This window comes from Sphingobacterium phlebotomi (assembly GCF_008180195.1).
GTDB lineage: Bacteria > Bacteroidota > Bacteroidia > Sphingobacteriales > Sphingobacteriaceae > Sphingobacterium > Sphingobacterium phlebotomi.
In genome coordinates, this window is the sequence record NZ_VTAV01000001.1 from 634,386 (window position 1) to 692,056 (window position 57,671).

48 protein-coding genes (2 of these 48 cut by a window edge) are annotated in these 57,671 nt (G+C 42.0%); 34 read left to right on the forward strand and 14 right to left on the reverse strand.

Annotation, left to right across the window (positions count from 1 at the left end; translation table 11 throughout):
- Together FXV77_RS02250 and FXV77_RS02255 are read right to left on the reverse strand one after the other, a co-directional pair.
- Window positions 1-2,825 carry the 5' portion of a SusC/RagA family TonB-linked outer membrane protein gene (locus FXV77_RS02250; protein WP_148917589.1) on the reverse strand. The gene continues 274 nt to the left of window position 1, outside the view, so the window shows 2,825 of its 3,099 coding nt (coding positions 1-2,825); its start codon is at window positions 2,823-2,825; its stop codon lies off the left edge, out of view.
- Window positions 2,822-4,021 (reverse strand): ROK family transcriptional regulator, encoded by a 1,200-nt coding sequence (locus tag FXV77_RS02255; protein WP_148917590.1) that lies wholly within the window; start codon window positions 4,019-4,021, stop codon window positions 2,822-2,824. Before FXV77_RS02255 ends, FXV77_RS02250 begins: the two co-directional genes overlap by 4 nt.
- Before the next feature lie 223 nt (window positions 4,022-4,244).
- Here FXV77_RS02255 and FXV77_RS02260 point away from each other — a divergent pair, with 223 nt between their 5' ends.
- From FXV77_RS02260 to pnp, 3 genes are all read left to right on the forward strand, one after another.
- On the forward strand, window positions 4,245-5,459 hold the full coding sequence (locus FXV77_RS02260; protein WP_148917591.1) for an acyltransferase family protein: 1,215 nt from the start codon (window positions 4,245-4,247) through the stop codon (window positions 5,457-5,459).
- 90 nt (window positions 5,460-5,549) lie between these two features.
- Window positions 5,550-5,831, forward strand: a complete 282-nt coding sequence (rpsO, locus tag FXV77_RS02265; RefSeq protein WP_148917592.1) for a 30S ribosomal protein S15 — start codon at window positions 5,550-5,552, stop codon at window positions 5,829-5,831.
- A gap of 175 nt (window positions 5,832-6,006) precedes the next feature.
- Window positions 6,007-8,181 (forward strand): polyribonucleotide nucleotidyltransferase, encoded by a 2,175-nt coding sequence (gene pnp / locus FXV77_RS02270; protein ID WP_148917593.1) that lies wholly within the window; start codon window positions 6,007-6,009, stop codon window positions 8,179-8,181.
- A 70-nt stretch (window positions 8,182-8,251) separates the two neighbouring features.
- Here the strand turns inward: pnp and FXV77_RS02275 are convergent, their stop codons facing one another.
- Window positions 8,252-8,584 (reverse strand): DUF493 domain-containing protein, encoded by a 333-nt coding sequence (locus FXV77_RS02275; RefSeq protein ID WP_148917594.1) that lies wholly within the window; start codon window positions 8,582-8,584, stop codon window positions 8,252-8,254.
- Window positions 8,585-8,734: 150 nt separating this feature from the next.
- On the opposite strand from FXV77_RS02275, the gene FXV77_RS02280 reads away from it, so the two are divergent.
- Window positions 8,735-9,733 carry a LacI family DNA-binding transcriptional regulator gene (locus FXV77_RS02280; protein WP_246162162.1) on the forward strand — a complete coding sequence of 333 codons (999 nt, stop codon included), beginning with the start codon at window positions 8,735-8,737 and terminating at the stop codon, window positions 9,731-9,733.
- Here the strand turns inward: FXV77_RS02280 and FXV77_RS02285 are convergent.
- On the reverse strand, window positions 9,723-10,208 hold the full coding sequence (locus FXV77_RS02285) for a methionine-R-sulfoxide reductase (protein ID WP_148917595.1): 486 nt from the start codon (window positions 10,206-10,208) through the stop codon (window positions 9,723-9,725). The genes FXV77_RS02280 and FXV77_RS02285 overlap by 11 nt on opposite strands.
- Window positions 10,209-10,500: 292 nt before the next feature.
- Between FXV77_RS02285 and FXV77_RS02290 the strand changes: the two genes are divergently transcribed.
- From FXV77_RS02290 to FXV77_RS02365, 16 genes are all read left to right on the forward strand, one after another.
- A complete protein-coding gene (locus FXV77_RS02290; protein WP_148917596.1) occupies window positions 10,501-11,781 on the forward strand; it encodes a cytochrome c3 family protein in 1,281 nt (426 codons plus the stop codon).
- A gap of 39 nt (window positions 11,782-11,820) precedes the next feature.
- Window positions 11,821-14,835: a TAT-variant-translocated molybdopterin oxidoreductase gene (locus FXV77_RS02295; protein ID WP_148917597.1), complete on the forward strand. Its 3,015-nt coding sequence runs from the start codon at window positions 11,821-11,823 to the stop codon at window positions 14,833-14,835.
- Window positions 14,836-14,863: 28 nt separating this feature from the next.
- The gene (gene nrfD, locus FXV77_RS02300) at window positions 14,864-16,348 is read left to right on the forward strand and encodes an NrfD/PsrC family molybdoenzyme membrane anchor subunit (RefSeq protein WP_148917598.1); all 1,485 of its coding nucleotides are present in this window, start codon (window positions 14,864-14,866) and stop codon (window positions 16,346-16,348) included.
- Window positions 16,349-16,354: 6 nt separating this feature from the next.
- Window positions 16,355-16,891, forward strand: a complete 537-nt coding sequence (locus FXV77_RS02305; protein ID WP_148917599.1) for a DUF3341 domain-containing protein — start codon at window positions 16,355-16,357, stop codon at window positions 16,889-16,891.
- Complete coding sequence (locus tag FXV77_RS02310; protein ID WP_317132126.1) at window positions 16,884-17,513, forward strand: c-type cytochrome; 630 nt, start codon at window positions 16,884-16,886, stop codon at window positions 17,511-17,513. Before FXV77_RS02305 ends, FXV77_RS02310 begins: the two co-directional genes overlap by 8 nt.
- Window positions 17,514-17,532: 19 nt before the next feature.
- Window positions 17,533-18,768, forward strand: a complete 1,236-nt coding sequence (locus FXV77_RS02315; RefSeq protein WP_148917601.1) for a quinol:cytochrome C oxidoreductase — start codon at window positions 17,533-17,535, stop codon at window positions 18,766-18,768.
- A gap of 45 nt (window positions 18,769-18,813) precedes the next feature.
- Window positions 18,814-20,163, forward strand: coding sequence for a cytochrome c oxidase subunit II (locus tag FXV77_RS02320; RefSeq protein ID WP_246162164.1), 1,350 nt, complete (start codon window positions 18,814-18,816; stop codon window positions 20,161-20,163).
- Window positions 20,164-20,192: 29 nt separating this feature from the next.
- Window positions 20,193-22,070 carry a cytochrome c oxidase subunit I gene (locus tag FXV77_RS02325; RefSeq protein WP_187443980.1) on the forward strand — a complete coding sequence of 626 codons (1,878 nt, stop codon included), beginning with the start codon at window positions 20,193-20,195 and terminating at the stop codon, window positions 22,068-22,070.
- Between the two features lie 23 nt (window positions 22,071-22,093).
- On the forward strand, window positions 22,094-23,137 hold the full coding sequence (locus tag FXV77_RS02330; protein ID WP_148917602.1) for a COX15/CtaA family protein: 1,044 nt from the start codon (window positions 22,094-22,096) through the stop codon (window positions 23,135-23,137).
- A 72-nt stretch (window positions 23,138-23,209) separates the two neighbouring features.
- Window positions 23,210-24,118, forward strand: a complete 909-nt coding sequence (gene cyoE / locus FXV77_RS02335) for a heme o synthase (protein WP_148917603.1) — start codon at window positions 23,210-23,212, stop codon at window positions 24,116-24,118.
- Window positions 24,119-24,706 (forward strand): cytochrome c oxidase subunit 3, encoded by a 588-nt coding sequence (locus tag FXV77_RS02340; RefSeq protein ID WP_148917604.1) that lies wholly within the window; start codon window positions 24,119-24,121, stop codon window positions 24,704-24,706.
- A gap of 9 nt (window positions 24,707-24,715) precedes the next feature.
- Window positions 24,716-25,453, forward strand: a complete 738-nt coding sequence (locus tag FXV77_RS02345; protein ID WP_148917605.1) for a cytochrome c oxidase subunit 3 — start codon at window positions 24,716-24,718, stop codon at window positions 25,451-25,453.
- 38 nt (window positions 25,454-25,491) lie between these two features.
- The gene (locus FXV77_RS02350; protein ID WP_148917606.1) at window positions 25,492-25,869 is read left to right on the forward strand and encodes a cytochrome C oxidase subunit IV family protein; all 378 of its coding nucleotides are present in this window, start codon (window positions 25,492-25,494) and stop codon (window positions 25,867-25,869) included.
- 21 nt (window positions 25,870-25,890) lie between these two features.
- The gene (locus tag FXV77_RS02355) at window positions 25,891-26,610 is read left to right on the forward strand and encodes an SCO family protein (protein ID WP_148917607.1); all 720 of its coding nucleotides are present in this window, start codon (window positions 25,891-25,893) and stop codon (window positions 26,608-26,610) included.
- 11 nt (window positions 26,611-26,621) lie between these two features.
- A complete protein-coding gene (locus tag FXV77_RS02360; protein ID WP_148917608.1) occupies window positions 26,622-27,158 on the forward strand; it encodes a DUF420 domain-containing protein in 537 nt (178 codons plus the stop codon).
- A 16-nt stretch (window positions 27,159-27,174) separates the two neighbouring features.
- On the forward strand, window positions 27,175-27,639 hold the full coding sequence (locus tag FXV77_RS02365; RefSeq protein ID WP_148917609.1) for an ABC transporter ATPase: 465 nt from the start codon (window positions 27,175-27,177) through the stop codon (window positions 27,637-27,639).
- 37 nt (window positions 27,640-27,676) lie between these two features.
- Here the strand turns inward: FXV77_RS02365 and pckA are convergent, their stop codons facing one another.
- The gene (gene pckA, locus FXV77_RS02370; RefSeq protein ID WP_246162168.1) at window positions 27,677-29,257 is read right to left on the reverse strand and encodes a phosphoenolpyruvate carboxykinase (ATP); all 1,581 of its coding nucleotides are present in this window, start codon (window positions 29,255-29,257) and stop codon (window positions 27,677-27,679) included.
- Between the two features lie 211 nt (window positions 29,258-29,468).
- Window positions 29,469-30,368, reverse strand: a complete 900-nt coding sequence (locus tag FXV77_RS02375) for a S66 peptidase family protein (protein WP_148917611.1) — start codon at window positions 30,366-30,368, stop codon at window positions 29,469-29,471.
- A 104-nt stretch (window positions 30,369-30,472) separates the two neighbouring features.
- On the opposite strand from FXV77_RS02375, the gene metG reads away from it, so the two are divergent.
- Window positions 30,473-32,542 carry a methionine--tRNA ligase gene (gene metG, locus FXV77_RS02380; protein WP_148917612.1) on the forward strand — a complete coding sequence of 690 codons (2,070 nt, stop codon included), beginning with the start codon at window positions 30,473-30,475 and terminating at the stop codon, window positions 32,540-32,542.
- Here metG and brnQ read toward each other — a convergent pair.
- From brnQ to FXV77_RS02400, 4 genes are read right to left on the reverse strand one after another with little or no spacing between them, the layout of a single operon-like run.
- A complete protein-coding gene (brnQ, locus tag FXV77_RS02385; protein ID WP_222867685.1) occupies window positions 32,510-33,814 on the reverse strand; it encodes a branched-chain amino acid transport system II carrier protein in 1,305 nt (434 codons plus the stop codon). The genes metG and brnQ overlap by 33 nt on opposite strands.
- Window positions 33,815-33,836: 22 nt before the next feature.
- On the reverse strand, window positions 33,837-34,661 hold the full coding sequence (gene folP / locus FXV77_RS02390) for a dihydropteroate synthase (protein WP_148917614.1): 825 nt from the start codon (window positions 34,659-34,661) through the stop codon (window positions 33,837-33,839).
- A complete protein-coding gene (locus FXV77_RS02395; protein WP_246162170.1) occupies window positions 34,658-35,239 on the reverse strand; it encodes an L-threonylcarbamoyladenylate synthase in 582 nt (193 codons plus the stop codon). The genes folP and FXV77_RS02395 overlap by 4 nt, the downstream gene beginning before the upstream one ends.
- Window positions 35,239-36,060, reverse strand: coding sequence for a 2,3,4,5-tetrahydropyridine-2,6-dicarboxylate N-succinyltransferase (locus FXV77_RS02400; protein ID WP_148917615.1), 822 nt, complete (start codon window positions 36,058-36,060; stop codon window positions 35,239-35,241). The genes FXV77_RS02395 and FXV77_RS02400 overlap by 1 nt, the downstream gene beginning before the upstream one ends.
- 286 nt (window positions 36,061-36,346) lie before the next feature.
- Here FXV77_RS02400 and FXV77_RS02405 point away from each other — a divergent pair, with 286 nt between their 5' ends.
- The 6 genes from FXV77_RS02405 (at window position 36,347) to FXV77_RS02430 (ending at window position 45,940) form a co-directional block, all read left to right on the forward strand.
- Entirely contained in the window at window positions 36,347-36,751 is a 405-nt protein-coding gene (locus tag FXV77_RS02405; RefSeq protein ID WP_148917616.1) for an RNA-binding S4 domain-containing protein, read from the forward strand.
- A gap of 64 nt (window positions 36,752-36,815) precedes the next feature.
- Window positions 36,816-38,357 (forward strand): DUF6377 domain-containing protein, encoded by a 1,542-nt coding sequence (locus FXV77_RS02410; RefSeq protein WP_148917617.1) that lies wholly within the window; start codon window positions 36,816-36,818, stop codon window positions 38,355-38,357.
- A 222-nt stretch (window positions 38,358-38,579) separates the two neighbouring features.
- Window positions 38,580-41,552, forward strand: a complete 2,973-nt coding sequence (locus FXV77_RS02415) for a SusC/RagA family TonB-linked outer membrane protein (RefSeq protein ID WP_246162172.1) — start codon at window positions 38,580-38,582, stop codon at window positions 41,550-41,552.
- Window positions 41,553-41,570: 18 nt separating this feature from the next.
- Complete coding sequence (locus tag FXV77_RS02420; RefSeq protein WP_148917618.1) at window positions 41,571-43,097, forward strand: RagB/SusD family nutrient uptake outer membrane protein; 1,527 nt, start codon at window positions 41,571-41,573, stop codon at window positions 43,095-43,097.
- 12 nt (window positions 43,098-43,109) lie between these two features.
- Window positions 43,110-44,597 carry a glycoside hydrolase family 30 protein gene (locus FXV77_RS02425; RefSeq protein WP_148917619.1) on the forward strand — a complete coding sequence of 496 codons (1,488 nt, stop codon included), beginning with the start codon at window positions 43,110-43,112 and terminating at the stop codon, window positions 44,595-44,597.
- The gene (locus tag FXV77_RS02430; protein WP_148917620.1) at window positions 44,597-45,940 is read left to right on the forward strand and encodes a DUF5125 domain-containing protein; all 1,344 of its coding nucleotides are present in this window, start codon (window positions 44,597-44,599) and stop codon (window positions 45,938-45,940) included. The genes FXV77_RS02425 and FXV77_RS02430 overlap by 1 nt, the downstream gene beginning before the upstream one ends.
- A 24-nt stretch (window positions 45,941-45,964) precedes the next feature.
- On the opposite strand, the gene mtgA is transcribed toward FXV77_RS02430, so the two are convergent.
- The gene (mtgA, locus tag FXV77_RS02435) at window positions 45,965-46,708 is read right to left on the reverse strand and encodes a monofunctional biosynthetic peptidoglycan transglycosylase (RefSeq protein ID WP_148917621.1); all 744 of its coding nucleotides are present in this window, start codon (window positions 46,706-46,708) and stop codon (window positions 45,965-45,967) included.
- Window positions 46,709-46,852: 144 nt separating this feature from the next.
- On the opposite strand from mtgA, the gene mutS reads away from it, so the two are divergent.
- Window positions 46,853-49,429 (forward strand): DNA mismatch repair protein MutS, encoded by a 2,577-nt coding sequence (gene mutS / locus FXV77_RS02440; RefSeq protein ID WP_187443981.1) that lies wholly within the window; start codon window positions 46,853-46,855, stop codon window positions 49,427-49,429.
- 198 nt (window positions 49,430-49,627) lie between these two features.
- Here mutS and FXV77_RS02445 read toward each other — a convergent pair whose 3' ends face one another.
- Window positions 49,628-50,797 (reverse strand): hypothetical protein, encoded by a 1,170-nt coding sequence (locus FXV77_RS02445; protein WP_148917623.1) that lies wholly within the window; start codon window positions 50,795-50,797, stop codon window positions 49,628-49,630.
- 386 nt (window positions 50,798-51,183) lie between these two features.
- Between FXV77_RS02445 and FXV77_RS02450 the strand changes: the two genes are divergently transcribed.
- Entirely contained in the window at window positions 51,184-51,837 is a 654-nt protein-coding gene (locus tag FXV77_RS02450) for a tRNA1(Val) (adenine(37)-N6)-methyltransferase (protein WP_187443982.1), read from the forward strand.
- 1 nt (window position 51,838) lies between these two features.
- A complete protein-coding gene (locus FXV77_RS02455; RefSeq protein ID WP_148917625.1) occupies window positions 51,839-52,333 on the forward strand; it encodes a metallophosphoesterase family protein in 495 nt (164 codons plus the stop codon).
- An 11-nt stretch (window positions 52,334-52,344) separates the two neighbouring features.
- Here FXV77_RS02455 and FXV77_RS02460 read toward each other — a convergent pair whose 3' ends face one another.
- Window positions 52,345-52,680, reverse strand: coding sequence for a MerR family transcriptional regulator (locus FXV77_RS02460; RefSeq protein WP_148917626.1), 336 nt, complete (start codon window positions 52,678-52,680; stop codon window positions 52,345-52,347).
- Window positions 52,681-53,004: 324 nt separating this feature from the next.
- On the opposite strand from FXV77_RS02460, the gene FXV77_RS02465 reads away from it, so the two are divergent.
- Genes FXV77_RS02465 through FXV77_RS02480 form a run of 4 tightly spaced genes read left to right on the forward strand, consistent with a single transcriptional unit; the run spans window position 53,005 to window position 55,497 of the window.
- Window positions 53,005-53,985, forward strand: a complete 981-nt coding sequence (locus tag FXV77_RS02465; protein ID WP_148917627.1) for a deoxyhypusine synthase family protein — start codon at window positions 53,005-53,007, stop codon at window positions 53,983-53,985.
- 16 nt (window positions 53,986-54,001) lie between these two features.
- Entirely contained in the window at window positions 54,002-54,532 is a 531-nt protein-coding gene (locus tag FXV77_RS02470; RefSeq protein WP_148917628.1) for a hypothetical protein, read from the forward strand.
- Window positions 54,533-54,536: 4 nt separating this feature from the next.
- Window positions 54,537-55,121, forward strand: a complete 585-nt coding sequence (gene rdgB, locus FXV77_RS02475; protein ID WP_148917629.1) for an RdgB/HAM1 family non-canonical purine NTP pyrophosphatase — start codon at window positions 54,537-54,539, stop codon at window positions 55,119-55,121.
- A gap of 46 nt (window positions 55,122-55,167) precedes the next feature.
- Window positions 55,168-55,497 carry a hypothetical protein gene (locus FXV77_RS02480; RefSeq protein WP_148917630.1) on the forward strand — a complete coding sequence of 110 codons (330 nt, stop codon included), beginning with the start codon at window positions 55,168-55,170 and terminating at the stop codon, window positions 55,495-55,497.
- A gap of 295 nt (window positions 55,498-55,792) precedes the next feature.
- On the opposite strand, the gene FXV77_RS02485 is transcribed toward FXV77_RS02480, so the two are convergent.
- Window positions 55,793-57,671: the 3' portion of an OstA-like protein gene (locus FXV77_RS02485; RefSeq protein ID WP_246162175.1), read on the reverse strand. It continues 701 nt past the right edge of the window; the window shows 1,879 of its 2,580 coding nt (coding positions 702-2,580); its start codon lies off the right edge, out of view; its stop codon occupies window positions 55,793-55,795.

A 57,671-nucleotide genomic window follows, 5' to 3' on the forward strand; every position in this document is an offset into this window, starting at 1 on the left:
AAGTTATTGGCGCCGGCTACCGCATTCCAATAATCTTCTGGTCTCACAGCAGTTGTATTAGTCTCGTATTCACTGCCATTCCAAATGACACCATCCACAACAAAGTTTTCTCGCTGTCCATTGACAACAGTTTCTGCCGCATTCCCGGTAAATTGCAATCTCTGGTGTGTTCCGGAAAAGATCTTACCGCCAAAGCGTCCATCAATCTGGAAGCTTAAACCAAAGTTCTTGTACGCAAAGGTATTCGTCAGTCCCACCAGTGCGCTCGCCGTCTGATCTCCTAAGAGATGTGTATCTGGGGCCATCTGTGGGAGTCCGGTTTCTGATCCTAAAATTAACGCTCCGTTATGCGCGCTGTTTGCGTCGTCTACACGGAGATATTTCGTGCCGTAAATAGCACCGTATCGCTGGCCTTGCTGTGCAAAAATCTGGACATTGTCATAACCTCCTAGTACAAGACGGTTAGCTTCGGGATGCAATTCAATGATTTTATTCACGTTTCTGGATACATTCGCCGAAGCATTCCACCGCAATCCATCCGGATTTCTCAAAATGTCTGCGTTGAGCACAAATTCAAACCCTTCGTTTTGAATATTTCCTGCATTGGCTTTAAAGAAGCCATATCCAGAGAGATTATTCATCGGAATATCGAGTAATTGATTTGTCGAATTATTTTTATAATAGGTTAGTTCTAATCCGATTCTACTGTCAAACATGCGTGTTTCCAACCCAAATTCAATCCCTTTCTGAAGCTCATTGACCACACCTGGGTCAAACAATACATTGCCTCTGTTAGAGGTTGTAACACCTCTTGGGTCATTGCCGACGGCATAAACATTATACAGCTGATATGCGCCCATGTCTCTACCCGTTTCAGCATAGGAAGCTCTAACTTTCGCGAAATTGAACCAGGTCGGCATGTTGTCCCGGAGAAGGTCAGACACCACTAAAGAGGTACTGATAGAAGGGTAGAAGAAGCTCCTGTTGTCCGGGTGCAATGTGGAAGTCCAGTCGTTACGACCAGTCAAGGTAATATACCAAACGTTATCGTAGTTAATATCTAAGCTTCCGTAAACAGAATTAATCTGACTTTTATTGATCGTTTCGTCAATACCAGGATTACCTATGGAATTACCAATGGTAAATAAATCTGGAATCCGGAGTTCGCCCGCTGAAGCGTGTAGACTTGTCCTATTCCGTTCCATGATTTGCCCGTACAAGGATGCAGTACCGCCCCATTTTCCCCAAAGGTTGTCCTTGGTGGCATGGATGCTGGCAATATAGTTGTTCTCAAAGAATCTATCCGTTCCTGTCGAGTATGAATTATTGATGTTGCTGCCTGAATAAGTTTTCGATTCGTATTTGGTAGAATAGTTGTCTGAGCCAAACCGTACGTCAGCACTCAACCAGTCGTTGAAATCGTATTTGACGGTTGCGTTCATTAGATAGCGGTCGCGTGTATCGTTGCTTAACTTGTTGTGAGCTGCCCAATATGGGTTGATACCCGTATCCAGAAACCACGTTTGTGGAGCACCTAATTGATCCATGCCAGGTTCAAATTGCGAAAGGTCAAACGACCGAGGGAATAGAAGGACTTGGGAATAATAGTTTCCATCATTTTGACCTCCAACAGCGCGGTTATAGGCCATGTTACGCATGTATTGCACTTTTACATCGGTACTCCATTGGTTTCTAGAACCAAAGTTGGCATTGACACGATTTAATAAATTTAGTCGATTTAGTTTCATGCCGGGTACCTTGCTGTTATCGTGTAGGTATGTCGCTGATGAGTACATATTTACTTTATCTGAAATGGCCTGCTGGAAATTGATGTTCTGTGTAGTGCTAAAACCTGTTTGGAAAAAGTTGTTCATATTGTCATAAGCTTGTAGGTTGGTTGTGGAACCATCCCACATATTTACTTGCTGTCCTTCAATCCTCGCACCCCAGGAATAGGTTGACAATTCACCGTAAACACCACCCTCTCCTTGGGAGAAGTTGTTTTGTAGCTTTGGCGTCATAAAAATGTTTTCAATACCGGTAATGGTTGAATAAGAAATGCCAACACCGTCCCTCGCTTGTCCGCTTTTCGTTGTGATGAGGATAACTCCATTGGACGCACGTGACCCATATAATGCAGAAGCTGCGCCACCTTTTAAAACGGACATGCTCTCAATGTCTTCGGGGTTAATGTCGCCCAAACCACTTCCCATATCGGCTGTGGGATTCCAGAAGTCGTTATTTTGAGCACCAACGAAGTTATCCATGGGAACGCCGTCTACGACAATCAACGGTTGATTGTCTCCAGCTATGGAGTTGAATCCTCTCAAAATAATTTTAGAGGAAGATGAGGGTCCGTTCGATCCTTTTACGACCTGGAGATTGGCTACCTTACCGGCTAACGCATTGGCAAGGTTATTTTCCCGAGACTCAGTTAATGTCGTACCCTGTACTTCTTGAAATGAGTACCCTAAGGCTCTTCGTTCGCGTTTTACACCCATCGCGGTTACAACAACCTCATCAAGTGCGCCGGCATCTTCCTGCAAGGTTACGTTTAACGCCGTTCCAGATACAGGTAAATCCTGTGATAGGTAGCCAACCATAGAGAATCTCAAGGTTTGCCCGTTATTGGCCTGAATGGAATAACGTCCATCCGCATCTGTCTGCGCAGCTACCGTGGTGCCGACGACAGCGACAGTAACGCCGGCGAGTGCTCCGTTTGCATCCGTCACTCTCCCCGTAACGGTCTGCTGTGCAAATAACGTCGTTACGCTAAGCAGCATAATCAGCGTCAAACTGCAACATTGTCTGTAAAGTTTGCTCATAGTTTTACTTTAGTTAATTGTTTGTTTTGTGTGTTTATGTCCCAATGCATCTGCTGCACCGCAATGCAGGTCGATGCGAGCAATTGGATGTCCTTAATTTCTGATATTTGTATGGTCGTACATTTTGCTAGACGGGGTATGCAATATTCCTGTATGGAAGATTGAATCTGAGGTAATAATACATCGCCAAACATGGCGCCCTTTCCACTGATAACAATGGTTTCGGGATTTAAGATATGAATGAGTGTTGCGATACCTTTTCCCAGCATATAAGCTATCTTCCTGATGGCTATAATCGTTACCTGATCACCCCTTACGTACGCTTCATATACATCCTCCAATGAAATGTTTTGGTGCTGATGATAGGTCGCCTCCAACGATGAAGGCTGTCCCTCTTGTATCGCGTCAACGATATACTCAATGGCACACAATAACGACGCAGCTACCTCCAAACAACCCTTTTTACCACATGAACAAAGTTTGTCTTCATTAGCCAAAGGGATATGGCTAAATTCTCCAGCAAATCCACTGTGCCCCTGAAAGAGCTTGCCATCGACAATCATGCCCAAGCCAACTCCCCAGTTCAAATTGACAACCAGCGCATCGTTAGAATCTTTTATCAAACCAAAATTCTTTTCGGCAATCGCAATACCGGCCGAATCGTTTTCTAGATAAGTAGGGATTTCAAAATGTGATTGAATATTTTCCCGGAGCTTATATAGTGGAGACTGTGGTGAAAAAGAATTATTAATGCCTTTTTTTGAATCCACGAAACCAGGCATGGTAATACCAATGCTTAAAATTTTATCTTTTGGAAATTCAGAAACAACAGCTGTTAATGAATCGATTATTTTAGTATAGGTATTCGGATCATCCCATAAATGGGTCGTTATTTTCTTTGGAGGCAGGAGTTGCTGATTGGCGAGGTTAACGGCAGTAATGTTCGTGGCATGCTGATCCATCGCTATAAGAACGATACACCCATGTTTATCGCTGTTCAGCATAAAGTGCATTGCACGTCGTCCACCAGTGGACGCTCGGGGGCCACAACTTATAACCAACTCATCATCAATAAGTTCGTTTATTGCTTTGGTGATAAGTGGGATACTTTTCCCGATCCAATCGCTCAGCTCCGCAATGGACTGATTAGGCGAAAAGTACAAAGCACGTAAAATCGCAAGTTTTAGGCTATCCATGGTCTCATAACTATTATGTCGGCTTCTTAACTTAATTATTTATTAACGGTAAATATATAGTTATTTGATATTAACTTGCAAATACTTTTTAAATTTTTTTTAAAGTATACCTTTAAATAAGGTTTTTAATATAAAGATTTATTTGATTGTAACAAAATTATGGATGAAGAAGGGGATATTTAACTAATTTTATAGCTTCGTTTTATATAAGATCTAAATGTTGATGGCAAAACAACGTTATTATTCTCTGGACGTATTCCGAGGAGCAACTGTGGCGTTAATGATTTTAGTCAATAACCCCGGAACGTGGGCGCACATGTTTGCTCCTTTAAAGCACGCTGCTTGGCATGGTTGTACCCCTACGGACCTTGTATTCCCTTTCTTTTTGTTTGCTGTTGGAAATGCGATGGCATTTGTTATACCTAAGTTACAGGATGCAGGGCGAGCCGTATTTTGGAGAAAAGTAATCAAAAGAACCTTGTTGATTTTTGCAATAGGTCTATTTTTAAACTGGTGGCCGTTTGTGCAATGGGTAGGGGATGATTTGCGGTTCCGGGAATGGGTGGATTCGGATAACACTGAGCGTGGCATTCGTATCTTTGGTGTTCTGCAACGTATTGCTGTGTCTTATTTTTTCGCTTCTATTTTAGCCTATTTCTTTAAGCCCAAAAGTTTAATTTACATATCGATTATAGTGTTGCTAGGCTATTGGGGACTTTGTGTGTTTTTAGGACAGGGGGATCCTTATTCGCTGGAAGGGTGGTTTGGAACAAGTATTGACCAGCGAGTATTGGGTGTTGCCCATATGTACAAAGGGGAGGGCGTGCCTTTTGATCCCGAAGGTCTGATGAGCACTATACCTGCTATTGTGCAAGTCGTGTTTGGTTATTTGGCGGGGATGTTTATCCAGAAACAAGGACAAGTTGATTGGCTCTGGACAAAAGTATCCAATACAACAGAGGCTCATTTTAAGTTGTTAGCGGCATTCATGGTGACAGGATTTCTCCTTTTGGTATTAGGTTGGAGTTGGTCCTTGGGCTTTCCAATCAATAAGAAAATATGGACGAGCTCTTACGTGCTTTATACGACAGGATTAGGTGTTCTTACATTGGGAACGATGATTTGGTTTATTGAAGTGCAGCGTATAAAAAATACCTTAACAAGGTTTTTTGATGTTTTTGGTAAGAATCCACTGTTTATCTTCGTGCTTAGTGGTTTGCTGCCTCGATTTTTGGGGTTATTTCGGATCTCGGATGGCGTTTCTACAGAGGGCATACCACAATATCTAACAGCTTTGTCCTGGTTTTATAAATATGTGTGTGCGAAAATTCCGGGCCCTCCGGAGTTGGGGTCATTTGTTTATTCCCTTTGTTTTTTGGGTATAATGTGGGGGATCTGTTACGTATTAGATAAGAAGAAGATATATATTAAGGTGTGATACAGCCTGGTGCTTTTTTTAATTTCTGATTTTAATTTCTATCTTTGCGCTCAATTAATAATTTTTTAACGCTTTAATATTATTCAAGAGATGTATTTAAGTAAAGAATACAAAGCTGATATCTTCGCAGAATTTGCGGGCTCAGCAACAAACACGGGTTCTACAGAAGGACAAGTGGCTTTATTCACTAAAAGAATTGCTCACTTAACCGAGCATTTGAAAAAAAACAGAAAAGATTTTAACACACAACGTTCCCTGCAGTTATTAGTGGGTAAGCGTCGTTCATTATTAGCTTATCTGCACAAAAAAGATATCGAGCGCTACCGTGCTGTTATCAAAGCATTAGGCTTACGTGATATCATCAAAAAATAAGCTTTTAGGAAATAAAAAGGAAGCCGCTTGTGAAAATAAGCGGCTTTTTTTGTTTAGAGAAAATCGGAGAAGAAAATTATTATTACCTTTGTGTGAATTTTTAAAGGTCTATAAATAAGATGACATACGAAAGAATAATAAAAAAGATGAACCCGTATGTCGAATTGAATTACAAATGAGTTATAACGAAAAAAAAGTTACGATCGACTTGGGCAATGGATTGGCTCCGATCGAGTTGTCTACTGGTAAATTGGCGAAGCAAGCTGATGGTTCGGTAGTGTTGAAACAAGGGGATACCATGTTGTTAGCGACGGTGGTATCGGCAAAAGAACCAAAAGAAGGGGTGGATTTTCTTCCACTTTCAGTTGATTATCAAGAGAAATACGCAGCAGCGGGTCGTATACCGGGCGGTTTCCTTCGCCGGGAGGCAAGGTTGTCGGATTATGAGGTTCTGATTTCGCGTTTGGTCGATAGAGCATTACGTCCACTATTCCCGGAAACATACCACGCAGATACACAGGTGATGATTTCCTTGATTTCTGCCGATAAAGATATCATGCCAGATGCGTTAGCTGGTTTGGCGGCATCGGCGGCAATAGCAGTTTCCGATATTCCTTTCAACGGTCCTATTTCGGAGGTTCGTGTTGCGAAAGTTAATGGTGAATTGGTTATTAACCCTCGTTTATCTGCATTAGAAAATGCGACATTGGAGTATATCGTTGCAGGTTCTGCACAAGATATTGTCATGGTAGAGGGAGAGGCTAAGGAAATTTCTGAAGCGGAAATGGTGGAAGCAATTGCTTTTGCGCACGAGGCAATAAAGAAGCAAGTGGCGGCTCAAGTGGAGTTGGCAAATTTGGTTGGTGCCGTTGTAAAACGTGACGGTAACCATGAGCCTTCGAATCTTGATTTACGTGATGCGATTTTTGCAGCTACTTATGATAAGGTATATGCTGTAGCGAAATCGGGTTCTACGAAACACGATCGTACGGAACAATTTGCAGCAATAGGAGAGGAGTTTTTTGTGACAATGGGCGAGGATATTGACGATGAAACGGCATTCTTGGCAAAGAAATATTACCATGATGTGCAGTATGATGCCGTTCGTAATCTTGTGTTGGATGAAGGAATTCGTTTGGATGGTCGTGATGCGCGTACTGTTCGTCCTATTTGGTCTGAAGTGGATTATCTACCTGCAGCACACGGATCAGCTGTTTTCACGCGTGGAGAGACGCAATCATTAACATCGGTGACATTAGGTGCAAAAGATGATGAGCAGATGATTGATGGTGCATTCATTCATGGATACAACAAGTTTATTTTACACTATAATTTCCCTGCATTTTCTACGGGTGAGGTACGTCCAAACCGTGGGCCAGGTCGTCGTGAAGTAGGGCATGGTAACTTAGCGATGCGCTCGTTGAAACAGGTGTTACCTGCGGAGAACGAAAATCCTTATACTATCCGTGTGGTTTCTGATATTTTAGAATCCAATGGTTCCTCTTCTATGGCTACGGTATGTGCAGGTACATTGGCACTAATGGATGCAGGTGTAAAATTAAAAGCACCGGTTTCGGGAATTGCGATGGGGCTTATTACCGATGAGAAAACAGGTAAATATGCTATATTATCAGATATCTTAGGAGACGAAGACCATCTAGGTGATATGGATTTTAAAGTGACCGGGACAGAGAATGGCATTGTGGCTTGTCAAATGGATTTGAAGATTAACGGATTGAAGTGGGAAGTGTTGACACAAGCCTTGGATCAAGCAAAAGAAGCGCGTCTGCATATTTTAGGCGAGATGCAGAAAACGCTTGCTGGACCTCGTGAAGATTATAAACCACACGCGCCTCGTATCGTTTCATTCAGTATCGATAAAGAATTTATCGGAGCGATCATCGGACCTGGTGGGAAAATTATCCAAGAAATGCAACGTGAAACTGGTTCGACTATCTCGATCGAAGAAGTTGATGGGAAAGGTATCGTACAGGTATTTGCAGACGATAAAGCGTCCATTGATGCGGCTGTTTCACGTATCAAATCCATTGTTGCTAAACCGGAAGTTGGAGAGGTATACGAAGGTAAAGTGAAATCGATTATGCCTTTTGGTGCGTTTGTGGAAATCATGCCGGGTAAGGATGGCTTATTGCATATCTCTGAAATAGAGTGGAGACGATTGGAAAGTATGGACGGCGTATTGAAAGAGGGAGATGTCGTGAAAGTTAAGCTGTTGGATATCGATAAGCAGGGTAAATTAAAATTATCCCGTAAAGCATTGTTGCCTCGCCCACCAAGAGAAGAAAAGCCAAAATCAGAAACTGCGGCGAAGGATGACCCGCAAGCATAAGATTATTGGTATAATATAGTAAATAGTAAAAAAAGAAAAATGGCTGTCAATTTGACAGCCATTTTTCTTTTTAAAGCATCATGACCGATTCTATTTTCGAAACCTTCTTGTAGTAATCGATTACATCTTCAGCATTGTTTACAAATGTTTCCACCGTGATGGATTTGTATTTTCCGCCAGACGACTCTTTTTCAGAAAACTTCGTGCTATCGTGCGTAAATAGCTGCTTCACATCTTCTTGTGCGTTGCTGTCCGCCTTGACGATAAATTTAAATGTATATATCGAAGGGAATTGTTCAACGGAATTTAGCTTTACGCGAAAATTATCGTAGAAATCTGTTGTGTTTTTGCCTTCACCATCGGGAAGGTCCTGGATATGAATATCGTTATTAAATTCACTCATTATATTTCTCCTTATATACAAGAGATATTATCAATAAGTATACCACCCCGCAAATCTTTTGGTTAAATAAATTGGACGAAGCAGGCTTATCAAAGATAATCACTGTTGAGATATGGTGCATTAAAAATTTTTAGTAGATTGGGATCTGTTATGGCGATGAAAAAACGGATTTCGATTAGTGATGTAGCGAAAGCTTTAGGGATTTCTATTACCACCGTGTCTTTTATCTTGAACGGTAAGGCGAAAGAAAGAAGAATCAGTGATGCGTTGAACAGACGTGTGTTGGATTACGTAAAAAAAGTGGGGTATAAGCCAAGTCAATTGGTAAGAAAGCCAGCGGGCCGGACGAAAGTGCTTGCGTTGTTGTTGGAAAATATCGCTGACCCGTTCTTTTCAGAAGTTGGCAGATATATGGAACGAATAGCGGCTGCATCTGGATATCAGATTATCTATTTCGATACGGCGAGCGATGCAAACAAAGCAAGACAGCATATTCAGCTATGTATAGAAAAAGAAATTGACGGGTTGATTGTTGTCCCGCCAGAAGATTTTGAAGAGACGGTAGAAAAGTTGAAACAGCGTATCCCGATGGTGCTGTTTGACCGGTTTCTGCCAACGGTTGAAGCCAGTTATGTGATCTCGGACAATCGGAAGGGCGCTTATGATGCTACCAAATACCTATTGGAGCAGAAAAGCAAAAGGGTGGGGCTGGTCTCCTTATATTCCAATCAGACGCATATACGAGGGCGACTGGATGGTTATATGGATGCAATGGATGAATTTCGGATGCAACCTTTTATCCGAAAATTGAGTGCCGAAAGTCGGAGGGAGGAAATAGAGGAGCAGATGGTGGAGTTTATGATTGATAATAAACTGGATGCGGTACTGTTCGCGACAAATTATTTAGCCGCTAGCGCACTGAAAAGTATAAGGGAAAATGATGTGGCAGTGCCAAGAATAGTAACCTTCGATGATCATATCTTATTCGAACATTACACGCCTGCCATTTCGGTAGTCGTGCAAGATGTAGAGCAGTTGGCTCAAAAAATTATGGAAGCTCTGATTGGTGAAATCGAAAGAAAGCTAGAAGAGGTATCTGAGGTCGTGATCCCTTGTCAGTTAAAAGTACGTGAATCACCTATTTCTTAGCTGGTATGAATTTCATAGATAATGAATTTACACAATGCCGTGTGTTTTTTGGTGTAAATCTTTCTCCGTCAAACACGTGTCCAAGGTGAGCATCGCATTTCGCACAGCGGATTTCCACACGTCGTCCATCCGCATCGAGCAGACGTTTTACCGCACCTGGAATTTCGTCGTCAAAACTCGGCCAGCCACAATGTGACTCAAATTTGTCGTTCGAACGATATAAAGGTGCTTCACATCTCTTGCATATATATGTCCCCTCTTCCTTATTATTAAGTAATTCGCCTGTAAAAGGCCTTTCTGTGCCTTTGTGGACGATAATGTATTCTTCTTCTGGTGTAAGTTTGTTGTATTTTGTACTATCATTCATAGTCATAAACGTTGCTGTTTGTTTTTTGTCTGTTTGCGATACAGATGCCCGGCTACAAGCATATATTGTAGCAGCTAATAGCAGTAAAAGTATCCGGTAATTAAACATAAGTCTAAGTTCGCGAACTTTCCTTATAATTTTGTTTGGTATATGTCAAGAATTTTTACTTTTTTTTGAAGGAAAGTTACATGCTATATGTTTTCTAGGGGTTTATAGATCCCGTTTTTATAGGGTTTTTAAGAATTATTTAGAATTGTTTTAAATTGATAATTTGCGTCATTAAATTGTCACTGATTGCTTAAATAGTTATACTTTTGTGCATTGTTTGGAGGGTTTAAACCGCTTAGACGAGTATTTTAAAAAGTTTTATATCATAAATAAATAGTATAAAGTGCTAAATATGAGAAATATCTCATCCGTTTTGGGAAGACTTGCAAAGACAGTGTCAGTTGGGTTGATGTTGTTGTTTGCCGTTACAATGGCGCATGCGCAAGACGTAAAAGAGGGGGAGACCCTTTTCAAATCAAAATGTACAACCTGTCACAGTGTGACGAGGAACATGGTAGGTCCGGCGTTGGCTGGGATGTCAGAAAGGCATTCGGAAGAGTGGTTGATATCCTGGATTCACAATTCGCAGGCAATGATTGCTTCTGGCGATGAAGCTGCAGTTCAGCTTTTTAACGATTGGAATAAATTGGTGATGACGTCTTTCACAGATTTGTCTGATGACCAAATCAAGAGTATCATTGCTTATGTGGATGCAGAAGAAGCTAAAGCTGCTGCTGGTCCGGCTGAAGGTGAGGGTGGTGCCGGTGCTGCGCAGTCAAGCGATGCGAATACACTGATGATTCTTGGTTTGCTAGCTATTGTTGTTTTGGCAGTCATCGTCATCGTTGTCTTAAATCGTGTTATTCATACTTTAGAGAAAGTAATAGCCGGTAATCAGGCTGCGATTGAGGCGGCACAGGCTGAAAATGAAGAATACGAAGAGAATCGTTTTGGTAAATTTGCCAGAGCTTTTGTGCGCAATAAAAAATTGGTCGGTTTTGCTGTGTTGATGTTAGTGGCCTTTTTAGGTGTGTTAGGATGGAATACCATGTGGAATGTAGGGGTTCACACAGGTTATCAACCGGTGCAACCTATTAAATTCTCGCATCAAATTCATGCTGGAGTTAACCAGATCGAGTGTCAATATTGCCACGGAGGGGCATTTAAATCGAAAAATGCATCTATCCCTTCTGCTAACGTCTGTATGAACTGTCATAACACCGTTACTGCTGCAGATCATTATGATGGCGAGACTTCTCCGGAAATTGCGAAAATATATAAAGCGTTGGATTATGACCCAGCTACGCGGGAGTATGGAGATAACCCAAGGCCTATCGAGTGGGTGAGAATTCATAACCTGCCTGACTTTGCTTACTTTAACCACTCACAACACGTATCTGTGGCTGGTGTAGAGTGTCAAACATGTCATGGGCCGATAGAAACAATGGAAGAGGTTTACCAGTATTCTCCTTTAACCATGAAATGGTGTGTGGACTGTCACAAAACAACAGAGGTAAACGCTGATAACGCTTATTATGATCAGTTGATCGAAGCACACGAGAAATTGAAGAAAGGTGAGAAGATGACTGCTGCTATGATCGGTGGTTTGGAGTGCGGTAAGTGTCACTATTAATAATTAATTTAGAAATACGCAATCTTATATACAGCTTAAATGGATAGCAATAAAAAATATTGGAAAGGTTTGGAAGAATTGCAACAAACACCTGCGTTCGTAGAGAACAATAAGGGGGAGTTTGCTGAACCTATTCCTGTAGAAGATGTATTAAATGAAGCAGGTTTAAGCACGAGAACACCTCGTCGTGATTTTTTGAAAGCTTTGGGATTCGGTTTAGGGGCTGTAACGTTGGCAGCGTGTAATCGTACACCTGTCCATAAAGCAGTACCTTATATAATTAAACCAGAAGAGGTAACGCCGGGCATCCCGAATTACTATGCTTCTTCTTTTAATGGTCAGAGTGTATTGGTGAGAACCCGTGAAGGGCGCCCAATTTCTCTTACTGCAAATCCAAATTCTATCGGCTTAAACCAAGGTACAGATGCGACTACTGCAGCTGTTGTTTTGGATTTGTACGATATGTCCAAATTGCAAAACCCGCAATTGGATGGTAAGGATGTAGATTGGTCTACCTTAGATGCAACGGTAATAGATGCTTTAAATAAGGCTGCAGCAGCAGGAAAGCAAATTGTAATTGTATCCAATACGGTAAATAGCCCATCTGCGTTGACTGCTATTGCGACGTTTGCAGCTAAATATCCCACAGCCACACATATACAGGTTGATGCGGTATCGTACAGCGGTATTGTAGAAGCTAACAGGGCCAGTTTTGGAAAGGCGGTTATCCCTTCTTATCACTTTGCGAATGCAAATGTAGTGGTTTCTGTTGCTGCTGACTTTTTAGGCTCGTGGCTGGCAGGGGAAGAACATACACAGGATTATATTCAAAATCGTGACTATAAATCGTTGAAGAACGGCAGAATGTCACGTCATATCCAATTTGAATCCGGATTGAGTATGACCGGTTCTAATGCTGATGTGCGCATTGCGATCAAACCTTCCGAAGAGGGTGCCGTATTGGTCTCTTTATATAATGCGATTACCGGGCAGTCTTTAGCTGGTGGTGTTTCTAATAAAAAAGCACAGACAGCAATAATGCTCGCAGCAAAAGAGCTGACCAACAACAGAGGCAATGCCGTTGTGGTTGCCGGCTCAAACGATGTCAATATCCAACTTTTGGCCAATGCTATAAACAGTGCATTGGGTGCTTACGGGGCTATTATAGACTTAGATAATTACTCAAAACAATATCAAGGTTCTGATGCAGCATTCCAACAGTTCTTATCTGCGGCTGCAGCAGGACAAGTTGGCGCGGCTCTCTTCTTAAACAGCAACCCTGTTTATGATTACGTCAAAGCGGAAGATGTAACTAATGCACTTTCTAAAATAGATTTTGCAGTTTCTTTTGCTGACCGTGCTGATGAAACTGCATCTACATTGAAAGCCATCGCGCCGGCCTCTAGCTTCTTAGAATCATGGGGTGATGCTTCTGCAAAAGAAGGATACTATACCATTGTTCAGCCGACTATCAACCCTGTTTTCAATACGCGTCAAGCAGAGCAAAGCTTGTTGGTTTGGGCGGGTGATAATACCAATATCTACAATTTCGTAAGAAAAAATTGGGAAGAAAATATCCTTGCAGGTACAGGCAAGACATGGAATGATGTTTTACAAACAGGCTTTATTTACAAAGGTTCGTCGGTAGGATCTTCCTATACAGCTAACGTAGACGTGAATGCGGTAGCAATTGCTATCGGTACAGCTTCGAAAGCTATCGCTGGAGAATTCGAATTGAAGTTGTACGAGTCGACTGTGATGCGTGATGGTCGTTATGCAAACAACGCGTTCTTGCAAGAGTTACCTGATCCCGTGTCTAAAGTAACTTGGGATAACTACGCGGCCTTAAACCCGCGTGATGCAGAAAAACTAGGTTTAGGTGAAAACGGTAAAGTAACGGTAGAAGCCAATGGTTATTCTGTAGAACTACCTATCGTGTTGCAACCTGGTCAGGCACTGGGTACAGTTTCTGTAGCGGTGGGTTATGGTCGGACCAAAGTGGGTAAGGCAGGTAACAATGTAGGACAAAATGCTTATCCGTTTGCCCGTTTGGTTAATGGCACTGTTCAGCTTGAAGCGAAAGCTACTGTCTCTAAAGCAGGTGGTACCTATGAACTTGCACAAACCCAAACACACCATACTATTGAAGGTCGTAACGTTGTTCGTGAAACGACATTTGCTAAATACTTAAAAGACCCGAATTCAGAATCTGGTCGTTTTGCAGATTCACATAAAACGTATGACTTGTGGAATAAATTTGAATCTCCGGGTCATAAGTGGGTCATGGCAATCGACCTGAATGCTTGTACAGGATGCGGTTCTTGTATTGTGGCATGTAGCGTGGAAAATAACGTTCCTGTTGTCGGTAGAGATGAGGTGCGTCGTCGCCGTGAAATGCACTGGCTGCGGATTGACCGTTATTATACGTTAGAACAAGAAGATGGCTCGAAGCTAACGAAAGAGAAGGAAATAGCAAAAGCTACAGACTACGATTACGAGAACGTTACGGTTGTTCACCAACCGATGTTGTGTCAGCACTGTGACCATGCTCCTTGTGAGACGGTATGTCCGGTATTAGCTACTGTACACTCATCGGAAGGGCTTAACCACATGGCTTACAACCGTTGTTTCGGTACACGTTACTGTGCGAACAACTGTCCGTATAAAGTACGTCGCTTCAACTGGTTCAACTACTGGAATGACTCTCGTTTTGATAACTATTTGAACAACGAATTCACACAGTTGGTGTTAAATCCAGACGTAACCACCCGTTCACGTGGGGTTATGGAGAAATGTTCGATGTGTATCCAACGTATTCAAGGGGGTAAGTTACAAGCGAAAATGGAAAATCGCAAGTTAAGAGACGGCGATGTAAAAATGGCTTGTCAGGAGGCTTGTTCGGCAAACGCTATCATCTTTGGTGATGTTAATGATCCGGAATCAGAAGTTTCAAAAGCTTTACGTAACGAGCGTGTATATTATGTGTTGGAAGAAATCAACGTTCAACCTAACATTGGTTATATGACGAAAGTTAGAAACACATTTGAAGCGTAATTTTATTCTAATCTGAAATAAAACAACTATGTCATCGCATAACGAATCAATATTAAGAGAACCATTAGTAACCGGCAAGGATATCACTTATGCTAAAGTGACGGATGATATCTTGCTTCCGGTTGAAAATAAACCAAACAAGGCTTGGTGGATCGGTTTTATTGTAGCCGCTCTAGGAGCCATGTTGTGGGTAGTGAGTGTCGGGTATACCTTTTGGACGGGAATTGGTGCTTGGGGTCTGAATAAAACGGTAGGTTGGGCATGGGATATCACCGACTTTGTATGGTGGGTCGGTATTGGTCACGCTGGAACGTTGATTTCAGCCGTATTATTACTTTTCCGTCAGAACTGGCGTAATTCCATTAACCGTTCTGCAGAGGCGATGACGATTTTTGCCGTTATCTGTGCCGCTACATATGTTGTTGCGCACATGGGACGTCCGTGGTTAGCATACTGGATTTTCCCGTTACCAAATCAATTTGGATCGTTGTGGGTAAACTTCAACTCACCATTGGTATGGGATGCATTTGCGATCTCCACCTATTTCACCGTATCGTTGGTGTTTTGGTACTGTGGTCTTTTACCTGATATAGCATCGGTACGTGACCGTGCAACGGGTCTTAAACAAAAGATATACAAAGTTTTGTCTTTCGGATGGAATGGATCGGTTAAGACCTGGCAACGTTTTGAAATCGTTTCCTTGATTCTGGCGGGTATCTCTACACCACTGGTACTTTCCGTACACACGATTGTATCTATGGACTTTGCTACTTCGGTGATTCCGGGATGGCACACGACGATCTTCCCGCCATATTTCGTTGCAGGAGCGATTTTCTCCGGTTTTGCGATGGTACAGACACTCTTGCTGATTCTCCGTAAGGTGATGAACTTTGAGAATTATATTACCATGTTCCATATCGAATCAATGAATAAGATCATCATGGTAACAGGTTCTATTGTGGGTGTCGCTTACTTGACCGAGTTGTTTATTGCATGGTATTCAGGCTCGGAATATGAGATGTATGCGTTCGCTAACCGTGTTGCTGGTCCCTACGCTTGGGCGTATTGGGCGATGATGACCTGTAACGTTATCTCACCACAGTTGTTTTGGTTTAAGAAGATTCGTACGAGTATTCCGATCTCTTGGGTATTGTCTATCGTGGTGAATATCGGAATGTGGTTTGAGCGTTTCGTGATTATCGTGACCTCTTTACACCGGGATTACTTGCCATCTTCTTGGGCGATGTTCTACCCGACATGGGTTGACGTTGGGATATTCGTAGGTTCCATCGGCTTATTTTTCACCTTGTTCTTGTTGTTCTTACGTTTCTTACCGGGTATCGCCATTGCGGAGGTTAAGTTATTATTGAAATCTGCAAGTTTACAACAGAAGACGAAGTTGGTGCAAGAGGGTGCATTCCCAGACGAACAAGTGAAATTCTTCCAGAATTCATTAGATAAATATGATTCTGTTTCAGAAGAAGATATTAAGGCATTAGACGTTAGAAAATAATAAGCAATGAGCAATACAAAATATATATTAGGTAGTTTTTCCGATCCTGATGAAATGATGCACGGTATCGACAAATTGCAAGCGAACAATATCAGCATATATGATTGTTTTACGCCCATGCCTATTCACGGGATAGAGGCTAAGCTGGGGGTTAAGCCATCGCGCTTACCAATTGCGGCGTTTTGTTTTGGCGCATTAGGTACGGTTTTAGGTTTTAGCTTATTGTATTATACAATGGCACATGACTGGCCGATGAATATCGGGGGAAAGCCATCACTACCATTACCAAACTTTGTGCCGGTTACGTTTGAGGTAACTATTTTGCTCTGTGCGTTGGGCATGGTAGCAACGTTCTTTTTCCGCAACCATTTATTTCCGGGCCGCGCACCGCGCGTAATGGATCTGAGAGCTTCAGATGATCGTTTTATTATTGCAATAGATGCTCATGAAAATACAGACCACACGCTAATTGAGTCTTTATTGAAAGATGCCGGTGCGGTTGAAGTTAAATACAATGAAAGAAAATATGTTAGCTATGAATAAGAAGAATTTTCTTGGATCTGTATGCGCCGCATTTGCTTTGGCGGCGGTAGTTTCCAGCTGTGGCGATGGAAAGACGCGTAGTACAGGATGGGAATTCTCCAGAAATATGTATGACCCGATTGCTTACAATCCGGATCAGCCTAATAATAATTTTAAAAATAAAATGACGGCGCAATTACCACCGGAAAAGACGACTCCAATTGGTTTTGAGCGGTTTGAATTCGATAACTCGTTAGAGGAATACGAACGTGCAGGTAGAGAGTTGGCCAACCCATTGGCGGTTACAGAGGAAAACCTGGCGAAAGGGGATGCCTTATATCACACATACTGTGCGGTATGTCATGGTAAGGATGGTAAGGGTGACGGCCCTATTACGAAAGACCGTTCGGTAACGGATTCTCGTGGTACTCGTGCCTTAGAGAATTTCCCGCCTCCGCCGTCTTATCAAAAATCGGATGGAGCAAATTCTTCACGCGGTGGAGCAATGAGCGAGCTTTCGGTAGGTAAAATATATCATACGATTTATTATGGTCACAACTCCATGGGATCGCATGCTTCACAGTTATCACCAGAGGAACGTTGGCAGGTTGTCATGTACGTACAGGAATTACAAAAAAAATAATCTAACATCAATATAGTAAATGGGAACTCACAATCATCATCACGATTATAATTTCGGCGAAAAATTTCAATTCGCTGGTATCGCTAAGATACTCAGCTTGGTTGGAATTGCTGTAGGGGTTGTAGCTATCGCTTTCGGCCTTCTATCAAGTGACCATATTATGGTTGAACGTACATACGCTAACCTGTTATTGATGGGTTATTATTTCACTTGTGTATGTGCTGCGGGAGCGTTTTTCCTAGCATTGCAGTTTGTTACGCAATCAGGTTGGTCAGCTGGTTTAATCCGTATTCCGCAGGCTATGGCTAGTGTATTGCCAATAGCAGCAATTATCTTGTTTGTTATTGTTGGCTTAGGATTGTTTACACACAATTTATATCATCATTGGCATGCTGATGGGTTAATGGACCCGGATAGTCCGCACTATGACGCTCTAGTAGCAGGTAAACAGGCATTCTTGAATGTTCCCGGATTTCTTATCCGCCAGATTTTGTTCATGGGAACCTATAGTATCTTCGCCTTTATCTTAGCTAAATTGTCATATAAAGAAGATTTAGAAGGCGGATTAAATTCGTATAAGAAGAGCTTTAAGCTATCCGCTATTTTCTTAGTAATTTTTGGTTTTACAACGCCTATATGGTCTTTCGATACGGTTATGTCATTGGAAGCACACTGGTTTTCAACCATGTTCGGCTGGTATAACTTCGCAGCCATGTGGGTTAGTGGTCTTGCTGTTATCATCGTTATTCTTGTTCTGCTTCGGAAAGCTGGATACTTGGCTTGGGTAAACGAAAATCATTTACATGATTTGGGTAAGTTATTATTTGGTTTCTCTATTTTCTGGACCTATGTGTGGTTTGCCCAGTTTATGCTAATCTGGTACGCCAATATTCCGGAGGAAACAGTATATTTCTACAAGAGGTGGGAACCAGAATACAAACCTTGGTTCTGGTTGAATATCATTATTAACTTTTTAGCACCGTTGTTGCTATTGATGGATCGCGATGTGAAACGTAAGGAAGGACTGATGTTGTTCGTTGCCATTTTGTTGCTGTGCGGACACTGGCTAGATTATTATATCATGATTATGCCGGGTACCGTAGAGAATCACCGCGGGTTCGGAGTTATTGAGATCGGGACAGCTATCGGTTTCGTTGGATTGTTCACTTTCCTCGTGATGAGTAAATTGAGTAAACATGCCTTGGCTCCAAAGAACCATCCGTTCTTGGAAGAAAGTTTACACCATCAGATATAGTTTCTAATCATTGCATAATATTACGTTTAAACGTTTTAATAAGAAATGAAATTTAAAATTAATAACAGATTCAGAGCCGTGTTGGGATGCTTACTAGCCGTAGGATTGTTGTTCTCTACACCAAGTTTTGCGCTTCAGCAAGATTCATTAGCCCAGGATACCGCTGTTTCAGCCGTTACGGAGACGGTTGAAGAGGGGCAGGCTGATACCGCTGCAGCAGAAGCAGTAGCAGATACGACGGCTACAGCAGAAGGAGGAGAGGCCACGGCTGCCACAACATCGACGACGTCATCATCGTCTTCATCAGCTACGGTAGCTGATGAGGGGTCTCAGATAGACCCGCAGGTTTATAAAAATATGACCTACTACATTCTTTTATTCTTAATTGTGTGTACGGTTGTGGCGGTTATTGGTAAAGTATTGTCCATCTACGAGCTTACCCGTAAAATGAATGGAAAATACAATCCTTTTGCGAATAACACTTTTCAGTCAGTTCTAATGGTTATATTCTTAGTTGCTTTTCTAGCTTTTGTTTACTATGGATATGCCGTCTGGGGGGATTGGGCTTGGCGTTCGGCTGTTACCGAGCACGGTGAACGTATAGATACCATGTTTATCGTCACTACGGTGATTATCACTATTGTACTGGTATTGGTGCATATTTTACTACTGACGTTCCCGTATATCTACCGGATGCGTAAAGGAACGAAAGCATACTATTATCCACATAATGATACGATAGAGAAAATTTGGACAATTGTGCCTGCTGTGGTACTAACAGTTTTGGTATTATTCGGTTTCTTTACTTGGAGATCTATTACTAACGTTCCAGAGGACTTGCAAAAATCTGCTATTCAAGTAGAGGTTTTAGGAGAGCAGTTCCAATGGCAAATTCGTTATCCGGGAGCTGACGGCGTAATCGGGAAACGTAACTATAAAATGACGACACCGATGAACTCTTATGGTATCGATTTTAACGATAAGCATGCGTGGGATGATATCCAGGCATCAGACATTGTTATTCCGGTAAATAAATCCGTGCGTTTCCATATTATTTCAAAAGATATCATTCACTCGTTCTATATTCCTGATTTCCGTGTACAGATAAATGCAGTACCGGGAATGACCAACTACTTCCAGTTTACGCCGACGATGACTACGGAAGATATGCGTGAGAAAATGAACGATCCGAAGTACGATTTTGTAATGCTTTGTAACAAGATTTGCGGATCGGGTCACTACAATATGCAGAAAAAAGTTGTGGTAGTTACGGAGGAAGAATATAAAGAATGGTTGAGTACACAGAACAAGTATTTTACTGAAGATTTGCAGAAGGAATTTGCTGCAGCAAATTCGGAAGATTCGAAAGAACTCACTACAGCTTCATTAAATTAATTGAAATAGAATTGAATTTATAAAAGAATATGTCAAGTACAGTTATATCGCACGGCGCAGCGCATCATGACGCACATGATCATCATCAAGAGACCTTCTTGACGAAGTATATCTTCAGTCAAGATCACAAGATGATTGCGAAGCAATTTTTGATCACAGGTATTGTGATGGCAGTCTTCGCTATGTTGCTTTCTATCTTATTCCGTATCCAATTAGCTTGGCCGGATACAGATTTCCCGATTTTAGAAGTCTTCCTGGGTAAATGGGCCGAAGGTGGACGGATGAAACCTGAGTTTTTCCTATCATTGGTAACCATTCACGGTACCATGATGGTATTCTTTGTATTGACAGCTGGTTTGTCAGGTACATTCAGTAACTTATTGATTCCATATCAGTTGGGTGCGCGGGATATGGCGTCGCCTTTAATGAATATGTTGTCCTATTGGTTCTTCTTTACGGCTTGTGTTATTATGGTGGCATCTTTCTTCGTAGAAAGTGGACCTGCATCGGCCGGATGGACGATCTACCCTCCATTATCATCCGTACCGACTTCCATTCCGGGGTCTGGTCTGGGGATGACATTATGGTTGGTTAGTATGACATTGTTTATCGCTTCTCAGGTATTGGGTGGTGTAAACTACATTAGTACGGTATTGAACATGCGTACAAAAGGAATGGATCTTTGGAAAATGCCGTTGACTATATGGGCTTTTTTCCTAACAGCAATCGTTGGTTTGTTGTCATTCCCTGTATTGGTTTCCGCTGTTGTTCTTTTATTCTTTGACCGTTCGGTGGGTACATCTTTTTACCTGTCGGATTTAGTTGTTCAAGGAGAAATTTTACCAAATGAAGGTGGTTCTCCTATTTTATTCCAGCACTTGTTCTGGTTCTTAGGACACCCAGAGGTATATATTGTGGTGATGCCTGCGTTAGGCCTAACTTCAGAGATTATTTCTACAAACTCTCGCAAACCAATCTTTGGATACCATGCGATGGTGTACTCTTTGGTCGGTATTACCGTGCTATCGTTTATCGTTTGGGGTCACCATATGTTTGTGACTGGTATGAATCCGTTCTTAGGAGGGGTATTCATGATTACGACATTGATTATTGCTGTGCCGTCGGCGGTGAAGGCATTTAACTATATAGCGACGCTATGGAGGGGTAATATACGCTTCACACCGGCGATGATGTTTGCTATCGGCATGGTTTCATTCTTTGTGTCAGGTGGTCTTACAGGTCTATATTTGGGTAATGCTGCATTGGATATCAACCTACACGATACGTATTTCGTTGTAGCTCACTTCCACTTGGTGATGGGCTCAGCATCTATTTTCGGTATGTTGGCGGGTGTCTATCATTGGTATCCAAAAATGTTTGGTCGGATGATGGATACGAAGTTGGGATATCTCCACTTCTGGCTAACGTTTATCGGAGCTTACTTGGTATTCTTCCCGATGCACTTTATGGGAATAGACGGTGTACCTCGTCGTTATTATACCTTCACAGCATTCCCTTTCATGGATAAGTGGATTTCTGTGAACTTGTTGATTACATGGGCTGCTATTGTAGCTGGTTTGGCACAGGTGGCGTTCTTGTGGAACTTTTTTGCTTCGATTTGGAAAGGCAAGAAAGCAACCCAAAACCCTTGGAACTCTAATACTTTGGAGTGGACTACACCGGTAGAACATATACATGGAAATTGGCCGGGAGAAATTCCTACCGTTTATCGTTGGCCTTACGATTATAGTAAGCCGGGACATGATACGGATTTCATTCCGCAGACAGTGCCGTTCTCTGAAACAATGAGCTCAAATTTGCCTCATGATTTTGAAGGAAATGAAGAAGCCGTTCGTATTCAGGAAGAATGGAACAAAGCAAATAATAGAGAAGTAACAGAAGGGTAGAAGTTAGAGAGAAGAGGTGTGTTATGTATCCCGCCACGGAGAAGCGATTCATTAGAACAAACAGGATTACAATTTTTGTTTTGTTCCTTGTTATTACAGCAGGGGGGATCGTTAGGAGCACGGGGTCAGGAATGGGGTGCCCGGATTGGCCAAAATGTTTTAACCGTATAGTTCCTCCTACGGATGTTTCGCAGCTCCCAGAGGGATATGAGGAACATTATATCGAAGGAAGAACTAAAAAGAATCAACGTTTTGCAAAAATCGTAGCTTTTTTTGGCTATCCGGAGATGGCGGATAGAATACGCCATGACGAATCTATTCTGGAGCATGAAGAGTTTAACGCAGCAAAAACGTGGACGGAGTATATTAATCGATTGGTTGGTGTTATCGTTGGCTTTTGTTTGTTGTTTTCTGCCTTATTCTCTTTTACATATTGGAAAAGTAAGCCATCTATAGTGTGGTGGAGCGTTCTGAATCTTTTTGTGGTAATTATTCAAGCTTGGCTCGGTTCTATCGTAGTTTCTACAAACCTGATGCCTTGGATTATTACAGTACACATGCTGTTGGCGTTGGTTATCGTGGCAATTAGTATATACACGTTTTATCTTGCTACAACCATGCGAAATAAAAGCATCTTAATCAATCATCGCTTTGATTTGCTGAAGGGGATAGCGATATTCCTATTAGTATTAACGGTGGTGCAGGTAGTGTATGGAACAGAAGTTAGGGAAGCTATCGACCATTTGAATGATGAGGGTGTTTCTCGTCAGGATTGGATTTCCCGCTTAGGATCGTCTTATGATATACACCGTATATTGGCATATGTATCATTGGGAACGACAGTGTTGTTGTTTTTCCTGATAAAAAATAAGTTTAGTTCATTGACATTACAAAGTAAATACGCTTGGATTCTACTAATCTTGGTTGGTATTCAGATGATGTCCGGAATTATTCTAGCTCGTTTTAATGTACCGGCGGTTGCACAAACCACACATTTGGTAATCGCTAGTTTGTTCTTTGGCACCTTATATTATTTGATGCTATTAATGACAAAATTAAAACGATAGTATGGACAAAGTTGCAGACATTTGTGGTTTTAACGCATATTTGTTCATTTTTAGAAGAGGATAAAAATTTTCATGAAGCAGTTCATCTCTGATTTCAATAAATTAGTTAAGCTTAGGCTGACCTTGACCGTTGTGTTCTCGGCTTCTATTTCATTTTTGATTGGAGCCAAGCAGCAAGGTGATATTATTTGGATAAATTGGCTGATTCTGACAATCGGTGGATTTCTGATAACGGGCTCAGCGAACGGTTTTAATGAAATTATTGAGCGTGACCTTGATAAGCTAATGAAGCGCACGGAAGACAGACCGTTGCCGGCAGGAAGAATGACTACCGGACAGGCATTGGTGTTGAGTTTGTTTATGGGGATTTTCGGAACCTTGTTACTTGTCCGGCTTAATTTTTTAGCTGGCTTGCTTTCGGTTTTCGCGATTATCTTGTATGCCTTTGTGTATACTCCGTTAAAGCAAAAATCGCCTATAGCCGTGTTTGTCGGAGCATTTCCAGGTGCATTACCTCCGTTAATTGGCTATTATGCGGCCTTTAAGTCTGCTGGATTTGGTTTTGAATATGCAATGGTTAGTGAAGCGGCGATTGTCATCACCCCTTGGGTATTGTTTTTGATCCAGTTTTTTTGGCAGTTTCCGCATTTTTGGGCGATTGCTTGGGTTGCAGACGAGGATTATAAACGGGCGGGTTTTAGGCTATTACCAACCACAAAAAAGGACACGATTTCGGCTTGGATGATTTTTATCTCGGCAGTGTTGATGGTTCCGGTAGGCGTATTGCCTATGTACTACGGTTTCGGCGGTTGGGTATTTACAGTGGTGTCGCTGTTAGGCGGGTTGTTGTTTGCTTACTATGGTTTTAAGCACATAAAAGAAATGACCGATGCTACGGCAAAGAAAGTGATGTTTACATCGTTTATTTATTTGCCGTTGACGCAGTTAGTTTTGTTATTTGATTTTATTCCTTTGAAATAGATGGAGCATACGGACGATTATACAACGGAAGAATTGATTCAATCCAGGAAGGCAAAGAAGTTTAACCTTTGGCTGGGTATGATTGGTATGTTTATGATGTTTGCTGCATTATCCAGTGGATTCATTGTATATACGGCCAGTGGGGTAGATAAGGGGATAAAGACAATTTTGCCAGACATCTTTATATATAGTACGGTTGTGATCGTGCTAAGTAGTTTGACACTGCATGTAGGTTATCGTGCAACGAAACGGGAACAATTAGGCAGACAAAAATTGTATTTGTTGCTAACTATTGCATTCGGTATTGTGTTTTTTGTCCTGCAGGTGGATGCTTGGTCTGTATTGGTGAGCCGGGATATTACTTTTATAAATAATAATGCGTCACAATCGTTTATCTATGTATTTACTGGGATGCATTTGGCACATATTATTGCGGGTTTGATCGTGTTGGTAAGATGTTTATGGGGAGCTATGAAGCCCATCCCATTCCCGGAGAACCAATTCCGCATGAACTTAGCCACTATTTTTTGGCATTTTCTCGATCTTTTGTGGATTTATATTTATGTTTTCTTACTTTTGAATCAATAATAGTAAAAAATGAGTACAACAACTGTATCGCAATTGGATAAGGTAAAAGACGGCCCTTGGAGTGGTGGTAAGTCGCCTTGGAACTTGGAGTATGGAAAGATCATGATGTGGTTCTTTCTGGTATCGGATGCCTTTACGTTTTCTGCATTTCTAATCTATTATGGCGCGCAGAAATTTGCACAGCCTACGTGGATTGACGCAGACAAGGTTTTCCAATCTATTCCAGGTATTGCCGAGTCCGGACAACCTTTGGTGTTCGTAGGTATCATGACCTTTATTTTGATTATGTCTTCGGTAACGATGGTATTAGCTGTTGACGCGGGGCATAGGAACAAAAAAGATGAGGTTGTGAAATGGATGCTGTGGACGATTTTGGGTGGTTTGGCCTTTGTTGGCTGTCAGGCTATCGAGTGGACACACTTACATCATCAAGGCTTCTGGTTTGGAAGAAATCCGGCAACAGGTTTAGAGGGTGATGCTGTAGCACAAGCGTTGGCGCCTTATTTCACAAAGGATATATCCTATACCGCTGCTTTGCAATTTTCTAATCTTTTCTTCACGATAACAGGTTTTCACGGATTTCACGTGTCTATCGGGATTCTGCTGAATATTATCGTTTTGAGCATGACGTTGAAGAACACGTTTGAAAGAAGAGGAACATACCTTATGATTGAAAAGGTAGGTCTTTATTGGCACTTTGTAGATCTAGTATGGGTGTTCGTATTTACGTTCTTCTATTTGATTTAATTGGTTCAGAAAATTTTTAACATTACTATACAAAAGAAATGTCTAATCACGAAAATATAGCAACTGCACATGACCACCACGACCACGGTGGCATGGACAAGAAGGGAATTTGGAGAATTTTCTTTGTCCTTCTTGCGTTAACAGCTCTGGAGTTTTTAATCGCTTTAGGTTTTGTACACCATTGGGAGATACTTCATAAGGGAACTTTAGTCACGATAATCTACGTAGTGTTGACCTTGGTCAAAGCCTATTATATTATCGCTTACTTCATGCACTTGAAATTTGAGAAATCGAGTTTTATTGTATGTGTAGGTGTCGGTTTCATCTTTATCGTATACTTTATTGTATTGATGTTGATCGAGGGTGATTATTTATTGTATCATTTACAATCACATCCGTTATTCCCAAATAATTAAGTTATAACGAGGAGGCTTTGAATGAGTAAGCGTACTCAAGGAAGTAAATCAAAGATAATTATCCTGGCATTAATCTTACTTGTGCCAGGATTTTTATATATAGCCGTTAATAGATTCGGCTTTAATGAATACGCCTCTTTACCTGTTTTTGGTGAAAAAACGCTGAGTGGTGAGATGAAGCGTAATTGGGGTAGGGAGTATCCGGATACGGTTTTTCATACGGTTTCCCAAATTCATTTTAAAGATGCAACGGGGACAAAAATAGCTTTTCCGGCACCAGATACTTGTGTTAGTGTGGTACACCTCTTTTACACCCGGGATGCTTCTTTTTCACGTTTGATGTTAAACCATGTGGATAAGTTGGCGGCACGTTTTCAAGAGAATCCTATTGTCAATTTTTTCTCTATTTCCGTGGACAGCTTGGATACGCAAACTGACGTCGAAGCATTCATCAATCCATATAAAAATAGGACGGAGAAGCATTGGCATGTAGTATACAATCCCACTGTCGATATTTTTAACTACGCTCGGGAGCAATTGCTTATCGACGCGATGCCTGACCCGATTGATTCAACCCGTTTTTTAATTAGCAATCAATTAGTATTATTGGATTCCAAAACCCGTATTCGAGGCTTCTACGACATCAGTTTAAAAGGAGAAGTTGATCGGTTGGAAGATGAGATTAAATTGCTTGTGGTGGAGGAAATTCGGAAGAAGCCATTGAAAGTGGAAAAAAATTAAGGTAGATACATATGATGACAGTAGAAGAGAAGAAATACAAAAAGTGGATTGTCGCGCTTTCTATCATTATTCCTTTAGCAGTAGCGATGCTATTTGGAGTGAATTTGAGGAAACTGGGTTACGATGTGGAGCCGTTAACCTTTTTGCCCCCAATTTATGCCACTATCAATGGGATTACTGCCGTATTGTTGGTTGCAGCCGTATCCGCCGTTAAAAGAGGAAATAGGAAACTACACGAGAATTTAATTAAGATCTGTATGGGATGTTCGATAGCATTCCTGTTGATGTATGTTGCTTATCACATGACGTCTGAATCTACTCTTTATGGAGGGGAAGGGGCGATACGGTATGTTTATTTCTTTATATTGATAAGCCACATCCTTTTATCCATCATCATTATACCATTTGTATTGTTTACATTTGTACGTGGTATCGCCGGCGCTTATGAGCGGCATAAAAAGCTCGCGCGTATCACATACCCGATGTGGCTATATGTCGCGATAACAGGTGTTATTGTCTATGTGATGATTTCACCTTATTACATCTAGAAATGATATAAATGTCATGAAAAGAGTTTGGATTTATCAGAGCAATCGTTTTTTACAAGAGGAAGAAATTCGTAGAATAGAGCAAATCTTACAAGAATTTGTTGCACAATGGACGGCACACGGCAATCAATTGGCGGGATCGTTCGAAATTCGTTATGGCTTGTTTGTTCTTCTGATGGTTGACGAGCAGAAAGCGATGGTTACGGGTTGTTCTATTGATAAGTCGGTACACCTATTAAAGAAAATAGAGCACGAACTAGGTATATCTTTGTTCGATCGAATGCAAATAGCATATAAGAGTAGTATAGATCAGCCTATCCATCTAGTATCACAAGAAGACTTTCGAAAATTGCTGGCAACTGGTGAGATTAATCTGGATGCTGCTATTGTTTTCAATAATATGATAACTTCTGCAGAAGAATTAGATACTATATGGGAAGTGCCGATAAAAGATAGTTGGCACGCTCGGGTGTTTTTATAAAAAAGCACGAGTTCGTCGCTCGTGCCTTTTTTCTTTTCTAAACCTCCATTTGTATTAATTTGGGTGAAGCATTTCGTATTTCTTCACTCGCTTCTGCCTTATATTGATGGAAATTCTGAATAAAAAGCGTCGACAACATTTCCGCTTGTTTATCGTAAGCGTGCTTATTTTTCCAGGTATTTCGAGGGTCAAGTAATTCTGCCGGTACTCCAGGACATTCTTGCGGTATGCCTATGCCGAAATTAGGGTGTGATTTAAATGTTTGATTGGTGAGTTCGCCTTGGATGGCTGCTTGAACCATTGCACGGGTATATTGTAAACGAATCCTATTGCCTGTCCCATATGGACCTCCTGTCCAACCTGTATTTACCAACCAAACGCTAACTTCGGGGTGCGCGTCTAATTTTTTTCCTAATAATTCGGCGTATACTGTTGGATGGAGGGGCAAAAAAACTTGTCCAAAACAGGCAGAAAATATACTTTGTGGTTCGCGAACGCCAACCTCTGTTCCGGCTACTTTAGCAGTATATCCTGATAAGAAATGATACATCGCTTGTGCGGTAGTCAGTTTTGAAATGGGTGGAAGGACGCCAAAAGCATCGCAAGTTAGAAAAAAGATATTCTTCGGAATTTTTCCAACAGAACGGTCCTTAGCGTTTTTAATATGATCAATAGGATAGGCTGCCCGTGTGTTTTCGGTGATATCGGTATCGCTATAATCCACGATATTTGTGCCCGTAAAGAAACTTACATTTTCTAAAAGTGTGGTATGTTTTATAGCACTAAATATCTGCGGCTCTTTCTCCTTACTAAGGTCGATACATTTAGCATAACAGCCTCCTTCAAAATTAAATACGGTATCATCTGCCCAACCGTGTTCATCGTCACCGATTAGCTTACGGCTAGCGTCAGCGGATAGCGTTGTTTTCCCCGTACCACTTAATCCGAAAAACAATGCGACGTCACCCTGTTCACCTTCATTTGCTGAACAATGCATCGGGAGTACACCGTATTCATAGGGAAGCAGAAAATTCAGCACAGAAAATATACCTTTCTTCATTTCACCTGTGTAGGCCGATCCACCGATCAAAATCATTTTTCTGCTAAAATTTATAATGGTGAAATTTTCCTGTCGGGTCCCGTCGATTGCTGGATCGGCTAAAAACTCCGGTATTTGCAATATGATCCACTCTTGTTGGTAGTTTTCGAGCTCACTAACGGAGGGACGTAGGAAAAGATGATGGCAGAACAGGTTCGCCCAAGGAGTTGTATTGATGACGGTAACGTTGAGACGATAGGTGGGGTTTGCTCCGGCATAGCAATGCCGCATCCATACTTCTCGGTCGAGCATGAAAGCGCTCATCTTGTTTAAAAGGCTGTCAAAGATTTCAGCAGAAATGGGAATATTGATTTCTCCCCAATCAATCGTGTTTTCTGTACATTCATCCCGAACGATAAATCGGTCCTTCGGAGAACGCCCCGTAAATTTTCCTGTTTGAATACAAAGAGCACCTTTGTCGCTTAATATTCCCTGTCGGCGTTCTAGGGTCTGCCGGACTAAGGTATTTGCATCTTGATTAAGATAAGCCTTTGAAGCTAGGATAGCTAACCTTTCCATAACCATAATAGTCATTATTTAGTTTATAAAAACGAAGGTATGTAGAATACCGATGGAAATTCAGTGGAGGATAATTTTCGTAAATAATCGGATAAAATAGATAAATATTTGGTTTTTTGGTTCTTTTGTAGAATAATTGTTGTGTCCGGCCTTTGGCGTTATGATGAAAAAAAGCAGTTGCGAAATCGCTTAGGGATGACCACAACCAACGTTAGTTATACATTAACGAGGCCTCTTCTTGATTCACGTTCAGCGTCACCTCTTTCCCGAAGATAAGGCTATGATTATTGTCAATGTGCCCGGTAGGGAAATCAAAGCAGACGGGAAAATCATATTCGGCGACTTTATCCATGATAATCTCTTCAAACCGTTGTCCAAACGGAGGATTGCTATCTTTTAGCGAAGTAAAACCACCAACAATTAATCCTTGCAGTTTGGCAAGTTTATTTGCCCTCTTAAGTGTCCATAGCATACGGTCAATGTTATAATGTTGTTCGCCTACGTCTTCAATGAAGAGAATCTTGTTGTCATATTTTCCATCAGAAGGAGAAGCTAAAATACTATGGAGAATGGCTAGGTTACCACCAATCAAGCGACCATTTCCGCAGCCTGTGCGATTAGGAAATGTACGCTGACTGTATTCGAAGTCCATCTTCCCCCCAAAAAGGGCATGCTTCAGTGACGTTAGCGCCGCTTTGGTACTTTCGTTAAAAGATTTTGGCATCTGCCCGTGTATACTGCATACAGCAACCTTGTTGTGTAGATGGCTGTGGAGGACTGTAATATCACTGAAACCGACAATCCATTTGGGTTGTTTTTTGAACTTTCGAAAATCTAGTTGATCTATAATCCTAACTGTGCCATATCCACCACGCGCTGCGAAAATAGCTTTAATTTCCGGGTTGTCAAGTGCAGCCTGTAAGTCTCGTTTACGGACTTCATCTGTTCCAGCAAATTGGTGGAATTGGGAGTTAACACTTTCGCCTATTACCACGTCTAGCCCCCAACTGTTCAATATCGTTAAAGCTGGTGCTATATTACCCTTAATGTAGCTTGCCGGACAAACAATGGCGACTTTATCGCCTTTCTTAAGAAATTCAGGTGTTTTCATGTCAAACCCTTATTATTATACGCGCAATTTGAGTTATCTTTGCCAAAGAAACAAGTTTTTGTTTCTTTTTTCAATGTTATTGTCAACTTAAAAATCGTTATACGTTGAGTATCTTATCTAAAAACCGTTTTACTATTACATCGGCTCTGCCTTACGCTAATGGCCCCTTACACATTGGACACCTTGCTGGAGCTTATGTTCCCGCTGATATTTTTGTGCGTTTCTTACGGTTGAACCAAAAGGATGTGGTGTTTGTTTGTGGTTCGGATGAACATGGCGCCGCTATTACTATCAAAGCAAAGAAAGAAGGCGTAACACCACGAGAAATTATTGATAAGTACAATCAGCAAATTAAAGAGAGCTTTGCCCAATTTGGTATCGGTTTCGATATATATCACCGCACTTCGGAAAAGGTGCATCACGAGCTGTCGCAGGAATTTTTTATGAACCTTTATGAAAAAGGGGAATTTATAGAAAAGTTTTCCGAGCAGTATTATGATGAAGAATATCATCAATTCTTAGCTGATCGCTATATTGTGGGTACATGTCCGCATTGCCATAATGAGGGAGCTTATGGTGACCAATGTGAAAAATGTGGTACTTCGTTGAACCCGACAGACCTCATAAATCCTAAATCGACCTTGAGCGGGAAAACACCCGTATTGAGAGAGACCAAGCATTGGTATCTTCCGTTGGATAAATATCAACCTTGGTTGGAAAAATGGTTGATCGAGGGAAAAAAAGGTGTGCTAAAACCGAATGTTTTGGGACAATGTCAATCTTGGTTAAAATCCGGCTTGCAGCCACGTTCTATGACGCGTGATTTAGATTGGGGAGTGGATGTTCCGCTCGAGGAAGCAAAAGGTAAAAAATTATATGTTTGGCTGGATGCTCCTATTGGATATATTTCTGCTACAAAGCAATGGGCGCTTGATCATGATCAAGATTGGGAAAAATATTGGAAGAAACAAGCCAATCCCGGAGATGATTCAACCTTGATTCACTTTATTGGAAAAGATAACATTGTATTTCATTGTATTACTTTTCCGGCAATATTGCATGCGCATGGCGAATATATATTGCCTGAAAATGTTCCGGCAAACGAGTTCTTAAACTTGGAAGGAGATAAATTATCAACATCTAGAAACCATGCCGTCTGGTTGCATGAGTATCTATTGGAATTTCCGGATAAACAAGATGAGCTACGTTATGTGCTCACATCTATTTTGCCGGAAACATCGGATAGTGAATTTACATGGAAAGATTTTCAAGCACGTGTGAACAACGAGCTGGTTGCCATTTTAGGTAACTTTGTGAACCGGGTAATGGTACTTTCTCATAAATATTTTGAAGGGCTAGTCTCTTTAGGAGAAGCTTTATCTGATAGCGATCAAGTCGTATTGGATGAATTGGCTAGCTACCCGCAACTCATTAACCAGTCCATTGCGCAATATCGCTTCCGAGAAGCATTGAGCCATTTTATGAATGCGGCGCGTTTGGGTAATAAATACCTCGCCGATGAAGAGCCGTGGAAGGTATTCAAAGAAAATCCCGAGCGCGTGAAAACAGTCCTCTATGTGGCTTCGCAGATTGTTGCCAATCTGGCCGTATTAGCACAGCCGTTTCTTCCGAAAACGGCTGGCAAGTTATTTGCGATGTTAGATTTGGCACCCCAAGACTGGGCGTATGCAGGGCAGCAAAATCTTATTGTCGCAGGGCATGTACTCGGTAAAGCACAATTGCTATTCGAAAAGATTAGCGATGAGCAAGTAGATTTTCAATTGCAGAAACTGCAGGAAGCTAAAACCAAGAATGCAGCGGCTGCTGTCCAGGTTGAACCGTCAAAAGCAAATATTAGCTATGATGACTTCCTAAAAATGGATATTCGTGTGGGAACCATATTGGAAGCAGAGAAAGTTGCTAAAACGAAGAAACTGTTGAAGCTGAAAATCGACACGGGTATCGATCAGCGAACAGTGGTTTCCGGAATCGCCGAATTTTTTAACCCAGAAGACATTCTTGGTAAGCAGGTATCTATTCTAGTGAATTTGGAACCAAGGGTTATCAAAGGCATTGCATCGCAGGGGATGATTTTAATGGCTGAAGATTCGGATGGCAGATTGGATTTTGTGAACCCGACTTCAACGATTAAAACGGGTAGTTCCGTAAGGTAGTTTAGAAATAAAAAAGCCAACAGCAAAAAATACGAACGAAGGAACAACCCAACCCAATTCATAAGCAAAGAAGGGAATATGGTTTAACCAGGTCAATGTATCCGCGTTGAGCATATCGAATATCTTCAATACGTTTAATAATGCGATGATGGTAGAGGCGATCAATGCAGCAACATATGGTAGTTTGGATTTGACAGACCGCCCAAATATAACGATATATAAAACCAAGGTGATGACAATAGGATAGACGAAAGCCAATGGCGGATAGGCGAATTGGATAATGTTGTCTACGCCGGTGACGGCCAAGATTCCGGAGAGGATACAAGAAGCCGTTACTAATAGTTTATAGCTTAGCCTACCTTTAGTCAGTTTGTTAAAGAAGGCGCCTACGGCGGTGGTCAACGCAATTGCAGTAGTTAGGCAAGCCAATGCGATACTGATAGCAATAGCCAGTGTTCCGTACTTTCCGAGAATACTGTTTGAGATATGGATAAGGAGGGCCGAGCGGCTGATGTGGGTGTTTTGAATATCGGAAGTAGCGCCCAGATAAATTAAACCACCATAAATAAAGAATAGGCAAGTTGCAGCCAATGCTCCCGATGCGATGACGACCTTGTTTTTTGTAGTGATACTTTCGTAGCCTTTGGCTTTGGTTGCGGAGATAATAATACCCGCAAATATAACGGATGCCAATACATCAAGCGTTTGATAGCCTTCAATAAACCCAAGTGTAAACGAATCTGACGTGGAAAGGATACCGGTTTGCGGGGCAGTAATTGGATTTGCGATACCCATGCCAATCAAAATAACAAGGACTAGGAGTAAAAATGGTGTTAGAACATTTCCAACCAAATCCACAACCTTAGACGGAACAATCGAAAACAACCAGGTAACGGCAAAGAAGAAAATAGATGTCCACACGGGGTTGCTGTCTGGGAAAGACGGAAGTATCCCTATTTCAAATGTAGTCGCTGCGGTTCGTGGAAGAGCAATCAACGGACCGATACAAATCATGATAACAGATCCGAGGATAGCGGCAAGGTTCTTATTGATACGATGACCTAAGTCGTTAAAATCATCGCCGGAATTGGTGACGGATAAAATACCGAGAAAAGGAAGTAAGATACCGGTAAGTCCAAATGCCAAGATCGTTATCCAAACATGATCGCCTATTTGCAGACCGATAAAAGGAGGTAATAATAAATTCCCCGCTCCAAAGAACATGGCAAATAAGGCAAAACCGATGGTGGTAATATCTCGTAACTTTCTCAAAATAATATCTTAATTAATAACGTTAAAATAATAATTCAATCAGTTGTCTCGCTTCTTTTACATCGTGCACGCGGAGCAATTGCACGCCTTTCGTTAGTAATAATGTGTTTAATGCAATGGTGCCCGTCAGCGCCTCATTGGGGGTAATGCCAAGCTTTTTGTATATCATTGATTTGCGGGAGATCCCTCCTAATATAGGCAAACCGAAGTAGTGCAGTTCATCGACCCGACGTAAGAGTTCATGATTTTGGTCAACCGTTTTGGCAAATCCGAAACCTGGATCAAGGATAATATCCTTAACACCTAGCGCACGTAATGTTGAAATACTTTCGCCTAATGACGTTGCCACATCGACGACAATATCATCATAATCCGTTAGTGTTTGCATCGTTTCCGGGGTGCCGCGCATATGCATCAAAATATACGGAACCTGTAATCGGGCTACTGTAGTAAACATATTCTTGTCGAGTGTACCACCCGAAATATCGTTGATAATGTGTACACCAGCTTCTACACATGCTTCCGCAACATCAGCACGAAAAGTATCAATAGATAGGATAAGGTGAGGATGTTTTCGGACCAATTCCCGGATAACTGGTACAGCTCTATTTATTTCCTCTTGAGGAGATATGGGAGACGCGCCTGGACGGGAAGAATAAGCACCGATATCGATGATATCCGCTCCCTCTATAATAAGCTGCTCAGCCCGTGCCAAAGCTTGTTCGGCACTATTATGTTTTCCGCCGTCGTAAAAAGAGTCCGGTGTTACATTGAGGATGCCGATGATGAGCGGTTTCTCAAATGTTATTAGCCGTCCATTGGCGTTAATAGATTGGGTAGGTGTCACTTTCGTAAAAAATCAAATTTACCACTAGGATCCAGCTTCATTACGGTTGAAGATTTACCATCTCCTTTTTCATGCTGTCCGTACTCCACAATGTAATCCACTCTTGTCTTGATATGTTCGGAAATATCTTCGAAACAGGAAGGGGAGACTTCGCCACTGATATTTGCAGAGGTAGACACAATGGGCTTACGAAATCGTTGGAGCAACTGTTCGCAGAAAGGATGACGGACAATCCGGATGCCGATGCTACCATCGGGCGCTACAACATTTAACGCTAGATTTTTGGCATTCGAATACACAATGGTTAGAGGTTTCTCCGTATATTCTATCAATTCATATGCCACCTCCGGTATGTCATTGACGTAACTAGCAAGTTGATTATCATTGTGCAGGAGCACAATCAGGCTTTTATCTTGCTCGCGCCCTTTCAATGCGAAGACTTTTTCTACAGCTTCGGGATTAGTAGCGTCGCATCCTATCCCCCAAATGGTATCCGTAGGATAAAGAATAAGCCCTCCGTTTTTCAACGTTTCAAGGGCTTTATTCAAATCTTCTCTATGTACAGCGGTATGCATCATCAAACAGCCACATTGTGTTCACGTAATGCGTCGTTTAAAGAAGTCTTCTTGTCTGTTGATTCTTTACGCTGACCGATAATCAAGGCACAGGGTACTTGGTATTCGCCAGCGGCAAACTTCTTGGTGTAAGAACCTGGGATAACGACAGAACGTGCAGGAACATAACCTTTGTATTCCACTGGTTCAGATCCAGATACGTCAATGATTTTCGTTGACGCCGTCAATACAACATTTGCACCTAAAACCGCTTCCGTTTCAACGCGGATACCCTCTACCACAATGGCTCGAGAACCTACAAACACATTATCTTCAATGATAACAGGTGCTGCTTGGACAGGCTCTAAAACTCCGCCAATGCCTACACCACCACTTAGATGGACGTTTTTACCGATTTGAGCACAAGAACCTACGGTAGCCCATGTGTCGACCATCGTACCTTCGTCCACGTAAGCACCGATGTTCACGTAAGAAGGCATCATAATAACACCTTTTGACAGGTAAGCACCGTAACGCGCACTTGCTCCTGGCACAACACGTACCCCAAGTGCTTTATAATTCGTTTTCAGTTCCATTTTATCATAGTAAACAAAAGGGTTGTTGTGGACTTCTTTCATCTCCTGAATGGGGAAATAAAGAATAACCGCTTTTTTTATCCAATCATTTACATGCCAGCGGCTACCAATCGGCTCCGCTACACGGATTTCGCCTTTGTCGAGCTTGTCAATCACTACTTTGACCGCCTCATAATGCTCTTTATATTCTAATAATTGCCTGTTTTCCCAAGCGTCTTCAATTAATTTTTGCAGTTTGTGTATATCCATTTTTACTTATAATGTTATGAAATGACAAGGTCATCTACAAACTTAAAAAAAATCCTTAAGTTAAAGAAGGAACAATACAATTGCACTACCCCTCATTAACCTATGACGTCCATCCGGAATTTTGACAACTGTAGAAATCTTCCCCTTGCACCTTCCCTCCCTGTCAAAAATCCGAAGGACGAGCTTTTATGAACAAATGTTTATTTTGGTGTTCATGAGCTCCCGTTGGTCGGTTTGCTTCTTTTTCGCAGGGAAAAAGAAGATAAAAAAACCTTATTTTTGCTGTATGGCAGCAACGGAAAAACTACGAATAGATAAATACTTGTGGGCAATTCGTATATTCAAGACGAGAAGCCTGGCCACGGAAGCATGTAAAGCTGGGCGCGTGAAGCTGAATGGACAGAATGTAAAGCCCTCTTATATAGTGAAAGTAGGAGAAACATATGCCGTCCAAAAAGGCATTGAACGTAAGGTGATTCTCGTGACCGGTTTATTGGAAAGACGTGTAGATGCCAAAACGGCGGTACAGTTTTATGAAGACCGGACACCAGTGGAAGAAACGTATGCTTATAAATCTACCTTTCATGCTCCGGTACTGAAACGTGATCGCGGTACGGGACGACCTACAAAAAAAGACCGCCGTGAGATAGACGATTTAAAATCGGATTGGTGGGAAGATGAGAAAAGTTAAAGCCCTGTTTTCTATTTTATTTTCCTGTTGGTTCTGCTGTTCAGTACAGGCTCATGTGGATTCAATGCAAAGAGAATTGGGACAGGTACTTCGAACCAGTGAACGATTCGAGCAGCATAAACTGCGAAAAATAGAAGGGATAAAGAGCAGTTTAAGGCGTAACCAAACAATAGAAAAACGAGAGGATCTTCTGTTTCAAATTATTCAGGAATACCGTAAGTATCAGATTGATTCGGCCATTAGCTATACACAACAATATAGAGATATTGCGGAGCGGTTAAAAGATCCAGAACGGATTAACCAAGCCTCCATTTTACTAGCACGTTTATTGTCTTCCGCGGGTAAATTTATCGAATCAGGGAACCTGCTGCGACAAATCAAACGAGACAGCTTGTCTGCAGCACTATTACCCGATTATTTTGACGCTTTTTTAGCGTTTAACAGCCATTATGGACAAAGCAGCAATACGGAACGCTATTTCACGCAAAGTGAAATTTATCGAGATTCGCTATTGACCGTTTTAGATTCATCATCACTGGATTATAATATTGCATTAGCGACAAAACACCTCTTTCATAATGAGGCAGAAAAAGCTAAGGAAATATTATTACAGTTGCTTCGACAAACGACCGATAATCAACCCGAACGGGCTGTAATTGCCTATCTTATGGGTATCATATATAAAAATGAAGGCGATATAGAAAAGCAGCTCTATTATTTTTCCATTTCAGCGATAACGGATATCAAGCAGGTGGTGAAAGACAATGCTTCGTTGCAAAGCCTAGCGTTATGCTATTACGAAGTGGGTGATATAGATAAGGCTTTTACATTTATTCAGAAAGCCATTGATGATGCGGTGTTTTCTAATGTGCGCTACCGAACACTGGAAAACTCTTCTTTCTACTCTATTATTAACGCTTCTTTTCAGGAAAAGGAAGCGGAACAAAAGCGCGTGTTAAGAGAAAATTTAATGGTGATCAGCTTATTGACACTGCTGCTTGTAATAGCACTGTTTATACTCTTTAAACAGATTCAAAAATTGAAGGCGACCCGTGCAGATTTGCACGAAGCAAATCAAGCACTGCTACGTCTGAACGAGGAGCTGCGACAAGTCAATACTGACTTGTCCGAAGCCAACCACATCAAAGAGGAATACATTACCCAGTTTTTCGATATCTGCTCGAGTTATATTGACAAGATTGAAGAGCAGCGTGCAACAGTTCGAAAGAAATTCGCGCAAGGAAAATTAGACGACATTAGTAAAATGTTAAAATCACAAGATGTGGTAAAGCATGAATTGGAAGACTTATACCGTAATTTTGATGTTATTTTCCTCAATCTTTATCCATCCTTTATCGACGATTTCAATAAGCTGTTGCGACCAGAAGAACGTATGAACCTGGACAACAACGAACTCAATACCGAGCTACGTATCTTTGCCTTAATTCGTCTCGGCATAGCAGACTCAGCCAAAATAGCGTCCTTTCTTCGGTATTCGCTACGAACGGTATATAATTACCGAGTAAAAGTTCGTAATAAAGTGGCTGGTTCTAAAGACGAATTTGAAGATAAAATTCGGGATATTGGCACCATTCGCTCTTTTTAATGCTTTCCCTATTTACTTTTTAGCTCCATTTGTTTTTGTTAAGTTATTGGATTTTAGTGTCTTGTGTTTTAATGTCGTTACTTTTACACCGGAGTTGTGTTTTAACCGTTGTATTTTCGTGCTGACCGTCGTTAACTTTGTTTGATCTCCTTCGGGAGAATGAGCTTTACAGTTATAATCCAATAAACAAAGATTAACAAACCTATGGTATTTTCTAAGAAAATGATGCGTCTATTCATTCTATTCCTTGTCATATTGATGGGAGGAGGATCACTCTTTGGACAGACGATTACAACATTACGGGGAACAGTAAAAGATGGACAGACACAAGAACCAATTGTGGGTGCCACTGTCTCCGTATCGGGTACATCTACCAGTACATCGACCTCCAAAGATGGAGCGTTTACGCTGTCCAATATCTCCTCAGGCGCGACCTTAGTCGTTTCTTACATCGGCTACGAGATGAGAACGGTTATCGCAAATGAATCTTTTATAGAGATCTTGTTACAACAGAGCAGTTCCACACTGGAAGATGTGGTCGTTATCGGCTACGGTTCAGTGAGACGGAAAGATATTACCACAGCCATTTCGAGTGTTTCGTTAGAAGACTTGAACGAACGTCCGGTCGTATCGGCCGGACAGGCTATCCAAGGTAAGGCAGCAGGTGTATCTGTCATTCAGCCGAATGGTGCTCCCGGCGGGGAAACGTCTATCCGCATACGGGGTACAACCTCTTTTAATGCCAGTAATTCACCATTGTATGTAGTGGATGGAGTACCCGTGGAGAATATGAGCTTTCTCTCACCGAATGATATTGCTGATATACAAATTCTAAAAGATGCCTCTTCGGCAGCTATTTATGGCTCGCGGGCGGCTAATGGAGTCATATTGGTTACCACCAAACAGGGTAGAGCAGGCGATGCCAAGATAGCCTTGAATACACAACTGACGCGGAACAACGTTATCAGCAAGATAGAATCGCTGAATGCCGCACAATATAAAGATTTGCAGGATGAAATCGGTATTGTGCATGTGCCGGCGGGGCTTCAGGATAAAACAGATTGGTTTGATGAAACTTTTCAAAACGGTCTGATGCAAAATTACCAGCTATCTATTTCGGATGGCAATGAGAAACTCCGATATATGCTTTCGGGTGGTATGTTGGATGAAGCCGGTGTGATCAAATCATCTTTTTTTCGTCGTTATAATATCCGGGCGAGTATAGAGAATAATGTACGCGACTGGCTGAAAATCAATGCCAATATCTCGTATTCAGACAAGAATATAAATGGTATCAACACCGGTAATGGGGCCAATCGCGGAGGCGTGGTGCTGTCTGTTATCAATACGCCGAGCTATGCTGAAATCTGGGATCTAGACAATCCGGCGCAATATTATACGGATTTTTATGGCGTGAATATAACCAGTCCGTTGGAGAATATCGCCCGGACAAAAAATAACAATGGCCGGGAAAATTGGCTGATCGCGTCGGGAAGTGCTACGCTGACTTTCACGCCGGAGTTGAACTTCAAAACCATGCTATCTATCGACCGCAGGAATGGATTGACGACGACTTTCCTGGATCCGATATCTACCTCTTGGGGGCGCAATCAATATGGCGAAGCATCGGATAATCGTAATGTCAATACGGTGCTGACTTTTGATAACGTATTGAATTTCAGTAAGCAATATAGCAAGCACGGCATCGATTTGATGGGCGGAACATCTTGGACAACATCGGATTACCGGAATAGCTGGATCCATGGTTCGCATTTTCGGAATAATCTCATCGAGACGTTGAATGCGGCAAATAAAATCGCTTGGGGAAATGACCCCAACAGTGGTACCGGGTCGGGTGGTTCGCAGTGGGCGATCATGTCACTATTTGGGCGGGTGGCTTATAATTTTGATGGAAAGTATCTGGTTACGGCCAATCTGCGCGCAGACGGTTCTTCCAAATTGCATCCGGATTACCGTTGGGGAGTATTTCCATCGGTATCCGCAGCCTGGCGACTATCATCAGAAGATTTTCTCTCGGATGTTAGCTGGATTAATGATTTGAAAATCCGCGGTGGTTGGGGTGAAACCGGAAACCAATCGGGACTGGGAGATTACTCCTACCTACAGACCTATAATATAACGCGGGTGTCTTGGTTTACAACCGGACAGGAGAACGCGTTACCGGTGATAAGTGCAGCAAATCTGCGAACCCGTGATTTGCGTTGGGAAACTACTGCGCAAACCAATGTAGGGGTGGATTTCACCGCTTTTGCCAACCGGTTGACGGTAAACCTAGATTATTATTACAAAAAAACAAGAGATGTGCTGATGTATGCTACGGTGCCGAGTGGTGCGCGGGATGTAGGGGCTATCCGACGGAATGAGGGCGCGATAACCAACAAAGGGGTGGACGTGAACCTAAGCAGCAAGAATATGGTGAACAATTTCAAATGGTCGACGGATTTCAATATTTCGTTCAACCGTAATCATTTGGATAAATTGGAACTGCAAAAGATATACTATACGGCAACTACTTCTGATTTTATCAATGATTATGCGGTGCGCAACGAACCCGGACGTGCTCTAGGCGGTTTCTTCGGCTATATCAGCGATGGTGTAAACCCAGAAACTGGCGAACTGATATACCGGGATTTGAACGATGACGAAAGAATTTCTTCGTCTGATAGGACATATATCGGTGATCCGAATCCTGATTTTACCTTCGGTCTCACGAATAGTTTTTCATACAAAGGCTTTAATCTGAGTGTATTCCTGCAAGGTTCTTACGGGAACGATATTTTCAATGCTTCGCGTATGGAAACCGAAGGGATGTACGATGGTAAAAACCAGTCGGTGCGTGTGTTGGACCGCTGGCGTGTACCGGGACAAGAAACGGTTATTCCTAAGGCAGGTTTTGACCTGAAAAATTCCACCTATTTTGTTGAAGACGGCAGTTTCCTCCGGGTAAAGAATATTGCACTCTCTTATGATGTGAAAAGCGGAGCGCTGAGCCGTATGGGTATCAACCGTATGCAGCCTTTTGCATCGGTGAACAATATACTCACCTTCACCAAATACCTGGGTTTCGATCCCGAAGTGAATCAGTGGGGTAATTCCGGTGCTGTACAGGGAATAGATTGGGGAACTTATCCACAGAACAGATCTTTTGTGGTTGGCGTAAATGTAGAGTTTTAATTCGTAAATCTGATGAACATGAAAAGATATAGAACGATAGGCAACAGTATACTCTTGTTGGTGATACTGATTTGGACGCAATCTTGCTCGCTGATACGGGATCCGTTGGATGCTTATTCGGATGTAACCGAAGGCGTGAACGAAGCAGGTGAATACGTAGCGTTTCGTGATAAAGCTGCGGTGGTCAGCCACCTGCAACTGGTGTATAACCAGATTCGTGACCGACAGGAACACTGGTATCTGGATTATTTGCTGATAGGCGACGCACATGCCGATAATGCTTATGCCGGAACGACCGGTGCAGAGGTATTGCCCTTTGAGAATAATGCCATTGATGGTTCCAACAGCGTGTTGGCAAGGGATTGGGATCGTTTCATGGAGGATGTAGGACGTGCTAATCGTCTTATTGTTTACATTGATTCTGTGGATGATACATCGCTAACCAGTACTGAGCGCAGACAATACAAAGCAGAAGCGAAGATATTCCGGGCGATGATCTATTTCGATATGGTACGCCTATGGGGAGATGTGCCGGTGATCACAACGGTGGCTAAAGATATTACTTCCGAGAATATTGAAGAGGTATACCCAACATATTTCCCAGAACAGAATACGGAGGATGAGGTATATCAGCAAATTGAAAAAGACCTCTTGGAGGCGATTCCGGATGCGCCGGCCAATAACACAGGTGACAAGACAAAATTTAGTAAGTCGGTTGCCCGTGCATTATTAGCTAAAATATATGCGGAGAAACCGTTACGCGACTACAATAAGGTAATTCAGTATGCCGATGAACTCGCTGCTGATGGTTTCGCACTGGAAGAAGATTTTACCAATCTGTTTGGGATGAACGCGGATCAGACCGATGTCAAGAAGCGTAATACCATAGAATCTATACTTGAAGGGCAGTTTTTCTCCGGTAACGGCAACTGGGCTACCTGGATGTTCGGGAGAAATTTGATAAACTACAATGAAAATTTTACTTGGGCAAAATGGGTTACGCCTTCGCGCGATTTGATCAGTGCTTTTCAGAGAGAAGGCGACGATATACGTTTCAGCGAATCGGTAGTGTATTATCAAACGACTTGGAGCAACTATTATCCGGCAAATAATTATCCATTTATGTATAAACTGCGTTCTGCAGTGAACAGTATCATTAAATACCGCTATGCGGATATTTTGCTCCTGAAAGCGGAAGCGCTGATTATGAAAGATAGTCCTGATCTGAATGCGGCGGCCAATATCATCAATCAAGTACGTGCAAGGGTCGGGTTAAGTGCGCTTTCATCTACTGTTCGTGGCAACCGCACATCTATGTTGGAGGCGTTGTTGACAGAAAGACGGCTGGAACTTGCTTTTGAGGGACAGCGCTGGTATGATTTAAGGCGTTTAGGCAAGATTGAAGAAGTGATGAACAGTCTTTATGCCAAAGATTCAGGCAGAAGAGCACAGGTATATCCATTCAACGAGTACTCCTATCGTATGCCGATCCCACAAAGTATGCTGGATCAAAATCCGAATTTAAAACAGAATTTAGGCTATTAATAAAAAAATAAAATGAAGAAATTCAAGAAGAAAATAATATTAGGTAATCTGTTAAGTTTGATGGTGATGGCGTGTGGGTCGAGCACCAAAAATGATGTGACACCGGATCTGCCGGGACCAACTTCGGGCGATGTAACCGTATATATAACGACAGCAGCGCGTACACAAGAGTTTAGAAAAACCTATGTGGATTTCGGTTCCGATGTAAATATGTCGCCACGCACTATCTTGCTGAACGAGCATGTAAAATATCAGACGATGGACGGCTTCGGTGCTGCCATAACCGGTTCGACAGCGTATAACCTGTTGAAAATGGCTCAGGCTGACCGGACGAAATTTCTGAAAGAGACGTTCGATGTCAATGAGGGTATGGGACAAAGCTATATCCGTATCGCGATCGGCTGTTCAGATTTTTCCATGAGTGAATATACCTTGGCCGACCAATCAGGTATTGAGAATTTTGCTTTGCAGGAAGAAGAAAAGAAATATGTTATTCCGATTCTGAAAGAAATTCTCGTTATTAATCCGGGTATCAAAATCATGGGATCGCCTTGGACACCCCCCAAGTGGATGAAAGTAAATAACCTAACGGATTTGGCACCACACGATTCGTGGACAGGAGGTCATTTGAATCCTACATATTATCAAGACTACGCCACATATTTTGTGAAGTGGATTCAGGCTATGAAAGCGGAAGGCATTGAAATTTATTCCATCACACCACAAAATGAACCATTGAACCCCTTAAACTCGGCTTCCATGTTGATGTATTGGGACGAGCAACGTGATTTTGTTCGCGATGCACTCGGCCCCAAGCTTCAACAAGCAGGAATCACAGCAAAAATCTATGCTTATGACCATAACTATAACTACGATAATATCAGTAGTCAGGAAGATTACCCAGCTAAGATTTACGAAGATGCAGCCGCCGCCGCTTATTTTGCCGGATCAGCCTATCATAATTATGGAGGCGATAAAGCGGAATTGTTGGATATACATAACAAAGCGCCTGAAAAAGAGCTGGTATTCACGGAGACATCGATCGGTACTTGGAATACAGGTCAAAATCTTGGCAAACGTCTTCTGGAAGACATGAAGGAAGTCGCATTGGGTACGGTCAACAACTGGTGTCGGGGCGTTATTGTCTGGAATTTGATGTTAGATTCAGAGCGGGGTCCGAACCGAGACGGAGGTTGTCAAACGTGCTTCGGTGCAGTAGATATCAGCTCTGCAGACTATAAAACGATAAAGAAAAATTCGCATTATTTTATTATAGGGCACCTCTCATCGGTGGTAAAGCCTGGAGCAGTGCGCATCGGAACAGAAGGTTTTGCGGAGGATGGGGTTGTGCTGGCAGCTTTCAAGAATCTGGACAACAGCTATGCGGTGGTGTTACTCAATGAGAACACAGCGGATACACGTATTACCTTTTCGGATGGAACAAACTATTTTGGAGCAGAAATTCCGGCACAGTCGGTGGTTTCATATACTTGGAAATAATGAACACGATAAAGAAATATATAGGTTTTTTTCTATGCTTGGTTGCAGTGGCCGCCTGTAAAGAGGACTATGAGTATCCTCTCGGTGGCGGAAACCCGATTGTGGAGCTGAACGACGTGCCCACAACAGCCCTTTTTGGCGATAGCATCCCTTTCAATGTGCATGTATCGGATGATGGACATGCCTTATCTACACTGAAAGCACAATTGTATTTCAGTGGCGATCTGGTGTCAGAAACGGTTATCCGTACGAAGGAATACGGTAATTATAATGGTAAAATTTATGTGCCATTCTTAAAAAATATTCCGGATGGAACGGCACAACTGCAATTTGTGTTGGAAAATGTCGGGATGGTGAAAAACGAGCAGCAGAAAGATCTAGCACTTTCCCGTCCGGACTTTCCCTACTTGACCTTAGTGGATTCGGATGGAGTGGAATATCGGATGGAGAAAGAATCCCAATATCATTACAGCGCGACAGGTAATTTTCCACAAGCGCTTAGCGCACGTATAAAATCTCCAAAAGTAGGAGAGAACGGTAATGAGCTGATTTTCGGAAAATCTGTTGATAATCAAATAATCGTGGGCGAAACGTCCGATTTTATCAATTTTTCTGGTACGGAAATGGCTTATGAAGTTACATTCAATGTCTTGACATATGAACACGCGCCTTTGGTGGAAATGACTTTCGATGGGGAGGATATGCTCGCGCTGGATGCGAATAGTTACTATGTTCAAAAGACGTTGACGCAGGGGCAAACTGTTCAGGTTACAGGTGTTGAGCTAGCCGAATGGTGGGTCGATCCGGATTATTTCATAAAAGGAACGGATGATGGTTTGACGTTCTTACCGATGAGTGGAGAATATCGTGTGGTTGCCGACACGGAATCGAAATCGTTTGCTGTTATCCGCATGGAAGGCGAAAATGAAGCAGTGCTTGGTGATGATGGGCATGGTGCGCTTTGGCTGATGGGTTGGGGTGTAGGTTCCCCTTCATTGGATTCACAATTTGGCTGGAATCCGGGAGCGGCATATTGTGTGTCTGAAATTTCATCTAAAAAGTATCAATTTACCGGTATTGCCGGGCCCGAGCAGGGTTCTTCGTTCGGACAACGTTTTCGAACTGATTATTTAGATTTTAAATTTTTCTTCCAGAATGATTGGGGAGGTGAGTTCAGCAGTCTGACCTTAGCAGCCGGCTCGGAAAACTTGATAAAATTAACCAGTAGCTGGAATATCGGGCTTGCAGATGGTGTGACACTGGAGGAAGGCGCCAAGTATGTACTTACGGTCGATTTAACAGGAGGAAACGATAATGGGGTAGTTTCTTTTGAGAAACGTTAACGTCCTGGATGATGATGTTACATATTACTCGGGAATACTATAATAATTCATGTACCTTACAATACTATTTGCCCGTCGGTTAACATAAGCTGACGGGCGTTTAGCATCCCACTTTTGAGGGCTCGGCAGGATAGCGATAATCAATGCGGACTCTTTTCTAGTTAAGCTTTTAGCGGACTTGTGAAAATAGTAATGTGTCGCAGCTTCTGCTCCATATACGCCTTGTCCCATTTCGATGACATTCAGGTATACTTCTAAAATGCGCTTTTTGCTCCAAAAGGCTTCTATCAGCACCGTGAAATAAGCTTCCAGTCCTTTTCGTAACCAAGAACGCTGGGGCCACAGAAATACGTTTTTAGCAACTTGTTGACTAATGGTACTGCCTCCCCGTAACGATTTGCCAGTTTGATTCCTTTCGAAGGCTTTCCGAATAGCTTTTGTATCGAACCCGTTATGTGATATGAAATAGGCATCTTCGCCCGCAATGGCTGCACGCTTGAGGTTGTCCGATAAACCGTCATAATCGAGCCATTTCTTGTCTATTTTCCATTCTTTCCCGACAGCTTTTCGTTCAAAAGCCCTTTTGACCTGGAGATAGGTAAGAGGAGGATTAATGAAGGTCAGGAGCAACACCCAGGTAATGGTGATTCCAAAGAATCCGACAACAAGGCGTAATGTCCACTTTTTTATCAGGTTAAGCCATTTGTTGCGGTTTGTTTTTTTCTTTTTTATGCTGTTCTTTCTTTTCGATGTGCGCTTGATTGCCATTTTCGCCTGCAGGTTTGATAAGCAAAGCTAGAAGATTTTTTTCAAAATATCATTCACCTTGCCAAATCACATCATTTCTCTTATTTTTACGGTTCATTAAAAATCATAAAACCATTGGCACAGGCGAAGAAGCAAACACCTTTAATGCAGCAATATAATACAATTAAGGCGAAATATCCTGGTGCGTTATTGCTATTTCGAGTAGGCGATTTTTACGAAACTTTCGGAGAAGATGCTGTCAAGGCGGCTGGAATCTTAGGGATTGTATTGACCAAGCGGGGAAATGGAACAGAATCCGAAACGGCACTTGCCGGTTTCCCGCATCATTCTTTAGAAACCTATTTGCCCAAATTGGTGCGGGCAGGGCAACGCGTTGCTATCTGTGATCAATTGGAAGATCCCAAGCAAACTAAAACTATTGTCAAACGTGGCGTTACGGAACTTGTAACGCCAGGGGTTTCTTATAATGACAACATTGTCCAGCAGAAGACCAATAATTATTTGGCGTCGATTTTTAATGAAAGGGGACAATATGGGGTGGCTTTTCTGGATATATCTACCGGAGAATTTTTAGTAGCACAAGGAAGCGCGAACTATGTAGATAAACTTTTACAGGGATTTAAACCCACGGAAATTATTTTACCCAAAAAACAATATAAGGATTTTGTAGAGCAGTTTGGTAGCCAGTATTATACGTATACACTAGATGAATGGCCTTATACGGGGGATTATGCTACGGAAACTTTATTGAAGCACTTTGAAGTGAAATCCATGAAAGGATTCGGTATCGAACGGATGCCTTTGAGCATCTTATCTGCCGGTGTCGCCCTACATTATCTCAATGAAACAGAACACCGTAATCTTCAACATATATCGAATATTTCCCGGATAGAGGAGGATCACTACATGTGGTTGGACCGTTTCACTATACGTAATTTAGAACTTATCGGCTCCGCGAATGAAAATGCGGCGACGTTGGTCGATATACTCGATGAAACAGCTTCACCCATGGGTGCGAGGTTGTTAAAACGCTGGATGGTGATGCCGCTAAAGGACTTGAAGTCTATACATGAGCGACTGAACGTGGTGGAATATTTTTATAACAACCGAGAACTACGGGACGAGCTGATAAGGGAAATCAAGCAGATTGGCGATTTAGAACGTTTAATTTCTAAAATTGGTCTTCAAAAAGCGAATCCTCGCGAAATTATACAGTTGAAGCGGGCGTTATATGTTGTAGAAAAGCTGAAAGGTTTGACTAGTCAAGAAGCGTCCGAAGCATTACGGGTCATTTCAGAACAGTTGAATGTGTGCCAGATTATTCGGGATAAGATGGAACACATGCTACAGGCAGAACCTCCGGTAGCGCTTAATAAGGGCAATGTAATTGCAAATGGTGTGGACGAGGAATTGGATAAGTTACGTAAAGTAGCTTTTGGCGGAAAAGATTATCTGTTAGAAATTCAGCGTCGGGAATCGGAAGCGACAGGTATACCTTCCTTGAAAATTGCATTCAACAATGTTTTTGGCTATTATTTGGAGGTGACGAATACCCATAAGGATAAAGTACCGACATCGTGGGTTCGTAAGCAAACGCTGGTAAACGCCGAACGTTATATCACAGAAGAATTGAAGGAATACGAGGAACAGATATTGGGAGCGGAGGAAAAAATACAAGCTATTGAGAATCGTATTTACGCAGAACTTTTGCTCGATATTGCGGCTTATATCAAACCCATTCAATTAAATGCCCAATTAATAGCCAAGCTGGACGTTCTGTTGAACTTTGCACTGATCGCAGAGAAGAATTATTATATCAAACCGCAACTCAATGAGGGAAAAGTACTTGATATCAAGGGAGGGCGACATCCCGTTATTGAAAAGCATTTGCCTATAGGCGAAGATTATATCACAAATGACACGTTATTAGACCCGGAGATGCAACAGATCATTATCATCACAGGACCTAATATGGCGGGTAAATCGGCTTTGTTGCGTCAGACAGGTTTAATTGTGCTCATGGCTCAGATCGGTTGCTTCGTGCCTGCAAAAGAGGCGTCCATCGGTTTGGTAGACAAAATTTTTACACGGGTGGGGGCTTCGGATAATCTTTCTTCGGGAGAATCTACGTTCATGGTGGAAATGAATGAAACCGCCAGTATTATGAATAACCTATCCGACAGATCATTGATTTTATTGGACGAAATCGGACGGGGAACCAGTACTTATGATGGTATATCCATCGCTTGGGCTATTGCAGAATTCCTCCATAATCATTCTTTTGCGCGTGCCAAGACTTTGTTTGCAACGCATTATCATGAGCTTAATGAACTCACGAACTCCATGTCGCGTATCAAAAATTTTAATGTGACGGTCAAGGAGATGAACAGCAAGGTGATTTTCTTGCGAAAACTTGTTCCGGGCGGATCAGAGCATAGCTTCGGTATCCATGTGGCGAAATTAGCAGGAATGCCACCAAAATTAATTGGACGTGCCAATGAAATTTTGAAAAGGTTAGAGCAAGAACGTACTGGCGGCGAGCAGATTAAAGATAGTATGCGCAAAATGCAAAAGCAGGCTTATCAATTACAGATGTTTGCCATCGATGATCCTATTTTAGAGAAAATAAGGGATATGTTGAATAATCTGGATGTAAATACCTTGACTCCGGTGGAAGCATTGATGAAATTGGATGAGATACAGCGGTTGTTAAAGAATTGATTTTTTCTTTTTCTCCGCGAAAAAGAAACAAAAAGCTCGTCGCTTCGGATGTTTTACATTGTGGGTAGTACTAAGGATGAGTTTGTACAGTTGTAAAACATCCGGATGCGACCTTTTAGGGTTAAGGTGGGGTGGTGCAATCTTGTATAGTGTGTTATTTCTTCCAAAGGCCTGGATTTTTGCTTTCTAATCCTTGTATTAAAATCTGAAAAACAACTGTAAACTACCGTAATTTGGTTGGACGGACGTCAGGAGATTGCTGTCCCAGTTGTAGGGAACAAAATGGTAGGCGGCTTCGAGGCCTACATAGGTTTTTCCGGAGAGATGACGCATAGCGGACACGGCTAGGGTACTGCGCATGGTATTGATATAGAAGTAACGGACAGATTCTGTTTCGTAATAGTCATAACCGTCGTCGTAATAGCTTTCGTTGACTTCTGACAATCCGGTGGTGGCCAGTTCCCAGAATAATCCAGCTTTAGGAGCGATAATAAATTTATCATTGTCAAAAATCTTGTAGCCGATTGTGCCGCCAATACCGAGACTCGCGGTTGATCTGATGACTTCTACGTCATCGTACAACATATATTCTACCTCCTTGTCGTTTCGCGTATTGAAACGTACTTTTAATCCTGCTTCAAATAAGACAGGGTTGGAAAGTCTGGAAGAAAACAATACGCCTAATGTCGGACTTGTTTTAAATACAGGGTCAGAACCTGTTAAGGGAAACTCTGCACCTGCATAAACGCTCACACCATGACGGTATTTACCGTAATAGCCATCAGATGTGGGTTTTGGTTTGTTTTTACTACTCGGTTGCGGCGTCGTTTCACCATGCACCTGATAAAATTCATCAATATGATCAGCAAATAGCAACGTAATCTTTTCTTCTTGTTCGGTCAGGTTGTAAGATGGAGAGTTTAATAGTGCCAATGCTTTAATTTTGGTTAGCGAATCGATAGCGTGACGTAAAGGAACGTAATCAAAATCAGCCTTGTTGTTCTGGTAAATCTGTGCGTGTTTTTCTTCTACTGAATAATCCCACCGCATTACCAATATCTCTTGATAATTTTTTGCTAAATAATCAGCAATGATGTCTCCCGTTGTTTTTTTCTCTATCAGTATACGGAGAATACGAAGACGCAGTATAAACTCATTTTCGCCACACGTACTCTGGATCGTATTTAAGACGGGTTCTAGCCTTTCAAAATCATTTCTGCTAAAAATATCGACAAGTTTTTCCAAGGCTGCTTTCGTTACTTGCTCACAATCCTGCCATTTTGTATATGTTTCCTGTTCTTTCCCATAACCATAGATGGGAAGAGAGGCAAACTGTATAAACAGGAGAAATGTTAAAATTTTAGCCATGGCGTAATGAATCGCCAACCAAAGTACGGAAATTTCTTTATTTTTCTTTTTTTACCTCAAAAAAAGAAACAAAAAAATCGTCGCTTTGGATATTTGAGAGGAATTGTTCGTGCTAAGGGCGAGTTTATGCAGACCTCAAATATCCAGATGCGACCCTAAAGGTTAAGAAAGGGATTGTGCAATAATTGTATTGTCTTTCCCATGATCTCTTAATGCCACATGTAAAATTTTGAAATATGATGACTGCACTATCCCCCCATTCAAAATTTTAAAGTGGCGATTTTTGCGCTCCTTTTTCTAAAAAAGGAGCAAAGAAAAATTACCTTTGTAGTATGCGCTCCGTTTTTCGTTTTAAACAGTTTGAAGTAGATCAAGGCAATTGTGCTATGAAAATCAACACGGATGGTGTGTTGTTGGCTGGTTCAACTTATTTTCCACAAGCGAGGCGCATATTGGATGTAGGAACCGGTACAGGTGTTATCGCTCTTATGCTCGCACAACGTCATCCTTACGCCCATATCGATGCTGTCGAAATTGACGAGCATGCGTATCGACAAGCCAAAATCAATTTTCAAAATTCAGATTTTGCAGATCGTTTGCAAGTGTTTTGCGGATCGTTTGCTGATATGCAGCCACAGGAAAATTATGAACTTATTGTGTCGAATCCACCGTTTTATACGAATTCACTACATAATCCCGATGCACGAAAGCGTCTAGCAAAACATACGAACATGTTATTTTTCGAAAAACTATTGTCTTTTGTGTCGTACTACTTGACGGATAATGGACAATTTAAACTGATCATTCCGACCGCACTAGCAGACGAAGAAATTGCGCCGATCCTTTCTGACTATAAATTGCATGTACAAAGTGAAATAACGATATCCTCTTTTTCTGGGGGATTGCCAATCAGGAAAGTATGGGGAATTGGGAAGAAAGAACTGCCGTTAGAAATGCACGCTTTTGATATTTATGTAGAAAAAGGGATTTATTCCGCTCAATATAAAGAACTATTGGAACCTTATTTTTTAGCATTTTGAAATGACAAAGATTGGACTTTTATCGGACACCCATGGTTTTTTAGACGATGCTGTTTTCAACTATTTCGATCAATGTGATGAGATATGGCACGCAGGGGATTTCGGGTCTGTAACGATAGTGGACACATTAGCAGCTTTTAAACCTTTTAGGGGCGTGTGGGGTAATATTGATGGAAAGGATATACGTGCAGTATGTCCGGAACATCAACGTTTTTTTTGTGAAGAGGTGGATGTATGGATGACGCATATCGGAGGTTATCCCGGTCGATACGCGGTGCAGGTAAAACCTGAAATTGTTCTTCATCCGCCGAAACTTTTTATCTGTGGGCATTCCCATATCTTGAAGGTACAATATGATCCGAAACCAGGTTTATTGCACCTCAATCCCGGTGCTGCTGGTAAACAAGGGTGGCATAAGGTGCGTACGTTAATGCGTTTCGATATCAACGGGGATAAGATAGAGAACCTGGAAGTGATTGAATTGGGAATACGATAGGTGAGGTAGGATTATAGACTATCCCTGACCTCGATTAAGAACTTCTTTAAACGTTCCAACGAATCAATAACCCGCTGATTCTCTTTTACTTCATTTTTATTGGAGCGGATATAATCTCTTGCACCTTGTAGTGTGTAGCCTTTATCTTTTACGAGATTAAAGATAATTTTTAAGTTAGCAATGTCGTCTTGTGTGAACAGGCGATTCCCTTTTTTGTTCTTCTTGGGTTGTATAATATCAAACTCCCGCTCATAAAAACGTATCTGTGAAGCGTTAACACCGAACATGGCGGTCACTTCACCCATGGTATAGTATAGCTTATTTATTTCACGTTCTTTGTACGGCATATCTTCCAAGAATTTGTAACCTTAACAAATATATACAATCTACGGTTGGATTTCAAATTTCGTGCGTCTCCTCATCTGAATTGTTCGTATCCATAGATCCGAATAGCATATTCCACTTCACCCCAATGCTTGTAAGGAGTTAGGCGTTTTTCGGAAAAATTAATAAATTTGGGTATGCATATACTTACATGGACAATAGGTAGAGAGGAGGTCATTATCCTATCCATATTGGTGTTTATATTGATTTTTTTTGGAATTGTTTTTAGCCGTTTGTTGAAGAGGAAGTAATCCGTACCTTTGTTTAAGAATAGAAAATTTGAAACTATGAGTACACAAAAAGGTCCTATTTCTCAATTTTTGGAGAAAAACTACCTGCATTTTAATGCGGCTGCTTTGGTAGACGCGGCTAAGGGGTATGAGACGCATCTATTGGAAGGTGGAAAGATGTTAATCTCTTTGGGCGGTGCGATGAGCACAGCTGAATTAGGAATTTCATTGGCAGAAATGATTCGTCAAGATAAAGTCCATATCATTTCTTGTACCGGTGCCAACCTGGAAGAAGATGTGATGAATCTGGTGGCTCATTCACATTATAAACGTGTGCCAAATTACCGGGATTTGACGCCTGAACAAGAACGTGAATTGCTAGATCAGCACTATAACCGCGTAACCGATACCTGTATTCCGGAAGAAGAAGCTTTCCGCCGTTTGCAGAAACACTTGGAAGATGTTTGGCACGCAGCGGAGGAAAAAGGTGAACGCTATCTGCCTCATGAATTTCTCTACCAAGTGGTAAATTCGGGTGTGTTAGAGCAATACTACGAAATTGATCCTAAGAACTCCTGGATTGTTGCAGCGGCGGAGAAAAACCTACCTATCGTATGTCCGGGATGGGAAGATTCTACAACCGGAAATATCTTTGCTGCCAATGTCATTAAAGGTAACTTGAAGGCTAGTACGGTGAAGTCCGGTATTGAATATATGATATATTTAACCGAATGGTATCGTGCCAATTCCAGTGGGAAAGGTGTGGGGTTCTTCCAGATTGCAGGTGGTATATCAGGAGACTTCCCGATCTGTGTTGTACCCATGATGTATCAGGATTTGGAATGGGAAGACGTACCTTTTTGGTCTTACTTCTGCCAGATTTCGGATTCAACAACCTCGTATGGTTCGTATTCGGGCGCCGTTCCTAATGAGAAAATTACTTGGGGTAAGTTGGATATAGATACACCGAAGTTTGTAGTGGAGTCTGATGCTACTATCGTAGCACCGTTGATTTTCTCTTATATTTTAGGGCATTAATTTTTCTTTTCTCCCTATGTGTCATTTAAAAACAGATAATCCTGTTGCACTACAAGCACTCTTATCGGAAACTCTTTTTATTCCCAAGGATGAAGAGGAGAGCAAAGCTTCACTCATAAGAAATGTCGCAGATGGTGCAACAGGACGGGAGGAGGAGGAATTTATTTATCAAGGAGATAAAACTACGGGTGTATTATTTATCTTGCGTTATCCGGATTATCCTTATTTTTCACCACAGGCGGAGGAGGCATTTGTAAAAACTTTAGGTGCGCTCAGTCTGTCATTTGAAAATGTCGCGGTCGTCAACTTAGCCAATCCGCATAACCCCAATGATTTTAAACGAATCATGCAATTTTTTCAACCAACCAAAATTACGTTGCTTGGGGTAGAACCTATCTCGCTTAAACTTCCCGAAATAGCACATAACGCATATATGAAAGGACGAGTAGCAACGGTGTTTAATACCTTTAGCTTCGAGGAGATGTTCGCCGACGTGCAAAAGAAAAAGATGTTCTGGAATGAGTTTAAGACGTTTATTGGCATTTAAAAAAATGGAACTAATTTTTGCAACGAATAATGCGCACAAGCTTGAAGAGGTACAAGCCATCGTCGGAGATAAATTTAGTATAAAATCTTTAGCCGATATGGGTTGTTTTGATGACATTCCGGAAACGGGTGTGACCTTTGAGGAGAATGCGAAACAGAAAACGGATTATCTTGTCGATAAATACGGTTTAGATTGTTTTGGGGATGATTCCGGCTTGGAAATAGATGCTCTTAATAAAGAACCTGGTGTTTATTCCGCCCGCTATTCCGGCTCACGTGATATGGAAAAAAATATCGATTTGGTGTTAGCCAAGCTGGGAGATAATCTGGAGCGCACGGCACGTTTTCGAACAGTGATTTCGCTTTTCCTGAACGGGCAACAACATTTCTTTGAGGGTGTTATCGAAGGACATGTCATTCATGAACGACAGGGTTCCGGAGGTTTTGGTTACGATCCTATTTTTATACCAGAGGGGTACGACAAAACGTTTGCGGAAATGACTCTTGGAGAGAAAAATCAAATCAGCCATCGTGCTATTGCGGTAGGGAAATTAGCGGCGTTTTTGAAAGAAGATAATGTTGTTGATTAAGACTTAGTTATAGTGTTGTAAAATATATGAGACAACCACTTTTGGAGTGCCAGCAAGTTCGGTGATAGGGCGTTGGAATGTGCTCGACCCATTCGCAGAAGAGGATAGGGCGGGGTCTTCTTATAATTATGCCGTACCTCAAGAACCTGACGACGTACGAGTTCAAGCCGACGACATCCCTCATGTGTCTACCGATGCACCGATATGCGGCTTATCCGGGCATCAAGCAAGCATCGAGCTCCGTTTTACACCCCTTGTTGTCCCTCGACATCAGTATGAGCCCCCTCAGAACACGGTATCCGTACATCTACACGTTATACTCCACCCTCTTTGTAAACTAGCCGTCCCTCAATATATCTATCTCACACCTCAATAACATTTGGAGCAACGGCAATGCCGCATTTCCGTCCTTCGACACCCCTTTGATGCTCCTCAAGGTGGTCAAGAGGAACGGCATATAGACATAGAGGTCCCTCTACTTGGTTTTGAAGGACCTCAACAAAGCAAAGAGGTTCATCGTAAAGATAAAGACGTACGTCAACAAGCCAAAGAGGTCTGTCGTTAAGCCAAAGAGGTCTGTCGTCAGCGTAAAGAGGTTCCTCGTCAGTGTAGGGAAGTAGCTCGCCATGGTGCTTCCGTTCCGCAAAACGACGGGAATCTAATATTAATTTTTACTGAATTTCTCGATTGTCCGGTTGTTGTTCCTCTGCACCTGCTTCTTCTTCTTTTTCCGGTTGCGCTGCTTCTGGTTCAGGTTTCTTCGATTCGATTTCTGTTTCCTGCACCGCTACGGGAGGTACAGCTTCCTTTTCTTCTTCGGTTTGCTGAGAAGCTTCGTTTTCTGCTTCTGTTTCACTTTTCTCCGGTGGTGTTGGATCAGTCAATTTCTCTTCCTCATTATTATTTGAAGCTGGTGGAGTTCCCTCTTCTTCCGGTTCATCGGGTATTGCAGACGAATTTTCATCCGCCGTGCCTGCTGCAGGAGCTTCCGGTTTTTCTACCTCCCGCTTCCGGTTCATCATATCTTCTTTCGATTTGGGCCGGTCCTGCGGTCGCCAAACGAATCCAGGCAAGACCTCGTTTTCTTGCGTCACCTGCTTAAATGGATAAAGCTTTTGGTCTACTTTCCGTATCGTGATGTAGTCAATGATTTTTTTACCCTCCATTTTGATTTTGATACGCGCACCCCGATCGTGAAACATCTCGGTTATCCGATGGGTTTTATCGTTCGTGGCAAAGCTTAAATTCTCCGCATTTCCGTCTACATACATCCGATCAATAGAATTATTCGCAAAGAAAGCCGTAATCCTACGACCTTTAAGTTGATTAAACTTGATCGTATCTAGCACCGCGTTTACCATAAAGGCGTTGTTAATCAATAACGCGTTATCCATTCGCTGGTTCTGAATTTGCATATAGATGGTATCCGACGAAATTTGTGAGCCCTCCGCCCAAATCATGGGTCGGCCCATAAAGCGGAACATGGAATCTGCCATGCCGTAATAAACAGAATCAGCTACTGCTTGCAAATCAGATTTGAACATCCGGACATTGTAATACGCTTTGACAATACGTGTTCGAGCAGTGTCAAGATATGCCTGATTTGTGGTATCCTTGAATGTTGTGTCAGGTGATTGCGCCACGCTCAAGGCCTTATTGATGAGACTGTCTGCAGTTGCCTCTTCTGGAATCACCGCTTGTTGTCGTAATACCGAATCCTGTTGCATGCTTCTGGAGATGTCTGCCCTAGCCGCTTCTTTGACAACAGCTGTTCTTTTTGTAGAATCCATCGGAACCTTTTTGGTCTCCGCAAGCTTCTTTATTATTGGTTTTTCTTCTATTTTTTTAACCAGAGAAGTTTCTATGCTATCCCGTGTCACGCTATCAGCGTTGATACTATCCAATATCCCCTCTGTGGCGATACTATCCACGAGGATGCTATCCCGTGTCACACGATCGATAGGTATACTGTCCGTTATCCCGTCAACAGAAATACTGTCTATAGAAACATCATTCTCTCCCTGTTCGTAGTCGCCCTCGTCTCCGTAATCGACGTCGTCGTCGGTCTCAAGCTCCCCACCACTTCGGTCGAGCTTAAAGTCTAATGCTTCGTAATCGCGTAGCATAATCACGCGCGAATAGAGCGTATCGGCAGTCATATACACCGAGTCTACGTTAGCAGTATCTCGCGGAAGCGGTGCTTGTGTAGAATCTGTGTCTGTTAAAATTTCTTTATCTGCCGGTATGTCGTCTTCTTCTTGAATGATCTCTTCTTGCGATGTTTCACCTTTTCTCGCTTTTGCTTTTTTCGAATCGGTTTCAACGGAATCTATGGGCGTGATAGCGACACTGTCTGGGGGTGTAGAACTGGTAGAATCATTTTCGACAACCATGGTGATCAGCGGTTTATCTGTCATGGTAATAGACTCATCTGCTTGATTATATAAACCGTAGCCGCCATGGGCATAGAATTTATCCAAGGTGTCGACAAATACGACGTTTCGATAGGCTTTTCCCACGCCTGTAGCTCTATCGTAGTAAAGACTGTCG

Excerpts from the sequence above, each read along its gene's own strand:
- mtgA (WP_148917621.1), bottom strand. The coding sequence starts at position 46,708 with ATGGCAATCAAGCGCACATCGAAAAGAAAGAACAGCATAAAAAAGAAA.
- FXV77_RS02290 (WP_148917596.1), top strand. The coding sequence starts at position 10,501 with ATGAGAAATATCTCATCCGTTTTGGGAAGACTTGCAAAGACAGTGTCA.
- FXV77_RS02325 (WP_187443980.1), top strand. The coding sequence starts at position 20,193 with ATGTCAAGTACAGTTATATCGCACGGCGCAGCGCATCATGACGCACAT.
- FXV77_RS02260 (WP_148917591.1), top strand. The coding sequence starts at position 4,245 with ATGGCAAAACAACGTTATTATTCTCTGGACGTATTCCGAGGAGCAACT.
- FXV77_RS02320 (WP_246162164.1), top strand. The coding sequence starts at position 18,814 with ATGAAATTTAAAATTAATAACAGATTCAGAGCCGTGTTGGGATGCTTA.
- FXV77_RS02460 (WP_148917626.1), bottom strand. The coding sequence starts at position 52,680 with ATGCCGTACAAAGAACGTGAAATAAATAAGCTATACTATACCATGGGT.
- rpsO (WP_148917592.1), top strand. The coding sequence starts at position 5,550 with ATGTATTTAAGTAAAGAATACAAAGCTGATATCTTCGCAGAATTTGCG.
- FXV77_RS02425 (WP_148917619.1), top strand. The coding sequence starts at position 43,110 with ATGAAGAAATTCAAGAAGAAAATAATATTAGGTAATCTGTTAAGTTTG.
- rdgB (WP_148917629.1), top strand. The coding sequence starts at position 54,537 with ATGGAACTAATTTTTGCAACGAATAATGCGCACAAGCTTGAAGAGGTA.
- FXV77_RS02445 (WP_148917623.1), bottom strand. The coding sequence starts at position 50,797 with ATGGCTAAAATTTTAACATTTCTCCTGTTTATACAGTTTGCCTCTCTT.
- FXV77_RS02350 (WP_148917606.1), top strand. The coding sequence starts at position 25,492 with ATGTCTAATCACGAAAATATAGCAACTGCACATGACCACCACGACCAC.
- FXV77_RS02450 (WP_187443982.1), top strand. The coding sequence starts at position 51,184 with ATGAAAATCAACACGGATGGTGTGTTGTTGGCTGGTTCAACTTATTTT.
- FXV77_RS02310 (WP_317132126.1), top strand. The coding sequence starts at position 16,884 with ATGAATAAGAAGAATTTTCTTGGATCTGTATGCGCCGCATTTGCTTTG.
- FXV77_RS02330 (WP_148917602.1), top strand. The coding sequence starts at position 22,094 with ATGTATCCCGCCACGGAGAAGCGATTCATTAGAACAAACAGGATTACA.
- FXV77_RS02415 (WP_246162172.1), top strand. The coding sequence starts at position 38,580 with ATGATGCGTCTATTCATTCTATTCCTTGTCATATTGATGGGAGGAGGA.
- FXV77_RS02400 (WP_148917615.1), bottom strand. The coding sequence starts at position 36,060 with ATGGATATACACAAACTGCAAAAATTAATTGAAGACGCTTGGGAAAAC.
- FXV77_RS02430 (WP_148917620.1), top strand. The coding sequence starts at position 44,597 with ATGAACACGATAAAGAAATATATAGGTTTTTTTCTATGCTTGGTTGCA.
- pckA (WP_246162168.1), bottom strand. The coding sequence starts at position 29,257 with ATGGAAAGGTTAGCTATCCTAGCTTCAAAGGCTTATCTTAATCAAGAT.
- FXV77_RS02295 (WP_148917597.1), top strand. The coding sequence starts at position 11,821 with ATGGATAGCAATAAAAAATATTGGAAAGGTTTGGAAGAATTGCAACAA.
- FXV77_RS02470 (WP_148917628.1), top strand. The coding sequence starts at position 54,002 with ATGTGTCATTTAAAAACAGATAATCCTGTTGCACTACAAGCACTCTTA.
- FXV77_RS02360 (WP_148917608.1), top strand. The coding sequence starts at position 26,622 with ATGATGACAGTAGAAGAGAAGAAATACAAAAAGTGGATTGTCGCGCTT.
- FXV77_RS02255 (WP_148917590.1), bottom strand. The coding sequence starts at position 4,021 with ATGGATAGCCTAAAACTTGCGATTTTACGTGCTTTGTACTTTTCGCCT.
- FXV77_RS02405 (WP_148917616.1), top strand. The coding sequence starts at position 36,347 with ATGGCAGCAACGGAAAAACTACGAATAGATAAATACTTGTGGGCAATT.
- cyoE (WP_148917603.1), top strand. The coding sequence starts at position 23,210 with ATGAAGCAGTTCATCTCTGATTTCAATAAATTAGTTAAGCTTAGGCTG.
- FXV77_RS02455 (WP_148917625.1), top strand. The coding sequence starts at position 51,839 with ATGACAAAGATTGGACTTTTATCGGACACCCATGGTTTTTTAGACGAT.
- FXV77_RS02365 (WP_148917609.1), top strand. The coding sequence starts at position 27,175 with ATGAAAAGAGTTTGGATTTATCAGAGCAATCGTTTTTTACAAGAGGAA.
- FXV77_RS02280 (WP_246162162.1), top strand. The coding sequence starts at position 8,735 with ATGGCGATGAAAAAACGGATTTCGATTAGTGATGTAGCGAAAGCTTTA.
- mutS (WP_187443981.1), top strand. The coding sequence starts at position 46,853 with ATGCAGCAATATAATACAATTAAGGCGAAATATCCTGGTGCGTTATTG.
- FXV77_RS02315 (WP_148917601.1), top strand. The coding sequence starts at position 17,533 with ATGGGAACTCACAATCATCATCACGATTATAATTTCGGCGAAAAATTT.
- FXV77_RS02355 (WP_148917607.1), top strand. The coding sequence starts at position 25,891 with ATGAGTAAGCGTACTCAAGGAAGTAAATCAAAGATAATTATCCTGGCA.
- FXV77_RS02305 (WP_148917599.1), top strand. The coding sequence starts at position 16,355 with ATGAGCAATACAAAATATATATTAGGTAGTTTTTCCGATCCTGATGAA.
- nrfD (WP_148917598.1), top strand. The coding sequence starts at position 14,864 with ATGTCATCGCATAACGAATCAATATTAAGAGAACCATTAGTAACCGGC.
- FXV77_RS02395 (WP_246162170.1), bottom strand. The coding sequence starts at position 35,239 with ATGATGCATACCGCTGTACATAGAGAAGATTTGAATAAAGCCCTTGAA.
- FXV77_RS02465 (WP_148917627.1), top strand. The coding sequence starts at position 53,005 with ATGAGTACACAAAAAGGTCCTATTTCTCAATTTTTGGAGAAAAACTAC.
- pnp (WP_148917593.1), top strand. The coding sequence starts at position 6,007 with ATGAGTTATAACGAAAAAAAAGTTACGATCGACTTGGGCAATGGATTG.
- FXV77_RS02285 (WP_148917595.1), bottom strand. The coding sequence starts at position 10,208 with ATGTTTAATTACCGGATACTTTTACTGCTATTAGCTGCTACAATATAT.
- FXV77_RS02275 (WP_148917594.1), bottom strand. The coding sequence starts at position 8,584 with ATGAGTGAATTTAATAACGATATTCATATCCAGGACCTTCCCGATGGT.
- FXV77_RS02345 (WP_148917605.1), top strand. The coding sequence starts at position 24,716 with ATGAGTACAACAACTGTATCGCAATTGGATAAGGTAAAAGACGGCCCT.
- FXV77_RS02340 (WP_148917604.1), top strand. The coding sequence starts at position 24,119 with ATGGAGCATACGGACGATTATACAACGGAAGAATTGATTCAATCCAGG.
- FXV77_RS02375 (WP_148917611.1), bottom strand. The coding sequence starts at position 30,368 with ATGAAAACACCTGAATTTCTTAAGAAAGGCGATAAAGTCGCCATTGTT.
- FXV77_RS02410 (WP_148917617.1), top strand. The coding sequence starts at position 36,816 with ATGCAAAGAGAATTGGGACAGGTACTTCGAACCAGTGAACGATTCGAG.
- FXV77_RS02420 (WP_148917618.1), top strand. The coding sequence starts at position 41,571 with ATGAAAAGATATAGAACGATAGGCAACAGTATACTCTTGTTGGTGATA.